The organism is Streptomyces sp. NPDC093085, assembly GCF_040683935.1.
Lineage (GTDB): Bacteria > Actinomycetota > Actinomycetes > Streptomycetales > Streptomycetaceae > Streptomyces.
In genome coordinates this window covers 112,535-169,947 of sequence record NZ_JBFBFB010000010.1, presented here as the reverse complement: position 1 = coordinate 169,947, position 57,413 = coordinate 112,535, and the positions used below count along the sequence as shown (strand labels likewise).

The 57,413-nt window shown below is 72.3% G+C and carries 51 protein-coding genes and 1 tRNA gene (1 of these 52 cut by a window edge); 9 read left to right on the top strand and 43 right to left on the bottom strand.

The window, feature by feature from the left end; translation table 11 throughout:
* The 6 genes from carB to pyrR all read right to left on the bottom strand — a co-directional run.
* Positions 1-2,314, bottom strand: partial view of a carbamoyl-phosphate synthase large subunit gene (carB, locus tag AB0O07_RS25515; protein ID WP_365637142.1) — the 5' portion only. The gene continues 1,007 nt to the left of window position 1, outside the view; the window shows 2,314 of its 3,321 coding nt (coding positions 1-2,314); it begins with the start codon at positions 2,312-2,314; the stop codon falls past the left edge of the window.
* Positions 2,307-3,479, bottom strand: coding sequence for a glutamine-hydrolyzing carbamoyl-phosphate synthase small subunit (gene carA / locus AB0O07_RS25510; RefSeq protein WP_365637139.1), 1,173 nt, complete (start codon positions 3,477-3,479; stop codon positions 2,307-2,309). The genes carB and carA overlap by 8 nt, the downstream gene beginning before the upstream one ends.
* Positions 3,476-4,114 carry a hypothetical protein gene (locus tag AB0O07_RS25505; protein ID WP_365637137.1) on the bottom strand — a complete coding sequence of 213 codons (639 nt, stop codon included), beginning with the start codon at positions 4,112-4,114 and terminating at the stop codon, positions 3,476-3,478. The genes carA and AB0O07_RS25505 overlap by 4 nt, the downstream gene beginning before the upstream one ends.
* Entirely contained in the window at positions 4,111-5,397 is a 1,287-nt protein-coding gene (locus AB0O07_RS25500) for a dihydroorotase (protein WP_365637135.1), read from the bottom strand. The genes AB0O07_RS25505 and AB0O07_RS25500 overlap by 4 nt, the downstream gene beginning before the upstream one ends.
* Before the next feature lie 2 nt (positions 5,398-5,399).
* Positions 5,400-6,437 carry an aspartate carbamoyltransferase catalytic subunit gene (locus AB0O07_RS25495; RefSeq protein WP_365637133.1) on the bottom strand — a complete coding sequence of 346 codons (1,038 nt, stop codon included), beginning with the start codon at positions 6,435-6,437 and terminating at the stop codon, positions 5,400-5,402.
* 89 nt (positions 6,438-6,526) lie between these two features.
* Positions 6,527-7,108: a bifunctional pyr operon transcriptional regulator/uracil phosphoribosyltransferase PyrR gene (gene pyrR / locus AB0O07_RS25490; RefSeq protein WP_365637131.1), complete on the bottom strand. Its 582-nt coding sequence runs from the start codon at positions 7,106-7,108 to the stop codon at positions 6,527-6,529.
* Positions 7,109-7,418: 310 nt separating this feature from the next.
* Here pyrR and bldD point away from each other — a divergent pair, with 310 nt between their 5' ends.
* Entirely contained in the window at positions 7,419-7,919 is a 501-nt protein-coding gene (bldD, locus tag AB0O07_RS25485; protein ID WP_329828429.1) for a transcriptional regulator BldD, read from the top strand.
* Between the two features lie 219 nt (positions 7,920-8,138).
* Here bldD and nusB read toward each other — a convergent pair whose 3' ends face one another.
* From nusB to rpsD, 15 genes are all read right to left on the bottom strand, one after another.
* Positions 8,139-8,567, bottom strand: coding sequence for a transcription antitermination factor NusB (nusB, locus tag AB0O07_RS25480; protein WP_365637130.1), 429 nt, complete (start codon positions 8,565-8,567; stop codon positions 8,139-8,141).
* A gap of 2 nt (positions 8,568-8,569) precedes the next feature.
* A complete protein-coding gene (gene efp, locus AB0O07_RS25475; RefSeq protein WP_365637127.1) occupies positions 8,570-9,136 on the bottom strand; it encodes an elongation factor P in 567 nt (188 codons plus the stop codon).
* A 135-nt stretch (positions 9,137-9,271) separates the two neighbouring features.
* Complete coding sequence (locus AB0O07_RS25470; protein ID WP_365637125.1) at positions 9,272-10,372, bottom strand: aminopeptidase P family protein; 1,101 nt, start codon at positions 10,370-10,372, stop codon at positions 9,272-9,274.
* A gap of 172 nt (positions 10,373-10,544) precedes the next feature.
* On the bottom strand, positions 10,545-11,528 hold the full coding sequence (locus AB0O07_RS25465; protein ID WP_365637123.1) for an AAA family ATPase: 984 nt from the start codon (positions 11,526-11,528) through the stop codon (positions 10,545-10,547).
* A gap of 131 nt (positions 11,529-11,659) precedes the next feature.
* Positions 11,660-12,100 (bottom strand): type II 3-dehydroquinate dehydratase, encoded by a 441-nt coding sequence (aroQ, locus tag AB0O07_RS25460; protein ID WP_365637120.1) that lies wholly within the window; start codon positions 12,098-12,100, stop codon positions 11,660-11,662.
* Complete coding sequence (aroB, locus tag AB0O07_RS25455) at positions 12,097-13,191, bottom strand: 3-dehydroquinate synthase (RefSeq protein WP_365637118.1); 1,095 nt, start codon at positions 13,189-13,191, stop codon at positions 12,097-12,099. Before aroB ends, aroQ begins: the two co-directional genes overlap by 4 nt.
* A complete protein-coding gene (locus AB0O07_RS25450) occupies positions 13,188-13,775 on the bottom strand; it encodes a shikimate kinase (protein WP_365637116.1) in 588 nt (195 codons plus the stop codon). Before AB0O07_RS25450 ends, aroB begins: the two co-directional genes overlap by 4 nt.
* Positions 13,772-14,956, bottom strand: a complete 1,185-nt coding sequence (aroC, locus tag AB0O07_RS25445) for a chorismate synthase (RefSeq protein WP_365637115.1) — start codon at positions 14,954-14,956, stop codon at positions 13,772-13,774. The genes AB0O07_RS25450 and aroC overlap by 4 nt, the downstream gene beginning before the upstream one ends.
* Positions 14,957-15,100: 144 nt before the next feature.
* Positions 15,101-15,928, bottom strand: coding sequence for a shikimate dehydrogenase (locus AB0O07_RS25440; protein WP_365637113.1), 828 nt, complete (start codon positions 15,926-15,928; stop codon positions 15,101-15,103).
* Entirely contained in the window at positions 15,925-17,796 is a 1,872-nt protein-coding gene (gene mltG, locus AB0O07_RS25435; protein ID WP_365637111.1) for an endolytic transglycosylase MltG, read from the bottom strand. The genes AB0O07_RS25440 and mltG overlap by 4 nt, the downstream gene beginning before the upstream one ends.
* A 120-nt stretch (positions 17,797-17,916) precedes the next feature.
* Complete coding sequence (ruvX, locus tag AB0O07_RS25430; protein WP_365637315.1) at positions 17,917-18,381, bottom strand: Holliday junction resolvase RuvX; 465 nt, start codon at positions 18,379-18,381, stop codon at positions 17,917-17,919.
* A 19-nt stretch (positions 18,382-18,400) separates the two neighbouring features.
* The gene (gene alaS / locus AB0O07_RS25425) at positions 18,401-21,070 is read right to left on the bottom strand and encodes an alanine--tRNA ligase (RefSeq protein ID WP_365637109.1); all 2,670 of its coding nucleotides are present in this window, start codon (positions 21,068-21,070) and stop codon (positions 18,401-18,403) included.
* Positions 21,070-21,396: a DUF6167 family protein gene (locus tag AB0O07_RS25420; protein WP_365637107.1), complete on the bottom strand. Its 327-nt coding sequence runs from the start codon at positions 21,394-21,396 to the stop codon at positions 21,070-21,072. The genes alaS and AB0O07_RS25420 overlap by 1 nt, the downstream gene beginning before the upstream one ends.
* A gap of 8 nt (positions 21,397-21,404) precedes the next feature.
* Entirely contained in the window at positions 21,405-21,845 is a 441-nt protein-coding gene (locus AB0O07_RS25415; protein ID WP_365637105.1) for a DUF948 domain-containing protein, read from the bottom strand.
* 217 nt (positions 21,846-22,062) lie between these two features.
* Positions 22,063-22,677, bottom strand: coding sequence for a 30S ribosomal protein S4 (rpsD, locus tag AB0O07_RS25410; protein WP_365637103.1), 615 nt, complete (start codon positions 22,675-22,677; stop codon positions 22,063-22,065).
* A gap of 189 nt (positions 22,678-22,866) precedes the next feature.
* On the opposite strand from rpsD, the gene AB0O07_RS25405 reads away from it, so the two are divergent.
* Positions 22,867-23,559: a DUF2470 domain-containing protein gene (locus AB0O07_RS25405; protein ID WP_365637101.1), complete on the top strand. Its 693-nt coding sequence runs from the start codon at positions 22,867-22,869 to the stop codon at positions 23,557-23,559.
* Positions 23,560-23,571: 12 nt separating this feature from the next.
* On the opposite strand, the gene AB0O07_RS25400 is transcribed toward AB0O07_RS25405, so the two are convergent.
* The 4 genes from AB0O07_RS25400 to AB0O07_RS25385 form a co-directional block, all read right to left on the bottom strand.
* Positions 23,572-24,921: a replication-associated recombination protein A gene (locus AB0O07_RS25400; RefSeq protein ID WP_365637099.1), complete on the bottom strand. Its 1,350-nt coding sequence runs from the start codon at positions 24,919-24,921 to the stop codon at positions 23,572-23,574.
* Between the two features lie 78 nt (positions 24,922-24,999).
* Positions 25,000-25,635 (bottom strand): vitamin K epoxide reductase family protein, encoded by a 636-nt coding sequence (locus tag AB0O07_RS25395; protein WP_365637096.1) that lies wholly within the window; start codon positions 25,633-25,635, stop codon positions 25,000-25,002.
* Between the two features lie 108 nt (positions 25,636-25,743).
* The gene (gene hisS / locus AB0O07_RS25390; RefSeq protein ID WP_365637094.1) at positions 25,744-27,006 is read right to left on the bottom strand and encodes a histidine--tRNA ligase; all 1,263 of its coding nucleotides are present in this window, start codon (positions 27,004-27,006) and stop codon (positions 25,744-25,746) included.
* Between the two features lie 14 nt (positions 27,007-27,020).
* Positions 27,021-27,734: an MBL fold metallo-hydrolase gene (locus tag AB0O07_RS25385; RefSeq protein ID WP_365637092.1), complete on the bottom strand. Its 714-nt coding sequence runs from the start codon at positions 27,732-27,734 to the stop codon at positions 27,021-27,023.
* A 214-nt stretch (positions 27,735-27,948) separates the two neighbouring features.
* Between AB0O07_RS25385 and AB0O07_RS25380 the strand changes: the two genes are divergently transcribed.
* A complete protein-coding gene (locus AB0O07_RS25380) occupies positions 27,949-28,737 on the top strand; it encodes a peptidylprolyl isomerase (RefSeq protein ID WP_365637090.1) in 789 nt (262 codons plus the stop codon).
* A gap of 151 nt (positions 28,738-28,888) precedes the next feature.
* Positions 28,889-30,118, top strand: a complete 1,230-nt coding sequence (locus AB0O07_RS25375; RefSeq protein ID WP_365637089.1) for a DUF349 domain-containing protein — start codon at positions 28,889-28,891, stop codon at positions 30,116-30,118.
* A 102-nt stretch (positions 30,119-30,220) separates the two neighbouring features.
* Here AB0O07_RS25375 and AB0O07_RS25370 read toward each other — a convergent pair whose 3' ends face one another.
* The 15 genes from AB0O07_RS25370 to pgsA form a co-directional block, all read right to left on the bottom strand.
* Positions 30,221-32,728 carry a RelA/SpoT family protein gene (locus AB0O07_RS25370; RefSeq protein WP_365637087.1) on the bottom strand — a complete coding sequence of 836 codons (2,508 nt, stop codon included), beginning with the start codon at positions 32,726-32,728 and terminating at the stop codon, positions 30,221-30,223.
* A 182-nt stretch (positions 32,729-32,910) separates the two neighbouring features.
* Complete coding sequence (locus AB0O07_RS25365; RefSeq protein WP_365637085.1) at positions 32,911-33,456, bottom strand: adenine phosphoribosyltransferase; 546 nt, start codon at positions 33,454-33,456, stop codon at positions 32,911-32,913.
* The gene (gene secF, locus AB0O07_RS25360) at positions 33,453-34,586 is read right to left on the bottom strand and encodes a protein translocase subunit SecF (protein WP_365637082.1); all 1,134 of its coding nucleotides are present in this window, start codon (positions 34,584-34,586) and stop codon (positions 33,453-33,455) included. The genes AB0O07_RS25365 and secF overlap by 4 nt, the downstream gene beginning before the upstream one ends.
* Position 34,587: 1 nt before the next feature.
* Entirely contained in the window at positions 34,588-36,408 is a 1,821-nt protein-coding gene (gene secD / locus AB0O07_RS25355) for a protein translocase subunit SecD (protein WP_365637080.1), read from the bottom strand.
* A 146-nt stretch (positions 36,409-36,554) separates the two neighbouring features.
* Positions 36,555-37,139, bottom strand: coding sequence for a preprotein translocase subunit YajC (gene yajC, locus AB0O07_RS25350; protein ID WP_365637077.1), 585 nt, complete (start codon positions 37,137-37,139; stop codon positions 36,555-36,557).
* 165 nt (positions 37,140-37,304) lie between these two features.
* On the bottom strand, positions 37,305-38,390 hold the full coding sequence (gene ruvB, locus AB0O07_RS25345; RefSeq protein WP_365637075.1) for a Holliday junction branch migration DNA helicase RuvB: 1,086 nt from the start codon (positions 38,388-38,390) through the stop codon (positions 37,305-37,307).
* Between the two features lie 80 nt (positions 38,391-38,470).
* A complete protein-coding gene (gene ruvA, locus AB0O07_RS25340; protein ID WP_365637072.1) occupies positions 38,471-39,094 on the bottom strand; it encodes a Holliday junction branch migration protein RuvA in 624 nt (207 codons plus the stop codon).
* On the bottom strand, positions 39,091-39,648 hold the full coding sequence (gene ruvC, locus AB0O07_RS25335; protein WP_365637069.1) for a crossover junction endodeoxyribonuclease RuvC: 558 nt from the start codon (positions 39,646-39,648) through the stop codon (positions 39,091-39,093). Before ruvC ends, ruvA begins: the two co-directional genes overlap by 4 nt.
* A 143-nt stretch (positions 39,649-39,791) precedes the next feature.
* Positions 39,792-40,544 (bottom strand): YebC/PmpR family DNA-binding transcriptional regulator, encoded by a 753-nt coding sequence (locus AB0O07_RS25330; RefSeq protein ID WP_365637067.1) that lies wholly within the window; start codon positions 40,542-40,544, stop codon positions 39,792-39,794.
* 63 nt (positions 40,545-40,607) lie between these two features.
* On the bottom strand, positions 40,608-41,222 hold the full coding sequence (gene pdxT / locus AB0O07_RS25325) for a pyridoxal 5'-phosphate synthase glutaminase subunit PdxT (protein ID WP_365637065.1): 615 nt from the start codon (positions 41,220-41,222) through the stop codon (positions 40,608-40,610).
* Complete coding sequence (gene pdxS / locus AB0O07_RS25320; protein ID WP_365637063.1) at positions 41,212-42,141, bottom strand: pyridoxal 5'-phosphate synthase lyase subunit PdxS; 930 nt, start codon at positions 42,139-42,141, stop codon at positions 41,212-41,214. Before pdxS ends, pdxT begins: the two co-directional genes overlap by 11 nt.
* Before the next feature lie 180 nt (positions 42,142-42,321).
* Positions 42,322-42,876, bottom strand: a complete 555-nt coding sequence (locus AB0O07_RS25315; RefSeq protein WP_365637061.1) for a hypothetical protein — start codon at positions 42,874-42,876, stop codon at positions 42,322-42,324.
* 87 nt (positions 42,877-42,963) lie between these two features.
* A complete protein-coding gene (locus AB0O07_RS25310) occupies positions 42,964-44,127 on the bottom strand; it encodes a glycosyltransferase family 4 protein (RefSeq protein ID WP_365637059.1) in 1,164 nt (387 codons plus the stop codon).
* On the bottom strand, positions 44,124-45,029 hold the full coding sequence (locus AB0O07_RS25305) for a phosphatidylinositol mannoside acyltransferase (RefSeq protein ID WP_365637057.1): 906 nt from the start codon (positions 45,027-45,029) through the stop codon (positions 44,124-44,126). The genes AB0O07_RS25310 and AB0O07_RS25305 overlap by 4 nt, the downstream gene beginning before the upstream one ends.
* Entirely contained in the window at positions 45,026-45,715 is a 690-nt protein-coding gene (gene pgsA / locus AB0O07_RS25300; protein WP_365637055.1) for a phosphatidylinositol phosphate synthase, read from the bottom strand. Before pgsA ends, AB0O07_RS25305 begins: the two co-directional genes overlap by 4 nt.
* Before the next feature lie 259 nt (positions 45,716-45,974).
* Between pgsA and AB0O07_RS25295 the strand changes: the two genes are divergently transcribed.
* Positions 45,975-48,191: an elongation factor G-like protein EF-G2 gene (locus AB0O07_RS25295; RefSeq protein ID WP_365637054.1), complete on the top strand. Its 2,217-nt coding sequence runs from the start codon at positions 45,975-45,977 to the stop codon at positions 48,189-48,191.
* A gap of 208 nt (positions 48,192-48,399) precedes the next feature.
* The gene (locus tag AB0O07_RS25290) at positions 48,400-50,055 is read left to right on the top strand and encodes a hypothetical protein (RefSeq protein WP_365637052.1); all 1,656 of its coding nucleotides are present in this window, start codon (positions 48,400-48,402) and stop codon (positions 50,053-50,055) included.
* Between the two features lie 91 nt (positions 50,056-50,146).
* Here AB0O07_RS25290 and AB0O07_RS25285 read toward each other — a convergent pair whose 3' ends face one another.
* A complete protein-coding gene (locus AB0O07_RS25285) occupies positions 50,147-50,716 on the bottom strand; it encodes an HIT domain-containing protein (protein ID WP_365637050.1) in 570 nt (189 codons plus the stop codon).
* A 66-nt stretch (positions 50,717-50,782) separates the two neighbouring features.
* On the opposite strand from AB0O07_RS25285, the gene AB0O07_RS25280 reads away from it, so the two are divergent.
* The gene (locus AB0O07_RS25280; protein ID WP_365637047.1) at positions 50,783-51,466 is read left to right on the top strand and encodes a potassium channel family protein; all 684 of its coding nucleotides are present in this window, start codon (positions 50,783-50,785) and stop codon (positions 51,464-51,466) included.
* Positions 51,467-51,502: 36 nt separating this feature from the next.
* Here AB0O07_RS25280 and thrS read toward each other — a convergent pair whose 3' ends face one another.
* Positions 51,503-53,479 (bottom strand): threonine--tRNA ligase, encoded by a 1,977-nt coding sequence (gene thrS, locus AB0O07_RS25275; RefSeq protein WP_365637044.1) that lies wholly within the window; start codon positions 53,477-53,479, stop codon positions 51,503-51,505.
* A 257-nt stretch (positions 53,480-53,736) separates the two neighbouring features.
* Between thrS and AB0O07_RS25270 the strand changes: the two genes are divergently transcribed.
* On the top strand, positions 53,737-54,543 hold the full coding sequence (locus AB0O07_RS25270) for a 3'-5' exonuclease (RefSeq protein WP_365637042.1): 807 nt from the start codon (positions 53,737-53,739) through the stop codon (positions 54,541-54,543).
* A 71-nt stretch (positions 54,544-54,614) separates the two neighbouring features.
* On the opposite strand, the gene AB0O07_RS25265 is transcribed toward AB0O07_RS25270, so the two are convergent.
* Positions 54,615-54,686, bottom strand: a tRNA-Val gene (locus AB0O07_RS25265).
* A gap of 122 nt (positions 54,687-54,808) precedes the next feature.
* Between AB0O07_RS25265 and AB0O07_RS25260 the strand changes: the two genes are divergently transcribed.
* Entirely contained in the window at positions 54,809-57,382 is a 2,574-nt protein-coding gene (locus AB0O07_RS25260) for a hypothetical protein (RefSeq protein ID WP_365637041.1), read from the top strand.
* Positions 57,383-57,413 lie beyond the last annotated feature (31 nt).

Genomic DNA, 57,413 nt, shown 5'->3' with positions numbered 1-57,413 from the left:
CGTCCACGTCGATCTCGATGGCGTCGTCGAGGAAGCGGTCGACGAGGACCGGGCGGGTGGGGCTGATCTCGGTGGACTCGCTGATGTACGCGGCGAGCCGGGTCTCGTCGTAGACGATCTCCATGCCGCGTCCGCCGAGCACGTACGAGGGCCGGACGAGGACCGGGTAGCCGATCTCGTCGGCGATCTCCTTGGCCTCGGCGAAGGTGGTGGCGGTGCCGTGCTTGGGCGCGGGCAGCCCGGCCTCGGCGAGGACCCGGCCGAAGGCGCCCCGGTCCTCGGCGGCGTGGATCGCCTCCGGCGGGGTGCCGACGACGGGGACGCCGTTGTCCTTGAGGGCCTGGGCGAGGCCCAGCGGGGTCTGGCCGCCGAGCTGGACGACGACGCCCGCGACCGGGCCGGCCAGCGTCTCGGCGTGCACGATCTCCAGGACGTCCTCCAGGGTGAGCGGCTCGAAGTAGAGCCGGTCGGAGGTGTCGTAGTCGGTGGAGACGGTCTCCGGGTTGCAGTTGACCATCACGGTCTCGTACCCGGCTTCGCTGAGCGCGAAGGAGGCGTGGACGCAGGAGTAGTCGAACTCGATGCCCTGGCCGATCCGGTTGGGCCCGGAGCCGAGGATGATCACGGCGGGCCTGGTGCGCGGCGCGACCTCGCTCTCCTCGTCGTACGAGGAGTAGAAGTACGGGGTCTTCGCGGCGAACTCGGCGGCGCAGGTGTCCACCGTCTTGTAGACGGGGCGTACCCCGAGGGCGTGTCTGACCTCGCGTACGACGTCCTCGCGCAGCCCGCGGATCGCGGCGATCTGGGCGTCGGAGAAGCCGTGCCGCTTGGCCTCGGCGAGGAGTCCGGGGTCGAGCCGCTCGGCGGCGGCCAGCTCGTCCGCGTACTCCTTGATCAGGAAGAGCTGGTCGACGAACCACGGGTCGATCTTCGTGGCGTCGAAGACCTCCTCGGGGGTGGCCCCGGCCCGGATGGCCCGCATGACGGTGTTGATCCGGCCGTCGGTGGGGGTCTGCGCGGTCTCCAGCAGCGCGTCCTTCGCCGAGGCGTCGCCGGGTTCCCCGGCGAAGTCGAACTGGCTGCCCGCCTTCTCCAGGGAGCGCAGCGCCTTCTGGAGGGCCTCGGTGAAGTTGCGGCCGATGGCCATGGCCTCGCCGACGGACTTCATGGTGGTGGTGAGGGAGGCGTCGGCGGCCGGGAACTTCTCGAAGGCGAACCGGGGCACCTTGACGACGACGTAGTCGAGCGTGGGCTCGAAGGACGCCGGGGTCTTCTCGGTGATGTCGTTGGGGATCTCGTCCAGCGTGTAGCCGACGGCGAGCCGGGCGGCGATCTTGGCGATCGGGAAGCCGGTGGCCTTGGAGGCGAGCGCGGAGGAGCGGGAGACGCGCGGGTTCATCTCGATGACGATGACGCGGCCGTCGTCCGGGTTGACGGCGAACTGGATGTTGCAGCCGCCGGTGTCGACGCCGACCTCGCGGATGACGGCGATGCCGATGTCGCGGAGGGTCTGGTACTCGCGGTCGGTGAGGGTCATCGCGGGGGCGACGGTGATCGAGTCGCCGGTGTGCACGCCCATCGGGTCGAAGTTCTCGATGGAGCAGACGACCACGACGTTGTCGTTCTTGTCGCGCATCAGCTCCAGCTCGTACTCCTTCCAGCCGAGGATGGACTCCTCCAGGAGCACCTCGGTGGTCGGCGAGAGCATCAGCCCCTGTCCGGCGATCCGGCGCAGGTCCTCCTCGGTGTGGGCGAAGCCGGAGCCCGCGCCGCCCATGGTGAAGGAGGGGCGGACGACGACGGGGTAGCCGCCGAGGGTGTCGACGCCGGCCAGGACGTCGTCCATGGAGTGGCAGATGACCGAGCGGGCGGACTCGCCGTGGCCGATCTTGGCGTGGACGGCCCGGACGACGTCCTTGAAGAGGTCGCGGTCCTCGCCCTTGTTGATGGCCTCGACATTGGCGCCGATCAGCTCGACGCCGTACTTGTCGAGGGTGCCGGCGTCGTGCAGCGAGATCGCGGTGTTGAGCGCGGTCTGGCCGCCCAGGGTGGGCAGCAGCGCGTCGGGGCGCTCCTTGGCGATGATCTTCTCGACGTACTCGGGGGTGATCGGCTCGACGTAGGTGGCGTCGGCGATCTCCGGGTCCGTCATGATCGTGGCGGGGTTGGAGTTGACGAGGACGACCCGCAGGCCCTCGGCCTTGAGGACGCGGCACGCCTGGGTGCCGGAGTAGTCGAACTCGGCGGCCTGGCCGATGACGATCGGTCCGGAACCGATGACCAGGACGGACTGGATATCGGTGCGCTTAGGCACGCTGGTCCTCCATGAGGGCGGTGTTCATCAAAGATGTGAAGCGGTCGAAGAGGTACGCGGCGTCGTGCGGGCCGGCCGCCGCCTCGGGGTGGTACTGGACGCTGAAGACCGGCCGGTCGAGCAGCCTGAGCCCTTCGACCACGTTGTCGTTGAGGCAGACGTGGGAGACCTCGGCGCGGCCGTAGGGGGTGTCGGAGACCCGGTCGAGCGGGGCGTCGACGGCGAAGCCGTGGTTGTGCGCGGTGACCTCGACCTTTCCGGTCGTACGGTCCTGCACGGGCTGGTTGATCCCCCGGTGGCCGTACTTCAGCTTGTACGTGCCGAAGCCGAGCGCCCGGCCCAGGAGCTGGTTGCCGAAGCAGATCCCGAAGAGCGGGGTGCCGCGCTCCAGGACGCCCCGGACGACGGTGAGGTCGGCGGTGGCGGGGTCGCCGGGCCCGTTGGAGAGGAAGACCCCGTCGGGGTTGACGGCGTAGACCTCGTCGAGGGTGGCGGTGGCGGGCAGGACGTGCACCTCGATGCCGCGTTCGGCCATCCGGTGCGGGGTCATGCCCTTGATGCCGAGGTCGAGCGCGGCGACGGTGAAGCGCTTCTCGCCGATCGCGGGGACGACGTAGGGCCGCTCGGTGGCGACCTCGGCGGAGAGGTCGGCGCCGCTCATCTCGGGGGCCTGGCGGACCCGGGCGAGCAGCGCCGCCTCGTCGGCGAGCGCCTCGCCGGAGAAGATCCCGACCCGCATGGCGCCGCGCTCGCGCAGATGGCGGGTGAGGGCGCGGGTGTCGACGCCGCTGATGCCGACGACGCCCTGCGCGGTGAGCTCGTCGTCGAGGGAGCGGCGCGAGCGCCAGTTCGAGGGGGTGCGGGCGGGGTCGCGTACGACATAGCCGGAGACCCAGATCCGCCGGGACTCGGGGTCCTCGTCGTTGACGCCGGTGTTCCCGACGTGCGGGGCGGTCATCACGACGACCTGGCGGTGGTACGAGGGGTCGGTGAGGGTCTCCTGGTAGCCGGTCATACCGGTGGAGAAGACGGCCTCGCCGAAGGTCTCCCCCACGGCCCCGTAGGCACGGCCGCGGAAGGTGCGGCCGTCCTCCAGGACGAGTACGGCGGGGGAGGCCGGTACACGGGCGGTGGCGAGGCCAGTCGCACGGGGTGAGGTGGTCATCGTGCGGGGCCTTCCGTAGTGGTGGTGGTGTTCGTGGCGGTGGCGGGGGTGCCGGCGGCGGCGGTGCTCGCCGCCGGGGCCGGGGCCATGGCGGCGAGGGCGTCGACCCAGGCGGCGTGCTCGGCGGAGCGGTCGGAGCGGAAGCCGGAGTCGATCAGCCGGTCCCCGTGGGCCCAGGTGACGATCAGCAGCCCGCCCTCGGCGAGGACCTTGCCCGCGATGCCCTTGTCGAGCCGGGCCTCACGCAGCCGCTCCGCAGGGATGAAGAAGTCGGTGGCCCCGGGGCGTACGACATCGAGTCCGGCGTCGGTGAGCGTGAGCTCCACCCGGCTGCGGGCGCCGAGGCCGTGGGCGACGATCCGGTCGAGCCACTGCCCGGCGGTGGTGGAGCCGTGGTAGCGGCCGGCCAGGGTCAGCCGGGCCTCGGCGGGGTCCGGGGAGGACGGCCGGGCCGGCAGCTCGGGCAGGTCCGACTGGAGGCTGCCGCGCCAGCTCCATCCCTGGCGCATCAGCCAGTAGACGAAGGCGATGAAGAACAGCAGCCCGGCCACCCAGCCGATCCGGGCGGCCCAGTCGGTCACTTCCGCCGATTTCTCCTCGGCGGCCAGGGGGAGCAGAAGGTTCGCAGTTCTCACGCCAGATTCCCGTCGACGACCGTGGCCCGGCCCCGCAGGAAGGTGTGGGTCACTCGTCCCGGCAGCTCGCGCCCCTCGTAGGGGGTGTTACGGCTGCGGGAGGCGAAGCCCGCGGGGTCCACGGCTCCACGGTATGCCGGATCGACCAGGGTGAGGTTGGCGGGCTCGCCTGCCGAGACGGGACGGCCGTGGTCGTCGAGCCGGCCGATGCGCGCGGGGCGGTACGACATCCGGTCGGCGACGCCCGCCCAGTCCAGCAGCCCGGTGTCGACCATCGTCTGCTGGACGACGGAGAGCGCGGTCTCCAGGCCGACCATGCCCATGGCGGCGGCGGCCCACTCGCAGTCCTTGTCCTCGTGCGGGTGGGGCGCGTGGTCGGTGGCGACGCAGTCGATGGTGCCGTCGGCGAGCGCGGCGCGCAGGGCGAGGACATCGGCCTCGGTGCGCAGCGGCGGGTTCACCTTGTAGACGGGGTTGTACGTCCGGACGAGTTCATCGGTGAGGAGCAGGTGGTGCGGGGTGACCTCGGCGGTGACGTTCCACCCCTTGGACTTGGCCCAGCGGACCAGTTCGACGGAGCCCGCGGTGGAGAGGTGGCAGATGTGCACGCGGGAGCCGACGTGCGCGGCGAGCAGCACATCGCGCGCGATGATCGACTCCTCGGCGACGGCCGGCCAGCCGCCGAGCCCCAGTTCGGCGGAGACGACGCCCTCGTTCATCTGGGCGCCCTCGGTGAGCCGGGGCTCCTGGGCGTGCTGGGCGATGACACCGTCGAACGCCTTCACGTACTCCAGCGCCCTGCGCATGATCACCGCGTCGTCCACGCACTTGCCGTCGTCGGAGAAGACCCGGACGTTGGCGGCGGAGTCGTGCATGGCGCCCAGTTCGGCGAGGTGCTTGCCCTCCAGGCCGACGGTGACGGCGCCGACGGGCCGCACATCGCAGTAGCCGGACTCCTTGCCGAGCCGCCAGACCTGCTCGACCACGCCGGCCGTGTCGGCGACGGGGAAGGTGTTGGCCATGGCGTGGACGGCGGTGAAGCCGCCGACGGCGGCGGCCTTGGTGCCGGTCAGGACGGTCTCGGAGTCCTCGCGTCCCGGCTCCCGCAGATGGGTGTGGAGGTCGACGAGGCCGGGCAGCAGGATCTGCCCCGCCGCCTCGACGACGGTGGCGCCCGCCGCTTCCAGGCCGGTGCCGACCGCCGCGATGGTCTCGCCGTCGATCAGGACGTCCTGGACGTCTCCGCCGAGCACCTGCGCGCCCCGGATCAGGATCTTGCTCATGGTCACTTGTTCTCCTCGGGGGACGGGCGGGACGGCTCGGGGTCCTGGCGTGCGGTGGTGACGGCGGGCTCGTTGCCGCCGAGCAGCAGGTAGAGCACGGCCATACGGATGGAGACGCCGTTGGCGACCTGTTCGACGGCGGTGCAGCGGTCGGAGTCGGCGACCTCGGCGGTGATCTCCATGCCGCGGTTCATCGGCCCGGGGTGCATGACGACGGAGGTGCCGGGCATCCGGCCCATCCGGTCGCCGTCCAGGCCGTACCGGCGGGAGTACTCGCGCTCGGTGGGGAAGAAGGCGGCGTTCATCCGCTCGCGCTGGACCCGCAGCATCATCACGGCGTCGGAGCCGGGCAGCACCCGGTCCAGGTCGTAGCTGACCTCGCAGGGCCAGTGGTCGACGCCGATCGGGACCAGGGTGGGCGGCGCGACGACGGTGACCTGGGCGCCGAGCGTGTGGAGCAGCAGGACGTTGGAGCGGGCGACGCGGCTGTGCAGCACGTCGCCGACGATGGTGACCCGCTTGCCGGCCAGGTCGCGGCCGATGCCCTCGTCGGCCCCGACCAGCCTGCGGCGCAGGGTGAAGGCGTCGAGCAGGGCCTGGGTGGGGTGTTCGTGGGTGCCGTCGCCCGCGTTGACGACCGCGCCGTCGATCCAGCCGGAGGTGGCGAGGCGGTACGGGGCTCCGGAGGCGCCGTGCCGGATGACGACGGCGTCGGCGCCCATGGCCTCCAGGGTGAGCGCGGTGTCCTTGAGCGACTCGCCCTTGGAGACGGAGGAGCCCTTGGCCGAGAAGTTGATCACATCGGCGGAGAGCCGCTTGGCGGCGGCCTCGAAGGAGATCCGGGTGCGGGTGGAGTCCTCGAAGAAGAGGTTGACGACGGTACGGCCGCGGAGGGTCGGCAGTTTCTTGATCGGCCGGTCGGCGACCCGGGCCATCTCCTCGGCGGTGTCGAGGATGAGCACGGCGTCGTCACGGCTGAGATCGGCCGCGGAGATCAGATGACCGGGGGTTCGGGGGTTCGCCCCGGGAAGACGCAGCATGGGAGAGCGCTCCGGTGGGTGGGGTGTGCGGGCATGCGGGCACGCGGAGCCACCCGTACGGGTGCTGGGCGTACGGGTGGGCAGGGGCGCTAGCGCTCGCGGGACCCGGTGGACGGCTGGAGGCCGAGCAGCACGGTGTCGCGGCCGTCCTCCTCGGCGAGGTGGACCTTGACCGTCTCGCGCAGCGAGGTGGGCAGGTTCTTGCCGACGTAGTCGGCGCGGATCGGCAGCTCGCGGTGGCCCCGGTCGACGAGGACGGCGAGCTGGACGGCGCGCGGGCGGCCGATGTCGCCGAGCGCGTCGAGGGCGGCGCGGATCGTCCGGCCGGAGAAGAGCACGTCGTCCACGAGGACGACCAGGCGCCCGTCGACCCCGTCCCCGGGGATGTCGGTGCGGGCCAGCGCGCGGGCGGGCCGCAGCCGCAGGTCGTCGCGGTACATGGTGATGTCGAGGGAGCCGACCGGGATGGCGCGGCCGGTGATCTCGGCGAGCTTTCCGGCGAGCCTGCGGGCCAGATGGACCCCGCGGGTCGGGATGCCCAGCAGCACCACGTCGTCGGCGCCCTTGGCGCGCTCCACGATCTCGTGGGCGATCCGGGTCAGTACCCGGGCGATGTCGGGGGCCTCCAGTACGGGCCGGGCCTCGCCGCTCGCGTTCGTTCCTGCGTCCATGGGAAACGGACCTCCTTCTCCGCCTCACGGGACGGACCTTAAAGGACGTCGAATAACGAAATTACGCCACCCAGGCTAGCAGGGGCCCGCGGGCGCATCCGGGGCCACCCCCTCCCCTGATCCGGTACGAAGCCGCCGGTGGGCCGGGTCGGCGCGGTACGGAGGGCGGTACGGAGCGCGCCCTCGGGGGTGCCGGGGCGCCCCCTCCGGTTCTCTCGGCTTGACGCATCCAAGTAACGCTGCGTAACCTCACAGTGAGTTACCAGCCACGCGGCGGAGCCGCACCATGTTCCAGCGTCCGGGGAGCTATATGTCCAGCGAATACGCAAAGCAGCTCGGGGCCAAACTCCGTGCCATCCGCACCCAGCAGGGCCTCTCTCTCCATGGCGTGGAGGAGAAGTCACAGGGTCGCTGGAAGGCTGTGGTGGTGGGTTCGTACGAGCGCGGGGACCGTGCCGTCACGGTGCAGCGCCTCGCCGAGCTGGCGGACTTCTACGGTGTCCCGGTACAGGAGCTGCTTCCCGGCACGACGCCCGGCGGCGCCGCCGAGCCGCCGCCGAAGCTCGTGCTCGACCTGGAGCGCCTGGCCCATGTGCCGCAGGAGAAGGCGGGCCCGCTCCAGCGGTACGCGGCGACGATCCAGAGCCAGCGGGGCGACTACAACGGCAAGGTGCTGTCGATCCGCCAGGACGATCTGCGCACCCTCGCCGTCATCTACGACCAGTCCCCCTCGGTCCTGACCGAGCAGCTCATCAGTTGGGGTGTGCTCGACGCGGACGCGCGGCGCGCGGTCGCCCACGACGAGAGCTGACGGCGCGCGGGCACACCCGCCGACCGGCAGAAACGTCACCTCCCGGAGGGCGGTTCCGTACGCGCGTACGGAACCGCCCTCCGGCGCTTCGTACGGCTCCCCCGCGCCCGTCGGGACCGCCGGCGCCCGGGAGCGGCCGTACGGCCCCGGACAGACGCGTGCCCTCACGTACCGGGCGGGCCGGGTGGTCCCGTCCGGTACGTGAGGGCAGAGCGCCGCTCAGACGCGGCGCAGACTCGGCTTGAGGTCCTTGAACCGGCTGAGCAGTCCGTTGACGAACGCCGGGGAGTCGTCGGTGGAGAACTCCTTGGCGAGCTGGACCGCCTCGTCGATCGCCACCGCGTCCGGGGTGCCGTCCAGCCAGATCAGCTCGTAGGCACCGAGCCGTACGATGTTCCGGTCGGCGGCGGGCATCCGGTCGAGGTCCCAGTCCACCGCGTAGGTGGTGATGAGTTCGTCGATCCGGGCGACGTGCTCCCCGTACCCCTCGACCAGTTCCATGGTGAACTCGTTGACCGGCGGCTGACGTTCGTCGGAGCGAGAGTGCCTGACCCAGTCCGCGAGAACGTTCTGTACGGACGTGCCGCGCTGATCGGCCTCGAAGAGGATCTGGAACGCGCGCTTGCGGGCATTGCTCCTGGCAGCCACGGTTAGCTGTTCACCCGGCCGAGGTAGTCACCCGAACGGGTGTCGACCTTGATCTTCTCGCCGGTGGTGATGAAGAGCGGGACGCCGATCTCGTAACCGGTCTCCAGCGTGGCCGGCTTGGTGCCGCCGGTGGAGCGGTCGCCCTGGACGCCCGGGTCGGTGTGCTTGATGACCAGCTCGACGGCGGCGGGCAGCTCGACGTAGAGCACCTCGCCCTCGTGCGTGGCGACCGTGGCCTCGAACCCCTCGATCAGGAAGTTCGCCGCGTTCCCGACCGCCTTGCGGTCGATCATGAGCTGGTCGTACGTGCTCATGTCCATGAAGACGAAGTACTCGCCGTCCATGTACGAGAACTGCATGTCACGGCGGTCAACGGTAGCCACGTCGACCTTCACGCCGGCGTTGAAGGTCTTGTCGACGACCTTGCCGGAGAGCACGTTCTTCAGCTTGGTGCGCACAAAGGCCGGGCCCTTACCGGGCTTGACGTGCTGGAACTCGACGACGGACCAGAGCTGGCCTCCGTCGAGCTTGAGCACCAGGCCGTTCTTGAGGTCGTTCGTGGAAGCCACGGTTGCGGAATCTCCTGGACTGAAAGCTGGTGGACGACCGAGGGGCACGCGCCGCCTCCGCGGCTGCCCGCGACACGGGGTCGCGGCCGGCAGAGGCACTGGTGCCCCTCCCGGCAGACATCGCCGGTCGCGGCACTAGAGCGCGAGCAGCTCCTTGGTCGTGATGGTGAGTAGCTCGGGTCCGCCGTCCGCCTCGGGGCGGACGACGAGCGTGTCATCGATCCGGACACCGCCCCGGCCCGGGAGGTGGACCCCCGGTCCGACGGTGACCGGCACACGAGCGTCCAGTTTACCCATGGCCGCGGGGGCGAGCTGCGGGTCCTCGTCGATTTCCAGTCCCACCCCGTGTCCGGTACGGGGCGCGAGCCCCGCCCCGTGCCCCGCCGCCTCCAGCGGACCGCGCGTCGCGCGGTCCACGTCGCGGTAGCCCGCGCCGGGCACCAACCCCTCCCGACCTGCCCGTTGTGCCGCGAAGACCAGCTCGTACAGCTCGATCTGCCAGGCGGCCGGGGAGGACCCGATGACGAACGTACGCCCGATGAGACACCGGTAGCCGCGATAGTCGGCGCCGAGGCCGACGGAGAGGAAATCACCCTCCTCGACCCGCCGGTCCGAGGGCCGGTGGCCCCGGCGGCCCGCGTGCGGCCCGGTGGCGACGACGGTCGGGAAGGCCGGGCCCTCGGCGCCGTGGTCGACGAGCCGGCGCTCCAGCTCCAGCGCGAGATGGCGTTCGGTGCGGCCCACCAGGATCGACTCCAGCAGCTCCCCCAGCGCGTGGTCGGCGATCTCGGCGGCGATCCGCAGACAGGCGATCTCCTCCTCGTCCTTGACGATCCGCTGCCGCTCGACGGCACAGCCGAGGTCGGTGAGGCGGAGCCCGGGCACGACGGCGCCGATGGCCCGGTGGCGGGCGACGGTGAGGTGGTGCTCCTCGACGGCGAGCGATCCGGCGGACGAGGGGGTGAGGAGCCCGGCGGCGGCCACGGCCGGGTCCCCGCTGATGGGGACGGCGGTCAGCGTCGGCGGTTCCTCGGCTCCCCGGAGCCCCTCCCGGCCGCCGTCGCGGGGGCAGAGCAGGATGTCCTCGTCCGGGCCGAGCAGCAGTACGGAGCCGGGCGGCCCGCCGCCGGCGAGATAGCGGACGTTGGCGGGCCGGGTGACCAGGGCAGCCCCGTCGCCCGCGGCGGCACACCGCTCCCGCAGCCGCGCGCGGCGGGCCGCATGCACGTCTGACATGACCCGATCGTACGAGCGGGCGGCTCACCCGGCCGGTTCAGCGCGTCCGACCGGGGGGACCGGCCGGACGGGCCGGGACGCCCCGGGTCACCGCCCCGGAGCCGGACACCGGCCCCGGGTCACCGGCCCCGGCCCTGGCCCGCGCCCCGGCCTCGCCCCCGGCCCGCCGGGCTCACCAGCTCGGCGGCGAGGCCAGGGCGCGGGCCAGCACGTCGTCCAGGACCCGGGCGGTGGTCTCCACGTCGTACTTGGAGTTGTCGATGATCGGCAGCCCGGAGCCGTACCAGCCGGCCATCCGGCCATGGATCCCGGCGACCTCCTCGTCGGCCAGCCGCCGGTTGCCGCTGCGCTCGGCGTTGCGCTCCAGCACGATCTCCAGACCTGGGAGGAGGACGACCGGCAGGAGCCCGGGGCCGACATGGCGCTTCCAGCCGCCGAGCCCGACGACCGGGCGGTCCGGGAAGACGGCGTCGTCCAGGATGCAGGAGATGCCGTTGGCGAGGAAGTTGCGGGCGGCGAAGCCGCAGGTGCGGCGGGCCAGCCGGTACTGCGCCTCGGAGTGGTCGTTCCAGCCGGACTGCGGGTCGGCGAAGCCCGCGCGGACCCATTCGCGTACGTCGTCGAGGCTGATGTGCGCGGTGGGCACCCGGCGGCTGTTCGCCCAGTGCCGGGCCACGGTCGTCTTGCCCGCGCCCGCGGGCCCGATGAGCAGCACCGCGAGGGTGGCCGTGCCGGTGCCGCTCTCGGCGGGCGGGGCGGCGGGCACCGGCACCGGGCCGCCGGGCGGGAGCTGGACATGCCCGGTGACATCCGGGGGCGGCGGCCCGCTCCGGGCGCCGGGCGGGGGCACGGGGCCGTGGCCATGGCCTCGTACGGGGCCCTGGGCGGGCCCCTGGGGCGCCGCGGGGTGCTGGGGCGGAATCGGCTGCTGTCCGGGGACCGGAGGCGGCACAGGGGCCGCTGAGGGCCCTGGGGTCCCGGGCGGCCCGGGGGGCTGGTGCGGCTGATGCGGCTGGTGCGACAGGTGCGGCCCGTGGCCCGGGTGGGGCTGGTGCGCCCCGTGCGCCGGCGGCGCCGCCGGCGCCTGGGGCGGCCATCCGGCGCCGCGTCCCGGTCCCTGGGGAGGCGGTGGCGGAGCCCCCACTGAGTGCTGCATCCGGTGCCACTCCGTCTCGTACGACTGACCCTGGTCGGCGTGGCTCCCCCGAGCCGCGCTACCGAACGGTACCGCCCCCGGCCGCCCCGGTGGGAACGGCAGGAGGCGGCAGGGGTGCGCTCCGGGCCCTGTCAGCCGGTGAGTTCCTCCGCGAGCGCGCGGAGGGCCAGCCGGTAGGAGCCGATGCCGAAGCCCGCGACCGTGCCGCTGGCGACGGCCGCGATCACCGAGGTGTGGCGGAACTCCTCGCGTGCGTACGGGTTCGAGATGTGCACCTCGATCAGCGGCGCCGTGCGCTGGGCGGCGGCGTCCCGCATCGCGTACGAGTAGTGGGTGAAAGCCCCGGGGTTGATGACCACCGGAATCGAGCCGTCCGCCGCCTCGTGGAGCCAGCGGACCAGTTCGCCCTCGTCGTTGGTCTCCCGGACGTCCACATCGAACCCCAGCTCCTTGCCGAGGGTGCGGCAGGTGTCCACCAGCCCCGCGTAGGAGGTCGCCCCGTAGACATCGGGCTCCCGCGAGCCGAGCCGCCCCAGGTTGGGGCCGTTGAGGACGAGGACCCGGCGCGTCACGCGGACACCTCCCCGTACGCGGCGAGGAGCACCGCCGGGTCGGGGCCCTCCAGCACGGTCGGCTTGCCGAGGCCGTCGAGGACGATGAAGCGGAGCAGGTCGCCCCGGGACTTCTTGTCGACCTTCATGGTCTCCAGCAGCTTGGGCCACTGGTCGCCCCGGTAGGTCAGCGGCAGGCCGACGGAGCCCAGGACGGCGCGGTGCCGGTCGGCGGTGGCGTCGTCGAGCCGGCCGGCCAGCCGGCCGAGTTCGGCGGCGAAGACCATGCCGACGGAGACCGCCGCGCCGTGCCGCCACTTGTAGCGCTCGTTCTTCTCGATGGCGTGCGCCAGGGTGTGGCCGTAGTTGAGGATCTCCCGGAGCCCGGACTCCTTGAGGTCGTTGGAGACGACCTCGGCCTTGACCCGGATCGACCGCTCGATCAGCTCGGCGGTGTGCGGCCCGGCCGGGGTGCGCGCGGCCTCCGGGTCGGCTTCGACCAGCTCCAGGATGGCCGGGTCGGCGATGAACCCCGCCTTGATGATCTCCGCGAGCCCGCTGACGTAGTCGTGGACACCGAGGGAGTCCAGCGCGGCGAGGTCGCAGAGCACCCCGGCGGGCGGGTGGAAGGCGCCGACCAGGTTCTTGCCCTCCGCCGTGTTGATGCCGGTCTTGCCGCCGACGGCCGCGTCGACCATGGCGAGCACGGTCGTCGGCACGGCGATCCAGCGCACCCCGCGCAGCCAGGTCGCCGCGACGAACCCGGCGAGGTCGGTGGTGGCGCCACCGCCGACCCCGACGATCACATCGCTGCGGGTGAAGCCGGTCTGCCCGAGCGCCTTCCAGCAGTACGCGGCGACCTCGGCGGTCTTCGCCTCCTCCGCGTTCGGCACCTGGATGGCGACCGCCTCGTACCCCTGCTCGGCGAGGTCGGCGCGGAGCGTCTCGCCGGTGCCGGCCAGCGCCTCGGGGTGGATCACGGCGATCCGCCGGACGCGCGGCCCGACCAGTCCGGGCAGCTCCCCGAGGAGCTGCCGGCCGATCAGCACCTCGTACGGGTCGTGTCCGGCGGTGCCGCCGACCTGGATACGGGTGACTGCCTGGTCCGTCATACGGGGTTCTCCTTGCCGGGGGCCGACGGCTCCGTCGGCCGGGGCGGGTCCAGCGCGTCGAGGACGGCGTCCACGACCTCTTCGGGGGTGCGGTCGTCGGTGGCGACGGAGACCCGGGCCACCTCCGTGTACAGGTGGCGGCGCTCCTCCATCAGCAGCTTCCACTGCTGGCGGGGGTTGATGGCGAGCAGCGGGCGCGCCGTGTTCAGCCCGGTCCGCCGGGCCGCCTCCGCGACCTCCATGGAGAGATAGACGACGGGCCGTCCGGCCAGCTCGGCGCGGGTGCCGGGGTCGAGAACCGAGCCGCCGCCGAGGGCGAGGACGCCGGTGTGCTCGGCGAGCGCGCGCCGTACCGCCGCCCGCTCCAGCGCCCGGAAGCGCGGCTCGCCCTCGTCCACGAAGATCTCCGCGATGGACCGGCCCTGCTCGGCGACGATGTCGGCGTCGCTGTCGCGGAACACGGTGCCCAGCCGGGCGGCGAGCAGTTCGCCGACGGTGGACTTGCCGACGCCCATGGGGCCGACGAGCACCACGACGGGACCGGCCGGCCCCACCGGGGTGCCGGCCGGGTCCGGGGCGCTCATCGGATCCGCAGGTGGTCGAGGTAGCCGTCGACGTTGCGGCGGGTCTCGGTGACGCTGTCGCCGCCGAACTTCTCCGCGACCGCGTCCGCGAGGGTGAGCGCGACCATGGCCTCGGCGACGATGCCGGCGGCGGGCACGGCGCACACGTCGGAGCGCTGGTGGTGGGCGGCGGCCGGTTCGCCGGTGACCACGTCGACGGTGGCCAGCGCGCGCGGCACGGTCGCGATGGGCTTCATCGCGGCCCGTACGCGCAGGAGTTCACCGGTGGTCAGTCCGCCCTCGGTGCCGCCGGAGCGCCCCGAGGAGCGCCGGATGCCGTCGGCGGTGGGCACGATCTCGTCGTGCGCCAGCGAGCCGGGCACCCGGGCGAGCCCGAAGCCGTCGCCGACCTCGACGCCCTTGATCGCCTGGATGCCCATGAGGGCGGCGGCGAGCCGGGCGTCGAGCCTGCGGTCCCAGTGGACATGCGAGCCGAGCCCGACGGGCACGCCGTACGCCAGCACCTCGACGACGCCGCCGAGGGTGTCGCCGTCCTTGTGGGCCTGGTCGATCTCGGCGACCATCGCCTTGCTCGCGTCGGCGTCCAGGCAGCGCACCGGGTCCGCGTCGAGCTTCGCCACGTCGGCGGGGGTGGGGTAGACGCCGTACGGGGCCTTGGCCGCGGCGAGTTCGACCACATGGGAGACGATCTCGATGCCGGCCGTCTCCTTCAGGTAGGAGCGGGCCACGGCGCCGAGCGCCACCCGGGCGGCGGTCTCCCGGGCGCTGGCGCGCTCCAGGACGGGGCGGGCCTCGTCGAAGCCGTACTTCTGCATGCCGGCGAGGTCCGCGTGGCCGGGCCGGGGCCGGGTCAGCGGGGCGTTGCGGGCCAGCTCGGCGAGTTCGGCGGGGTCGACCGGGTCGGCCGCCATGACCTGCTCCCACTTGGGCCACTCGGTGTTGCCCACCATGACCGCGACCGGCGAGCCCATGGTCAGCCCGTGGCGCACCCCGCCGAGGAAGGTCACTTCGTCCCGCTCGAATTTCATCCGAGCTCCGCGGCCGTAGCCGAGGCGGCGCCGGGCCAGGTGGTCCGCCACCATCTCCGTGGTGATGGGGACTCCGGCGGGCAGACCCTCCAGGGTCGCCACGAGTGCGGGTCCGTGGGACTCCCCCGCGGTCAGCCAGCGCAACCTGCTCAACGGTGCTCCTCATCCTCGCGCCTGCCACTGCGACGGCGCGGCCGGGTGCGCGGCCCTGGCCCGCCTTGTCCGATTCTCCCACGTCGGGGCGGTGCGGCGGGCAGTGGTCCGAGGAGCGGACGGCGGTGGACGGCTGCGGGCGGGTCAGCCGAGCTCGGCGGCGCCCGCCGCCCGCATCGCGGCGAGCGGCGCGGGCGAGCGGCCTGTCATCAGCTCGAACTGGACCGCCGCCTGGTGCACCAGCAGGTCGAGACCGCCGAGCACGGCGCCGCCGCGCGCGTCCCAGGCCGCGGCGAGCCGGGTCGGCCAGGGCTCGTAGAGCACGTCGAAGAGGGTGCCCGGCGTCTCGGGCACGGCTGCGGCGAGCGCGTCGGAGGCGCCCGCGGGGGTGGTGGCGATCACCAGCGGCGCGTGCAGCGCCCGCTCGGCCTCGGCCCAGTCGGCGATGCGGACGTCGACCCCGAGCCGTTCGCCCCAGCCGCGCATCTCGGCGCCGCGGGAGGCGCTCCGTACGTACGCGGTGACCGGGCCGGCGCAGACCACGGCGAGCGCGGCGAGGGCGGACGAGGCGGTGGCGCCCGCCCCGAGGACGGCGGCGGAGTCGGTCTTCTCGATGCCGCGCTCGCGGAGCGCGGCGATCAGGCCGGGGATGTCGGTGTTCTCCCCGGTGCGCCGGCCGTCCTCGGTGAAGAGGACGGTGTTGACCGCCTCGACGGCGGCGGCGGCCTCGCTGACCCCGTCCAGCAGGGGGATGACGGCCCGTTTGAGCGGCATGGTCAGCGAGAGCCCGGCCCAGGCGGGATCGCCCTTCAGCGCGTCGAAGAAGCCGGCGAGCCCGAACTCGTCGACGTCGAACCGGTCGTACGACCAGTCGTCCAGGCCGAGTTGGGCGTAGGCCGCGCGGTGCAGGGCCGGGGAGAGGGAGTGCGCGATGGGCGATCCGAGGACCGCCGCGCGCCGGTGCTGGTTCACGGCTTCTTGCTCTCGTTCTCGTACTGCCGCCGGTTCTCTTCGTGCTCCTGGTTGGTCACGGCGAAGAGTGTCTTGTCGGAGGTCACCGACACGAAGTAGTACCAGGGGCCTTCGGCCGGGTTGATCGCCGAGTGCAGGGCCTCGGCACCCGGGTTGCTGATGGGGCCGGGCGGCAGACCCTTGATGTCGTAGGTGTTGTACGGGTCCTTGATCTTGCGCAGGTCGTCGACCGCGCCGAGATCCAGCCTGCTCTGGCTCTTGATGTAGTTGACGGTGGAGTCGAATTCGAGCCGTCCGACGGTCTCGGTGTTGTCCGGCTCCAGGCGGTTGTAGACGACCCGGGCGACCTTGTCGAAGTCGTGCTTGTACTTGCCTTCCACCTGGACGAGGCTGGCGACGGTGATCAGTTGGAGCGGCGACTTGAGTCCGAGTTTCTTCGCCTCGCCCTCCAGGTCCTGCTTCTCGTACTCGGCCTTGGCGCGGGCGACCATCTTCTTGAGGATGACCTCCGGCTTCGTCCCCTTGGCCACCGGGTAGCTCGCCGGGAAGAGGAATCCTTCCAGCGGGTCCTTGATGCTGGGGTTGTCGTCGGCCCATTTCGGCAGGCCGAGGTTCTTGGCCTGCGCTTTGGCGACGGCGGCGGTCTCGCCCTTCTTGATGCCGAGGCGTTTGTCGATCTGCGCGTAGACGAATTCGTTGCGCTTGCCCTCGGGAATGATCAGGGCGTTGCGGCTGTTGGGGCTGAGCATTCTGGTGACGGCGTTCCGCGCGGACATCTCTTTGCTGAGAATGTAGACGCCCGCCTGGATCGTATTGCCCTTGGGATTCTGTTTCTGGGCGGCGACGAAGGCGCGCTGGCTCTTGACCACGCCGTTCTTCACCAGAATGGCGCCGATCTCGTATCCGCCCGCGCCCTGCGGAATCTCCACCTGGACATCGCCGGATCCGGCGCCGGTGTAGTCCGGCGGCGGGCCGAATTTGCTCTCCCAGAACTGGTAGCCGACATAGCCGATACCGCCGGCGCCGCCGAGGAAGACCGCGGCGACGACCAGACAGGCCGTGCCGTTGCGGCTCTTCTTTTTCTTCGTCTTGCCGCCCCGGCGCTCCCGGCCGGCGCCGCCGCGCCCCTCACCGGCGCGGCCCTCGTCGGCGTCCCCGTCGTCGTCCTTGCCGGTGAAGAAGGGGTGGGTCTCCTTCCCCTCCTCGTCCGCCTCCTCGCCGGCCTTCTCCTGGCCGTCCGCGGGCTCCGGCTCGGCGTGCCGCTGGCCGGGGGGCTGCGGGGGCGGGTAGGCGTCGGCGGTGGCGTAGTAGTCCTGGCTGTCGGGGTAGTCGGCGCGCTGTCCCTGGTACGGGGTCGAGGGGTTGGCCCCGTACGGCATGCCGCCCTGCTGGCCGTCGTCCCAACCGCCGTTGTACTGCGGCTCGTTGTACTGGGGCTCCGGGTACTGCGGCTCGTTGTACGAGGGCTGTCGCTGGGGCCCCGGGTGCTGCTGGGGGCCGCCGTACCGCGGGTCGTTGTACTGCGGCTCACCGTACTGGGGGTCGTGGTACTGCTGGGCACCGTACGGGGCGCCGCCCCCCTGGTACTGGGGTTGCTGCGGCTGCTGCTGGTACTGGTGCTGCGGCTGGTACTGCTGCTGGTACGGATCCTGCGGCTGGGGCTGGGCCGGGGCCCCGTACGGAGCCTGCGCCTGCATCGGTGCCTGCGCCTGGACCGGTGCCTGCGGCTGCTGCGGGTACTGCTGCTGCCCTCCGTAGGAGACGCCGCTGCCGTCGGTGCCCTGCTGTGCCGCCCACCCGGAGTCCCCGTAGAGCGGGTCCCCCGGGTGCCACGGTTCGGAGCCGGGGCTCCGGCCATAGTCAGTCATCGATCCCCTTGAGCCGCGAGGCGTGACCGCTGAGCGCAGTGCGCGGCGTCCGTGTCGCCTCTTTGCTGTGCGGTGGCTGTTCGAACACCGCAACTCGCGCGGAACGTTACCGTACCGCGATCAGATGACCACTTCGACGCTCTCGCCGGGCAGATTACCTGACACCCGTTCGGCCTCCAGCGCGCTCTGAAGGATGACAACCGCCGCCATCTGGTCGATAACGGACCGGCCTTTCCGGGAGGAAACGCCCGAAGCGCGCAGCCCTTGTCCGGCCGTCACTGTGCTCATCCGCTCATCGACCAGTCGTACCGGTACGGGGGCGATGCCCCGCGCCAGCTCCTGGGCGAACGCCCGTACCTTCACCGCGGCAGGTCCCTCGCCCCCGTTGAGCGAGCGGGGCAGCCCGACCAGCACTTCGATCGGTTCGTACTCCTCGACGAGCCCGCGGAGCCGCCGGTGGGCGGCCGGGACATCGCGTCCCGGCACGGTCTCCACCGGCGTGGCGAGGATCCCGTCGGGGTCGCACGAGGCGACCCCGATCCGGGCGTCCCCGACATCGATCGCGAGTCTGCGCCCTCGGCGCATCGCGCTCACGCGGCCGGCCTCAGGCGGTCTCGGCGACGAGGCGCTCGACGGCGGCGACGGCGTCCCCGATGGCGGCCGGGTTCTGGCCACCGCCCTGGGCGACGTCCGGCTTGCCGCCCCCGCCGCCGCCGAGCGTCTTGGCGGCGGTGCGGACCAGGTCACCGGCCTTGAGACCGCGTTCGCGGGCCGCCTCGTTGGTGGCGATGACGGTCAGCGGGCGGCCGTTGGCGGTGGTGAAGAGGGCGACGACGGCCGGCCGGTCGCCGGGGATACGGCCCCGGACGTCCAGCACCAGACGGCGCAGGTCGTCGGCGGAGGTGCCGTCCGGGACCTGCCCGGTGACCAGGGCGGTGCCCCGGACGTCCTGGGCGGAGCCGGCGAGTCCGGCGGCGGCGGCGAGCACCTTCTCCGCGCGGAACTTCTCGATCTCCTTCTCGGCGTCCTTCAGCTTGCCGAGCATCCCGGCGATCTTCTCGGGCAGCTCCTCGGAGCGGCCCTTGACGAGCTCCTGGAGCTGGGCGACGACGGTGTGCTCGCGGGCGAGGAACTGGTAGGCGTCCACGCCGACCAGGGCCTCGATACGCCGTACCCCGGAGCCGATCGAGGACTCGCCGAGCAGCTTGACCAGGCCGAGCTGGGCGGTGTTGTGGACATGCGTACCGCCGCAGAGTTCCTTGGAGAAGTCTCCGATGGTGACGACCCGGACCTGCTCGCCGTACTTCTCGCCGAACTCGGCGATGGCGCCCTGCCGCTTGGCCTCGGCGATCGGCATGACCTCGGCGTGCACGTCCAGCTCCCGGGCGAGCACCTCGTTGATCTTCTGCTCGACGTCGCGCAGGACCGTGCCGGGGACGGCGGCGGGCGAGCCGAAGTCGAAGCGGAAGCGGCCCGGGGAGTTCTCGGAGCCGGCCTGGGCGGCCGTCGGGCCGAGGGCGTCGCGCAGCGCCTGGTGGGTGAGGTGGGTGGCGCTGTGGGCGCGGGCGATGGCCCGGCGGCGGGTCAGGTCGATGGCGGCGTACCCGGAGGCGCCCACCGTCACCTCGCCGACCTGCACGGTCCCCTTGTGCACGGAGACACCGGGGACCGGCTGCTGGACATCGCGGATCTGCACCACGGCGCCGCTGTCCAGCCTGATCCGGCCCTGGTCGGCGAGTTGCCCGCCGCCCTCGGCGTAGAAGGGGGTGCGGTCGAGGACGATCTCGACCTCGTCGCCCTCGGTGGCGGCGGGCGAGGGCACCCCGTCGACGAGGAGGCCGACGACGGTCGACTCGCCCTCGGTGGCGGTGTAGCCGGTGAACTCGGTCAGGCCGCTGGTGTCCGCGACCGAGCGGTAGGCGGAGAGGTCGGCGTGGCCGGACTTCTTCGCCTTGGCGTCGGCCTTGGCGCGCTCCCGCTGCTCCTTCATGAGCCGGCGGAAGCCGTCCTCGTCCACGGAGAGGCCCTGTTCGGCGGCCATCTCCAGGGTGAGGTCGATGGGGAAGCCCCAGGTGTCGTGGAGCAGGAACGCCTGGTCCCCGGAGAGGACCTGGCCGCCGGCGGCCTTGGTCTCGGTGACGGCGGTGTCGAGGATGTTGGTGCCGCCCTTGAGTGCCTTGAGGAAGGCGGCCTCCTCGGCGAGGGCGACGGTCTCGATGCGCTTGCGGTCGGTCTCCAGCTCCGGGTACTGCTCGCCCATGGTGCGGATGACCACGTCGACCAGGGCGGCGACGACCGGTTCCGTGGCGCCGAGGAGGCGCATGTTGCGGATGGCGCGGCGCATGATGCGGCGCAGGACGTAGCCGCGCCCCTCGTTGCCCGGGGTGACGCCGTCGCCGATGAGCATCGTGGAGGTACGGATGTGGTCGGCGACCACGCGCAGGGAGACGTCGGAGCCGTGCTCGGCGCCGTACCGCACACCGGTCAGCTCGGTGGCCTTGTCCATGACGACCCGGAGCGTGTCCGTCTCGTACATGTTCCGCACGTCCTGGAGGACCATGGCGAGGCGTTCGAGGCCGAGACCGGTGTCGATGTTCTTGGAGGGCAGCTCACCGAGGATCGGGAAGTCCTCCTTGCCGTCCCCGGCGCCGCGCTCGTACTGCATGAAGACCAGGTTCCAGATCTCCACGTACCGCTCGTCGTTGACGGCCGGGCCGCCCTCGACGCCGAACTCTGGGCCGCGGTCGTAGTTGATCTCCGAGCAGGGGCCGCAGGGGCCGGGCACGCCCATGGACCAGTAGTTGTCCTTCTTGCCGAGGCGCTGGATGCGCTCGGCGGGGACGCCGATCCTCTCCCGCCAGATCCGCTCGGCCTCGTCGTCGTCGAGGTAGACGGTGACCCAGAGGCGCTCCGGGTCGAGACCGTATCCGCCGTCGGCGACCGGGCTGGTCAGCAGCTCCCAGGCGAGCGTGATGGCGCCCTCCTTGAAGTAGTCGCCGAAGGAGAAGTTCCCGCACATCTGGAAGAACGTGCCGTGCCGGGTGGTCTTGCCGACCTCCTCGATGTCCGGGGTGCGGACGCACTTCTGCACGCTGGTGGCGCGGTCGAAGGGCGGCTTGACCTCGCCGAGGAAGTACGGCTTGAAGGGCACCATGCCCGCCGGGACCAGCAGCAGAGTCGGGTCGTCCGCGATGAGCGACGCCGAAGGGACGACGGTGTGACCGCGCTCCTCGAAGAAGCTCAGCCAGCGGCGACGAATTTCAGCCGACTCCATCAGTGGTCCTCATTCCGGTTGTGCGGGTCGTAGGAGTACGTGGTGCGGGGGCGGTCGAGTGCGGCGAGCCGCCGGGCGGCGGGCAGCGCGGGTTCCGCGGGGGCCTCCAGGCCCAGGGCCTCGCCGAGTTCGGCCTCGCGCCGCACCATGGAGGAGCGTACGTCGACGGCGAACTCACGGACCCGGTACCCGGCGTCGATCGCCTTGTTCGCCGCCTGGGCGGCGAGGCTCTCCGGGGTGAGCCGCTGGAGCTTGCGGTGGACCTTGGTGGTGGCCCAGACGCCGGCCGCGGCGCCCGCGGTGAACCAGAACGTACGGCGGAACATCGCTGCGGTCAGCCCTTCTTCTTCCGGAACCGGGCGGTGGGGAGGGTGCGCCCGGCGACGACCGTACGGCGCGGGGCGGGCCGCGCGGCGTCGGCCGGGGGCGCTCCCCGGCGCCCCATGGCCTGGCGTACGCCGTAGCCGAACGCCGCGACCTTCACCAGGGGGCCGCCGAACGTCGAGGCGACCGTGGTGGAGAGCGCCGAGGCGTTGGAGGTGACCTCCTGGACGTCGGAGGCGATGGCGTCGACCCGGTCGAGCTGGGTCTGTGCGGCGCGGACCGTCCGCGAGGCGTCGGCGAGCAGGGGCACGGCCTGGTCGGTGACGTCCGCCACCAGCCGGGTGGTCGCCTTGAGCGTCTGCGCCAGCCGTACCAGGACGACGGCCAGGAAGGAGACCAGGATGGCCCAGAACACGGCCACCAGGATTCCGGCAACCTCTCCACCGGTCACGCCGCACCGCTCTCTTGTCTCGTGAAGGTCGAAGCTCGCCGCCATCCGCGGACGACGGAAAGTCGTCCTCCGACCCTATCGCGCCGGCACCCCGCCCCCGTACCGCATTAGCCGCCCCGCCGGTCGGGCGCCGGGGCCATGCGAAAGCCCGCCGGCCCTCCGGCCGTGAGGCGCGGGGGACGGCGGGCTCAAGCGTGGTGGAGCTACCGCGTCCGGGTCAGCGGGCGTAGTACTCGACGACGAGCTGCTCGTCGCAGATGACCGGGATCTCCTTGCGGTTCGGGTCACGGTCCAGGCGGAACGCCAGCGCCTTCAGGTTGACCTGGAGGTAGCGCGGGGTCTCGCCGTCGGGGGCGTAACCGCCCTCGCGGGCGACCTGGAAGGGGACCTTCTCGCGGCTGCGCTCGCGGACCATCACGACGTCGTCGGGACGGACGCGGAACGACGGCTTGTCGACCTTGCCGCCGTTGACCTCGATGTGACCGTGCACGACCATCTGACGGGCCTGGTAGATGGTGCGGGCGATGCCCGAGCGCAGGACGAGCGCGTCGAGACGGCGCTCCAGCTCGACGACGAGCGCCTCACCGGTCTTGCCGCCGGCCTTCTTGGCGCGGTCGTAGGCGCGGGCCATCTGGCGCTCGCTGATGTCGTACTGGGCGCGCAGGCGCTGCTTCTCCAGCAGACGGACCTTGTAGTCACTGTTCTGCTTGCGTCCACGACCGTGCTCACCCGGCGGGTAAGGACGGGCCTCGAAGTACTTGACCGCCTTGGGCGTCAGCGCGATACCGAGCGCACGCGACTTCTTGACCTTGGGACGCGACTGGTTAGGCACGTTCTCCAGACCTCCGTTGTAGGTTAGGTTAGGCTCACCTTACTTAAAGGAGATCGCATGTCTCGCCCTGGGAACACCACACGCATCACGGACGCGACAGAGAGCCCCGACGCCGGGAGCGACGGGGAAACGACGGAGGTCCGATCAGCTCATGGTCAGCCGCGTCCCAGCGGGCTTGAAATCGACCGGATGCCGTCAGCAGCCGAACGCACACGAACTCTCGTACAGGGTACATGCTCGGCGGTGCTGCTCATCCCCGGCCTGGAAGGGGCCCAGCCCTTCCCCCTCATGCCCGAGGCACGGAGCGTGGGCCCGGACGGCGAGGTGTTCCTCGTCTTCCCCTCGGACTCCCCCGCCGTACGGGCCGCCACCCACGCGCAGGACGACGAACTCAACGCGGTGCTGGAGCTGACGGATGTCGCGCCGGTCTCCGTACCGCACCGGATCCGGGGCCGGGCCTGGCTCTCCGGCTGGCTCACCCGGGAGCCGGAGACGGCGCACGCGGGCCGGATGACGCTCCGCCTGGAGGTCGGCGAGGCGTGCGTGGACGACCTGTGGGGCGCCGAGCAGGTGGAGCCCGAGGAGTTCGCGAAGGCGGTCGCCGACCCGCTGGTGGAGCACGAGGCGGAGCTGCTCCAGCATCTGCACGCCGCCCACGGCGCCGAGGTCCGGTCACTGCGCGCGCTGCTCGGCGAGCGCTCCGCGACCGCCTCCGCGGCGGGGACCGCGGCCGTGCCGGTCGGGATCGACCGCTTCGGGCTCCGGGTGCGCTTCACCGGTGTCCAGTGCTTCGACGCCCGCTTCGACTTCCCCGAGCCGGTACGGAACGTCAACGAGCTGCGGTACGCGATGCACACCCTCTTCGACGCGGCGGCCCGGTGAGGCCGGCACCTCTCAGCCGCCGCGCAGCCGCTCGCGCACCTTCTCCGCCACGTCCGCGTACCGCGCCTCCGCCCCGTACCGGGTGGGCTCGTAGTACCGCCGGCCGCGCACCGCCTCCGGCGCGTACTCCTGCGCCGCGATCCCGCCCGGCACGTCGTGCGGGTAGACGTACCCCTCGGCGTGGCCGAGCTTGGCTGCGCCCTTGTAGTGGCCGTCGCGCAGATGCGGCGGGACCTGTCCGGTCAGCCCCTTCCGTACGTCCTCCAGGGCCGCCGAGATGGCGGTGGTGGCGGCGTTGGACTTGGGGGCGAGGGCGAGGGCGATGGTGGCATGGCTGAGGGTGAGCGCGGCCTCCGGGAATCCGATCATGGCCACGGCCTGCGCGGCGGCGACGGCGAGCGGCAGCGCGGTGGGGTCGGCGAGGCCGATGTCCTCACTGGCCGAGATCATCAGCCGGCGCGCGATGAACCGGGGGTCCTCACCCGCGTCGATCATCCGGGCCAGATAGTGCAGCGCCGCGTCCACGTCGGAGCCGCGGATCGACTTGATGAGGGCGCTCGCCACGTCGTAGTGCTGGTCGCCGTCCCGGTCGTACCGGACGGCCGCGCGGTCGACGGTCTCCTCGACCGTCGCCAGGGTGACCTCCCGCTCGCTCTTGGCGAGCGCGGCGCCGGCCGCCGCCTCCAGCGCGGTCAGCGCCCGCCGGGCGTCGCCGCCCGCGATCCGCAGCAGATGCGCCTCGGCGTCCTCGGGGAGGGTGACCGCGCCGCCGAGACCGCGCTCCTCGGTGAGCGCCCGCCGCAGCAGGGCCCGCAGGTCCTCGTCGGTGAGCGGCTCCAGGGTGAGCAGCAGGGAGCGGGAGAGCAGCGGGGAGATCACCGAGAAGTACGGGTTCTCCGTGGTCGCGGCGATCAGCGTGACCCAGCGGTTCTCCACGGCGGGCAGCAGGGAGTCCTGCTGGGCCTTGCTGAAGCGGTGGATCTCGTCGAGGAAGAGGACGGTCTCCTTGCCGAACCCGCCGGAGGCACGCCGGGCCCCGTCGATGACGGCCCGGACCTCCTTGACGCCCGCCGTGATCGCGGAGAGCTCCACGAAGCGCTTGTTGGTGGCCTTGGAGACGACATAGGCGAGGGTCGTCTTCCCGGTGCCGGGAGGCCCCCAGAGGATGACCGACGAGGGCCCCGCCGGACCGCCGCCGCCCTCGCCGACCAGCCGGCGCAGCGGGGACCCCGGGCGGAGCAGATGGCCCTGGCCGACGACCTCGTCGACGACGCGGGGGCGCATCCGGACGGCCAGGGGGCTGGCGGACGGGTCCTTCTCCTGGCGGTCTTCGGCGGCTGCGGTAAAGAGGTCGGGCTCCACGCGTGAAGCCTATGCCGTGCCGCCGACAACGCCGGCACCCCCGCCCCCGCCCGGGGTCCGCCCCGCTCCGGATCCTGCTCAGCCGGTCCAGAAGTCCCACCAGCGGGTCAGGACGAGCATCCCGATGACGCCGATGTGCAGGACGGGCAGGACCCAGGTGAACTCGTCGAGGAAGCCGCGCAGGGCGCCGGGCGCGGGCAGCACGCCGGTACGTATGTTGTGGGAGGTGACGTACCAGAACATCAGGATGGTGGCGACCCAGGCCAGGCAGCACCAGAGGCAGAGCGAGTTGATGTTGTACAGGGACTGGTACTGGAGCCAGGTGCAGAATCCGACGCCGAAGAGCGTCCCGGCGTTGAGCCCCAGCCAGAACCAGCCGCGGAAGCGGGCCCCGGCGAGCAGTCCCATCCCGATGGCTGTCACCACGGAGTAGGCGGCGAGGCCCAGCATCGGGTTGGGGAAGCCGAAGACGGAGGCCTGGGCGCTCTTCATGATGTTGCCGCAGGAGACCACCGGGTTGAGGCTGCACCCCGGGGTGAAGTTCGGGTCCTCCAGCAGTTTGAACTTGTCGATGGTGATGACCCACGCGGCGAGCAGCCCCGCCGCGCCGGTGACGACGAGCAGCAGCGCGAACGCCCGGCCGCCGCCGACCGTGCCGGGAGGCGTGCCGCGCTCCTGGCCGGAGGAGACGTCGTCAGCCGCAGTAGTCGTCATATCGCCGTTCCATCGCAGAGGGGCCTGTACGGGCATCTTCATTCTGCCGTACAGGCCCCACGGCCCGGGGGCCCTGTGGACAACCGGGCCGCCCCCTGACGACGGGCCCTAGCCGAGGCGGCGGGTCACCTCGGTGACCACGGTGCCGAGCGGGACGGCGCGCTGCTCGCCGCTCTCCATGTCCTTGAGCTGGACGACGCCCTCGGCGAGGTCGCGCTCGCCCGCGACGAGCGCGTACCGGGCGCCCGAGCGGTTGGCGGACTTCATCGCGCCCTTCAGCCCCCGGCCGCCGAACGCGAAGTCCGTCGCGACGCCCGCCCTGCGCAGCTCGGCGACGACGGCGAAGAGGCGCCTGCGGGCCTCCTCGCCGAGCGGGACGGCGTACACGGTGGTGGCGGGCGGGATGTCCAGCGCGACGCCCTCGGCCTCCAGCGCCAGGACCGTACGGTCCACGCCGAGCGCCCAGCCGACCGAGGGGAGCGCCGGGCCGCCGAGCATCTCGGAGAGCCCGTCGTACCGGCCGCCGCCGCCCACCGCGGACTGCGCGCCGAGGCCGTCGTGGACGAACTCGAAGGTGGTGCGCGTGTAGTAGTCGAGGCCGCGGACGAGCCTCTCGTCGTCCTCGAAGGCGATGCCCTGGAGGGTCAGCAGCTCGCGGACCTCCTCGTGGTACGCCGTGCACGCCTCGCAGAGGTGGTCGCGGAGCACCGGGGCGCCGACGAGCTGCTTCTGGACCTCGGCGCGCTTGTCGTCGAGGACCCGCAGGGGGTTGATCTCGATCCGGCGCCGGGTCTCCTCGTCCAGGTCGAGGCCGCGCAGAAAGCCCTGGAGCGCCTCGCGGTAGGCGGGGCGGCACTCCCGGTCGCCCAGCGAGTTGAGGAGGATGCGGAAGTTCCGCAGGCCCAGCGAGCGGTACGCCTGGTCGGCGAGGACGATCAGCTCGGCGTCGAGCACGGGGTCCTCGACGCCGATCGCCTCGGCGCCCACCTGCGAGAAGTGGCGGTAGCGGCCCTTCTGGGGGCGCTCGTAGCGGTAGTACGAGCCGGAGTACCAGAGCTTGACGGGCAGGTTGCCGGCCTTGTGGAGGTTGGCCTCCAGCGCGGCGCGCAGTACGGAGGCGGTGCCCTCGGGGCGGAGCGCGAGCCGGTCGCCGCCCTTGGTCTCGAAGGCGTACATCTCCTTGGAGACGATGTCGGTGGACTCGCCGACGCCTCGGGCGAAGAGTTCGACGTTCTCGAACCCGGGTGTCTCGACGTACCCGTAGCCGGAGTTCCGCAGCGGCGCGGCGATCGCCTCGCGTACGGCGAGATACCGGGCCGAGTCGGGCGGGAGCAGGTCGTAGGTGCCCTTGGGGGCCTGGAAGGTGCTCATGGGGTGTCGGGGTTTCACATTCCTCGTCGCGGGGCGGCGGTCGTGCCGTCTCCCTGGCCGGCGGCCACGTCCCGGAGGTACGGGTTGGTGGCGCGCTCACGGCCGATGGTGGTCTGGGGGCCGTGTCCGGAGAGGACCACGGTCGCGTCGTCGAGCGGCAGGCACACCCGGCCCAGCGAGGCCAGGATCTCGGTGTGGTCGCCGCCGGGCAGGTCGGTGCGTCCGATGGAGCCGGCGAAGAGCAGATCGCCCGAGAAGAGGACGGGCGGGATGTCCGCCGCCTCGGGCATCGCGAAGGTCACCGACCCCTTGGTATGGCCGGGCGCGTGCGCGACGGTCAGTTCGAGACCGGCGAGGTCCAGCACGGCGCCGTCGGACAGCTCCCGTACGTCGTCCGGCTCGCCGATGGTCAGCTCGCCCAGGAGCGGCATCCCGATGGAGCGGCCGAGGGCCTTCTCCGGGTCGCTCATCATGTAGCGGTCGGCGGGGTGGATCCAGGCGGGCACGTCGTGTGCTCCGCACACCGGCACGACCGAGGCGACATGGTCGATGTGCCCGTGGGTCGCGATGACGGCGACGGGCTTGAGGCGGTGCTTCCTGACGGCTTCCCCGACGCCCTCGGCGGCCTGGTGGCCGGGGTCGATGATCACGCACTCCTCACCCGCGGCGGGGGCGACCAGATAGCAATTGGTCCCCCAGGCTCCGGCGGGGAACCCGGCAATGAGCACGATCGTCCCTTTTTGTCGTCTTGTGTCGTCCGGCGCACATGGCCCGGCCGGGAAATACGGGGGTGCGCCGAGAATACCGGCGCTCCTCATTCCACAGCCAACCCATATACCGTACGCATCTGGTGCCTCCGCCGGAAATCATGCTCCGGCCGTAGCACTGGTCAGGCCGGATCTGACCGCACAGGATCACACACAGACACGAGGAGTGGACCCGGTGGCCAAGACCGATCAGCGACGGCGGCAGCTCGCGCGGGAGAAGTTCGAGCGGCAGCAGCAGCGGCGGGTGGAGGCCCGCCAGAAGGCGAAGCGGCGCAATGCCGTCATCGCCGCCGTGCTGGCCGTCGTGGTGCTCTCGGGGGGTGCGGCGTACTTCTCCATCGGCCTCAGCGACGGTGACAAGTCGACGAAGGACGACGCGGCCGCGGAGGCGAGCCCGACGCCCTCGGAGACGGAGTCCGAGGCGCCCGAGCCGAAGATGGCCATCGACCAGAACGCCACGTACACGATGGACTTCAAGACGAGCCAGGGCGACCTCCCGATCGCCATGGACGCCAAGAAGACCCCGCACACCGTCAACTCGTTCAAGTCGCTCGCCGACAAGGGGTACTTCGACAACACGAAGTGCCACCGGCTGACCACGGAGGGCATCTTCGTGCTCCAGTGCGGCGACCCCCAGGGCGACGGCACCGGCGGCCCCGGCTACACGATCGAGGACGAGAACCTGGACTCGCTGGGCAAGGCGGGCGCGGACGGCAGCGTGACGTACAAGGCGGGCACCGTGGCCATGGCCAACACCGGGCAGCCGCACACCGGAGGCAGCCAGTTCTTCCTGGTCTACAAGGACACCAAACTGCCGCCCAGCTACACGCCGTTCGGCACCCTGGACAAGGCCGGGCTGAAGATCGTGGAGGCGATCGGCAAGGCCGGTGTGGAGGGCGGCGGAGGCGACGGCGCGCCCAAGGAGGCCGTCACCGTGGAGAAGGTCACGGTCGACAAGGCGTGACCTTGTGAATTTCGGCCGTGCTGAGTGCGGACAGCCGGGCGGCCGGTCGCCTAGATTGGCGTTGTGCAGGGCGGGCGCAGCCCGTCCCAGGAACTGTGGATGATGCCCGGGGACCGTGCGGTCCTGACGGGTATCAGGTGGAGGAGGCGCTGTGAGCAGCGACCCGTGGGGCCGCGTCGACGAGACGGGCACCGTGTACGTGCGTACGGCCGAGGGTGAGCAGGTCGTCGGATCGTGGCAGGCAGGCTCTCCCGAGGAGGCCCTGGCCTACTTCGAGCGCAAGTACGAGGGCCTGGTGGTCGAGATCGGCCTCCTGGAAAAGCGCGTGAAGACCACCGACCTGTCCGCGAAGGACGCGACGACGGCCATCGACCATCTGCGCGCGCAGGTGGACGAGCACCACGCCGTCGGCGATCTGGACGCGCTGCGCAAGCGGCTCGACGCACTGGTGGCCACGGTCGACGCGCGGCGCGAGGAGCGCAAGGCGCAGCGGGCCAAGCAGACCGACGAGGCGCGGCTGGCCAAGGAGGCGCTGGTCACCGAGGCCGAGGAGCTGGCGCGGAGCGACCAGTGGCGGTCGGCGGGCGAGCGGCTGCGGGCGCTGGTGGACACCTGGAAGGGGCTGCCCCGGCTGGACCGGAAGTCCGACGACGAGCTGTGGCACCGCTTCTCGCACGCGCGCTCGGCGTTCTCCAAGCGGCGCAAGGCGCACTTCGCGGCGCTCGACGCGCAGCGCGAGGAGGCCCGTAAGGCCAAGGAGAAGCTGGCCGCGGAGGCGGAGTCGCTCTCCGGCTCCACCGACTGGGGCGGTACGGCGGCGCGCTACCGCGAGCTGATGGCGGAGTGGAAGGCGGCGGGCCGCGCCCAGCGCGAGGCCGAGGACGAGCTGTGGAACCGCTTCCGTGGCGCGCAGGACATCTTCTTCGCGGCGCGGGGCGAGGTCTTCGCCGAGCGGGACGCCGAGCAGACGGAGAACCTGAAGCTCAAGGAGGAGCTGGCGGTCGAGGCCGAGCGGCTGATGCCGGTCACGGACCTCAAGGCCGCCCGCGCGGCGTTCCGGGCGCTGAACGAGCGCTGGGAGGCGATCGGGCACGTACCGCGTGACGCCAGGCCGAAGGTCGAGGCCCGGATGCACGCGGTGGAGCGGGCGCTCCAGGAGTCCGAGGAGAACGAGTGGCGCCGGACGAACCCGGAGGCCCGCGCGCGGGCCGCGGGTCTGACGGGGCAGCTCCAGGCGGCCGTGGACAAGCTGCGCGCGCAGATCGACGCGGCGCGCGCGGCGGGCAACAACGCGAAGGCCGACAAGCTCGCCCGGGAGCTGGAGGGCCGGCAGGCGCTGCTGGACCAGGCGCTCAAGGGCTTGCAGGAGTTCGGCGGCTGAGCGGCCCCGGCACGGGCGGCCCCGGCTCGCCGGCGGACGCGGAAGCGGGCGGCCCGCGGTGGATTCCCACCGCGGGCCGCCCGCTTTCTCCGGTACGGACGGTCAGGGCCTGCGGGCCGAGGTCACGCGGTAGACGTCGTAGACGCCCTCCACGCCCCGTACCGCCTTCAGGACATGGCCCAGGTGCTTGGGGTCGCCCATCTCGAAGGTGAAGCGCGAGGTGGCGACCCGGTCCCGGGAAGTCTGGACGGCGGCCGACAGGATGTTGACGTGCTGGTCGGAGAGGACCCGGGTGACGTCCGACAGGAGCCGGGAGCGGTCCAGCGCCTCGACCTGGATGGCGACGAGGAAGACCGAGGACTGGGTGGGCGCCCACTCGACGTCCTTGATCCTCTCGGGCTGCTGGGAGAGCGCGTCCACGTTGACGCAGTCGGCGCGGTGGACGGAGATGCCGCTGCCTCGGGTGACGAAGCCGATGATCGGGTCGCCGGGGACCGGCGTACAGCAGCGGGCCAGCTTCACCCAGACGTCGTCCACGCCCTTGACGACCACGCCGGGGTCGGCGTTGGAGCGGCGTTTGGCGCGGCCGTGGGAGGGCGGCGCGTTCTCCGCGATGTCCTCGTTGGCGGCCTCCTCGCCGCCGAGTGCCTGCACCAGTTTCTGGACGACGCCCTGCGCGGCCACATGGCCCTCGCCGATCGCCGCGTACAGGGAGGAGATGTCGGGGTAGCGCATCTCGTGCGCGAGGGTGACCAGCGAGTCGCCGGTGAGGATGCGCTGGATCGGCAGGTTCTGTTTGCGCATCGCGCGGGCGATGGCGTCCTTGCCCTGCTCGATCGCCTCGTCGCGGCGCTCCTTGGAGAACCAGGCGCGGATCTTGTTCCTGGCACGCGGCGACTTGACGAAGCCGAGCCAGTCCCGGGAGGGGCCCGCGCCGGCGGCCTTGGAGGTGAAGACCTCCACCAGGTCGCCGTTGTCGAGGGTCGATTCCAGCGGCACGAGCCGCCCGTTGACCCGCGCGCCTATGGTGCGGTGTCCGACCTCGGTGTGGACCGCGTACGCGAAGTCGACCGGGGTGGCGCCGGCGGGCAGCGCTATGACATCGCCCTTGGGCGTGAAGACGAAGACCTCGTTGCGCGAGAGGTCGAAGCGGAGCGACTCCAGGAACTCGCTGGGGTCCTCGGTCTCCTTCTGCCAGTCCAGGAGCTGGCGGAGCCATGCCATGTCGTTGACGGTGTCCTGGTTGGCGCCCCGGCCCGCGCTCCTCGGTACGTCGGTACGGACCTTGGAGGCGCCGGCGACGGCCTCCTGCTTGTACTTCCAGTGCGCGGCGATGCCGTACTCGGCGCGGCGGTGCATGTCGAACGTACGGATCTGGAGTTCGACCGGCTTGCCGTTGGGCCCGATGACCGTCGTGTGGAGCGACTGGTACATGTTGAACTTGGGCATCGCGATGTAGTCCTTGAACCGGCCGGGGACCGGATTCCACCGCGCGTGGACGGTGCCGAGCGCCGCGTAGCAGTCACGGACGGTGTCGACCAGGACCCGGATGCCCACCAGGTCGTAGATCTCGGCGAAGTCCCGGCCCCGGACGATCATCTTCTGGTAGACGCTGTAGTAGTGCTTGGGGCGTCCGGTGACGGTGGCCTTGATCCGGGCGGCGCGCAGGTCGGACTGGACCTCGTCGGTCACTATGGCCAGGTATTCGTCCCGCTTGGGGGCGCGCTCGGCGACCAGCCGGACGATCTCGTCGTACATCTTGGGGTAGAGGATCGCGAAGGCGAGGTCCTCCAGCTCCCACTTGATGGTGTTCATGCCCAGCCGGTGGGCGAGCGGGGCGTAGATCTCCAGCGTCTCGCGGGCCTTCTTCTCCTGCTTCTCCCGCTTGAGATAGCGCATGGTGCGCATGTTGTGGAGCCGGTCGGCGAGCTTGATGACCAGGACACGGGGGTCCTTGGCCATGGCGACGACCATCTTCCGTACGGTCTCGGCCTGCGCGGCCTCGCCGAACTTGACCTTGTCGAGCTTGGTGACCCCGTCGACCAGCAGGGCGACCTGGTCGCCGAAGTCGCGGCGGAGGGTGTCGAGCCCGTACTCGGTGTCCTCGACGGTGTCGTGCAGCAGCCCGGCCATCAGGGTGGCGGGGTCCATGCCCAGCTCGGCGAGGATGGTGGTGACCGCGAGCGGGTGGGTGATGTACGGGTCGCCGCTCTTGCGCTTCTGGCCCCGGTGCCAGCGCTCGGCGACCTGGTAGGCGCTCTCGATCTGGCGGAGGGTGGCGGTCTCGATCTTGGGGTCGTTGCCCCGTACGGTCCGCAGCAGCGGTTCGAGGACCGGGTTGTACGGGGAGGAGCGCTGCACCCCGAGCCGGGCCAGCCGGGCCCTCACCCGATTGGAGGAGCCGCCGGTGCGGGGGACGGCGGTGGCGCCCGGCTTGGGGGCGGTCACGGGGACGGCGGGACGGGCGGCCGGCGCGGAGCGCTCGGCGCTCTCCGGGGGCGTCCCGGCGGCGGTCCGGTCCCGGTCACGGGGCCTGCTGGAGCCTGCCGCGGCCTGGTCGGCGGGGTGATCGGGCGTCGCGGCGGCCAGTGGCTGAACCTCGTCTGGCAAGAGCGCTCCTCGTGCGGATCCAGGTCCCCCGGTCAGGCCCGGAGGTTCCATGGTATCGACCTCGGGCGTCCCTCTCGTCCCATGGCCTCTGAGGGGCCCGGGCTCCACGGAACGCGGGACGGGCACCCGACTGTTCCCGGGTGCCCGTCCTGCCGTCGTTCCATGCCGTGGTGAGCGGCTTTTCAGAGCGTGATCAGCGCCTCCAGCGGGGCGCCGTCGAGCGCCGGGGCGAGCCGCTCGCGGCCGCCCAGGAAGCCCAGCTCCATCAGGACGGCGACGCCGACGACCTGGGCGCCGGCCCGCCGGACCAGCTCCAGGGAGGCCTCGGCGGTGCCGCCGGTGGCGAGGACGTCGTCGATGACGAGGATCCGGTCGGTGTGGTCCAGGTCCTCGGCGTGGATCTCGATCTCCGCGGAGCCGTACTCCAGCTCGTACGACTGTGCGAGGGTCGCTCCGGGGAGCTTGCCCGCCTTCCGTACGGGGATGAAGCCGACGCCCGCCCGGACCGCCACCGGGGCCGCCAGGATGAAGCCGCGGGCCTCCAGGCCGACGATCTTCGTCGCGCCGACCCGTCCGCACATCTCGGCGAGGGCGTCGGTGAGCGCGGTGAAGGCCTTCGGGTCGGCCAGCAGCGGGGTGATGTCCTTGAACACCACGCCGGGCTTCGGATAGTCGGTGACGTCACGGATGCGGCTGAGCAGCAGCTCGCGGGTGCTGGTGCCGGTCATCGGCGGCGCCCCGATCCGGAGGGCCTGCCCCGGCCGCCCCGGCCGCGCGGGCCCGCCACGGCGGCGGCACCGGGGGCGTCCGCCACTCCGTCGCCGCCGTCGGCGCCGTCGGTGTCACCGGCGGCTCCGACGGCCTCGTCGGCGGCCTCTTCGCCCTTGGCGGCGGCCGCCGCGCGCTTGGCGAGCACCCGCTTCTTCAACGCCTTGATCTGCGGGTCGCTCTCCTTGAGGTCGGCGACGAGCGGAGTGGCGATGAAGATCGAGGAGTACGCGCCGGCGGCGAGGCCGACGAAGAGCGAGAGCGAGATGTCGTTGAGCATGCCCGCGCCGAGGAAGCCGCCGCCGATGAAGAGCAGCGCGCCGACCGGGAGCAGGGCGACCACGGTGGTGTTGATGGAGCGCACCAGCGTGCTGTTGATCGAGCGGTTGGCGATCTCGCTGTAGGTCCAGCGGGTCTGCTTGGTGATCCCCTGCGCCCCCTCCTTGAGGGAGTCGAAGACGACGACCGTGTCGTAGAGGGAGTAACCGAGGATGGTCAGCAGACCGATGACCGTACCGGGGGTGACCTCGAAGCCGACCAGGGTGTAGACCCCGACCGTGATGGTGAGGTCGTGGATGAGGGCGATGAGCGCGGCGACCGCCATCCGCCATTCGAAGGCGATGGCGAGATAGATCACCACCAGGATCATGAAGATCCCCAGACCCATCCACGCCTTGTTGGCGATGGTCGCGCCCCAGCTCGGGCCGACCAGGTCCGCGTTGATCTTCGCCGCGTCGACCTTGAGGTCCTTGGCGAGCTGCTGCTTGACCTTGTCGGCCTGCTGCGTGTCCAGCTCGGTGACCTGGATCCGCATCCCGCCGTTGCCGAGCTTCTGGACGATCGCGTCGTGCCCGGAGGCCTTCTCCGCGTCCTCGCGGGCCTGGACCTCGGAGACGCTGGTCTTCGAGATGGTGAAGACGGCACCGCCCTTGAACTCGATGCCCATGTTGAGCCCGCGCACCGCCAGGGCCGCGATGGCCGTGATGGTGATCAGGATCGAGATTCCGTACCAGATCTTGCGCTTCCCGATGAAGTCGTAACCGACTTCGCCTCGGTAGAGCCGGGCGCCGAGATCGCCGAGTCGCGACATCTCACGCCTCCTTCGGGTCGGTGGGGCGGCTGACGCGACGGGCGCGGCGCAGCGGCGGCTTGGCGCCGAGGCGCTGGGGGTCGAGACCGGACCAGGGGTGGCCGCTGGAGAAGAACTTCGTCCGGGCCAGGAGCGTCATCACGGGCTTGGTGAAGAAGAACACCACGACCACGTCGAGGAGCGTGGTCAGACCGAGGGTGAAGGCGAAGCCCTGGACCTTGCCGACGGTGACGACGAAGAGCACAGCGGCGGCGAGGAAGGAGACGAAGTCGGAGACGAGAATGGTGCGCCGGGCGCGCGGCCAGGCGCGTTCGACGGCCGGGCGGAGCGTACGGCCCTCGCGGATCTCGTCGCGGATGCGTTCGAAGTAGACGATGAACGAGTCCGCGGTGATACCGATGGCGACGATGGCGCCGCAGACGGCCGGGAGGTTGAGCGCGAAGCCGATACCGGGGCCGAGGAGCGCCATGATCGTGTACGTCATGACGCCGGAGGCGCCGAGGCTGAGGATGGCGATCGCGGAGAGACCCCGGTAGTAGGTCACCAGGTAGATGATGACCAGGGCGAGGCCGATGGCGCCCGCGATCAGACCGGCTTCGAGCTGCTCACCGCCGAGCGCGGCGGTGACCGTGGTGACGGACTGCTCCTGGAAGCTCAGGGGCAGTGCGCCGTACGACAGGATGTTCCCCAGGTCCTGGGCGGACGTCTGGTCGAAGCTGCCGGAGATCTCGGCGCTGCCGCCGAGGGTCTGGCTCACCGAGGGCGCCGAGACGACGTTGCCGTCGAGGACGATGGCGAACTGGTTCATCGGCGACTGCTGCTTCGAGAGCTTGCCGGTGATCGACTGGAACTTCTTGGTGCCGCCACCGGTGAAGTCCATGGTGACGATCCACATGCCGCGCTGCTGGTCGAAGACGCCCTGCGCGTCGTCGACGTCGGTGCCCTCCAGCTCGGCCGGGCCCAGGACGTACTTCTCCCACTGGTCACCGCTGTTCTTGCCGCAGGCGACGATGGTGTCGGAGGGCTTGGAGCTCTGGTTGACCTCGGTGCGCGCCTTCTCGTTCTCGCAGTTCAGCTCGGTGAACTTCTTCTCCAGCGCGGCGGTCTCGGCGTCGGAGGTGGCGGAAGCGGAGGGGTCCGGGGTGGCCTTGTCGTCGGCCTTGCCGTCCGCTGCGCCGTCGCCGGAGGCGGAGGCGGAGGCGTCGGGCGAGGAAGAGGTGGAGGGCGTCTCGTCGGCCTTCAGGGCGTCCGTGACGGCGCGGCCCTGGCTGGTCTCGGAGGAGGTGGGCGACGGCGATCCGGACTCCGTCCCCTTGTCGCCGCTCCCGGCCTTGTCCCCGCTCGACGCGCTGGTCGAGGCGGAGGGGCTGGCGCTCGGCGAGCCGCCGGCGGAGGGCTCCGGGGCCGGGGACCCGGCGGCGACGGCCAGGACAGGCCGGAAGAAGAGCTGGGCGGTGGTGCCGACCTGCTGGCGGGCCTGCTCCTCGTTGGTGCCCCGGGGGATGTTGACGATGATGTTCTCGTTGCCCTGGGTCTGTACCTCGGCCTCCGAGACACCAAGACCGTTGACGCGCCGCTCGATGATGCTGACGGCGGTGTCCATGTTGGTCTTGTTGATCGCGTTCGGCTTGCCCGGCGTGTTCTTCGCCTGGAGCGTGATGCTCGTGCCGCCCGCGAGGTCGATCCCCAGACGTGGCGTGACATGGCCGGACATGAACATGCCGCCCGTGAGAGCCACCATGGCAATCAGGAACAGGACCAGGGTGCGCCCTGGCCTGCCTGGGGCGCCCGCTTGCCTTCGGCCCTTATTAGGTGCTGCCACCTTCTCGTTTCTCCCTGTCCAACCGCCCCACGCGGGATGTGCGCCGGAGCGGCCACGAAGTGTTGTGGGGACCTGCCCCCGCGGAAATCAGCGCGACCACCATGAGGCGCCGGGGGCCGTGGTACGACCCGCCGGCGCCGGCCCGGTTACTTCGCGCCCGACTCGCCGTCGGTCGTGCCCTTGGCCTTGTCGTCCGCCGTCTCCTCGGCCTTGACCTCGGCCTTCGCCTCGGCCTTGGCCGTCTTGTCCGCGGGCTCGTCGGCCTTGTCGGCGCTGTCGGTCTGGTCGGCGGCCTGGTCGGCCTTCGCCTCGGTCACGGCGTCGGCCGGCTCGGCGTCCGTCTCGCTGCCGGGCTCGGGCTTCTTCGCGAAGTCGATCGGGGTGCCGTCGGGGTCGGTCAGCGAGGAGGCGTCGTCGGGCACGACCGGCGTGTCGGCGTCGGAAGCGTCCTCGCCGTGCACGATGCGGTTGTACTCGTCGTCGTCGAGCACGGCGCCGATGGCGTTCTTCGCGTAGACGGCGTGGACGCCGGGAGCCACCTCCAGGAGGACCATGTCATCGTGCACCTCCTTGACGGTGGCGTACATGCCCCCGATGGTGCGGATGCCGGTGCCGGGCTGGATCTCGTCGCGCATCTGCGCGGCGGCCTCCTGCTTCTTCTTGGCGGACCGGGTCATCAGGAACATGGCCCCGATGAGCACGATGAAGGGGAGAAGGGTCACGAGACTCACGGGAGGGAACTTCCTTCGCACGACCGCGCTGTCGAGCGGCCTGATATACGGGGGTGGGCATGCCGCTCCGGAAGGGCGGCATCGGCGGAGTCTAAGCGAGTCCGCTTCGTTGGAACAACGCCCAGCATGGCACCCGGGTTCCTGCCCCGGTGCGTGCCCATGCCGTCACGCCCCGAACAGGCCGGGTTGTCCGGAACCGCCCGGTGCCTGCTGCGGCGCGGGGATCCCGAGGTGCGCCCAGGCCGCCGGGGTGGCGACCCGGCCGCGCGGGGTCCGGGCCAGCAGTCCCTCCCGTACGAGGAAGGGCTCGGCGACCTCCTCCACGGTCTCACGCTCCTCCCCCACCGCGACCGCCAGGGTCGAGAGGCCGACGGGGCCGCCGCCGAAGAGCTTCAGCAGCGCCTGGAGCACGGCCCGGTCGAGCCGGTCGAGGCCGCGCGGGTCGACCTCGTAGACCGCGAGGGCCGCGTGGGCCACCTCCCTGGTGATCCGGCCGTCGGCCTTGACCTGCGCGTAGTCCCGTACCCGGCGCAGCAGCCGGTTGGCGATCCGGGGGGTGCCGCGCGAGCGCCCGGCGATCTCGGCGGCGCCCTCGGCGTCGATCTCCAGGTCGAGGAGGTGGGCGGAGCGGTGCAGGACGCGCTCCAGCTCGGTGCTCTCGTAGAACTCCATATGGCCGGTGAAGCCGAAGCGGTCGCGGAGCGGGGGCGGCAGCAGCCCGGCCCGGGTGGTGGCGCCGACCAGGGTGAAGGGCGGCAGCTCCAGCGGGATGGCGGTGGCGCCGGGGCCCTTGCCGACGATCACGTCGACCCGGAAGTCCTCCATCGCCATGTACAGCATCTCCTCGGCGGGCCGGGACATGCGGTGGATCTCGTCGAGGAAGAGGACCTCCCCCTCCTGGAGGGAGGAGAGGATGGCGGCGAGGTCGCCCGCGTGCTGGATGGCGGGGCCCGAGGTGATCCGGATCGGGGCGTTCATCTCGGCCGCGATGATCATCGAGAGGGTGGTCTTGCCGAGCCCCGGCGCCCCGGAGAGCAGTACGTGGTCGGCGGTGGCGCCCCGGGCGCGGGCCGCCTTGAGCACCAGGTCGAGCTGGATCCGTACCCGCTCCTGGCCCACGAACTCCCCCAGCGACTTGGGGCGCAGGGCGGCCTCGACCGCCTGGTCCTCCCCGTCCGCGGACGCGCCGACGAGCCGGTCGGCCGCGTCGTCCGGCTCGGGTCCGGCGCCGCGGGTGTCGTCCCAGTTCACTCAGTTTCACCTCGGGGAGGGGGCGCGTACGAGAACGCCCGAATGGAGTACGTCGGAGCGTGGCCCTGAGGGGGCCCGGCTCAGCGGGTGCGGTTGAGGCTCTGGAGCGCGGCGCGCAGCAGCCGGGGCACGGGTGGCTGCTCGCCGGCGGCGAGGGCGGCCTCGGCCTCCGGGGCGACCTGGGCGACCGCCTCCTCGGCCTCGCGGCTCGCGTAGCCGAGGCCGATCAGCGCGGCGTGGAGCTGGTCGCTCCAGGAGGCCGGGGCGGCGGCGCCGGCCTGGCGTCCCACGGTGGCGCCGGCCGGTGCGCCGAGCCGGTCCTTCAGCTCCAGCAGCAGCTTCTGGGCGCCCTTCTTGCCGATGCCGGGGACCGCGGTCAGCGCCTTCTCGTCGCCGGTGGAGACGGCGAGCCTGAGCGCGTCGGGGTTGTGGACGGCGAGCATGGCCTGGGCGAGCCGGGGGCCGACGCCGCTGGCGGTCTGGAGCAGTTCGAAGACCTGGCGCTCGTCGTCGTCGGCGAAGCCGTAGAGCGTGAGGGAGTCCTCGCGGACGACGAGGGAGGTGGCGAGCCTGGCCTCCTGGCCGACGCGGAGCGCGGCGAGGGTGCCGGGGGCGCACTGGACGGCCATGCCGACGCCGCCGACCTCGATGACCGCGGTGGTCGGGGCGAGGGCGGCGACCTGGCCGCTGACGAAGGCGATCATCGGGTGACCTTCCGGACGGGTGCGGAGGCGGGGAGACGGGGGGCGCGGGCCGCCGCCCTGGCCTGCTGGAGCCGGTTGACGGCGGGGGCGCGCCAGATATGGCAGATGGCGAGGGCGAGGGCGTCCGCCGCGTCGGCCGGGCGGGGTGGCTCGGCGAGCCGGAGGAGCCGGGTGACCATGGCGCCGACCTGGGCCTTGTCGGCCCGGCCGCTCCCGGTGACGGCGGCTTTGACCTCACTGGGGGTGTGCAGGACGACGGGGATGGAGCGGCGGGCCGCGCAGAGCATGGCGACCCCGGCTGCCTGGGCGGTGCCCATCGCCGTCCGTACGTTGTGCTGGGCGAAGACCCGTTCCACGGCGACGTGTTCGGGCCGGTGTTCGTCCAGCCAGGCCTCGATGCCCGCCTCGATGGCGACGAGCCGTGCGCCGATCTCCTCCTCGGGGGGCGTCCGCACCACCCCGACGCCCAGCATCGTCAGCGGCCGTCCCGCGCTCCCCTCGACGACGCCCACCCCGCACCGGGTCAGTCCGGGGTCCACACCCAGCACCCGCATCCCGCCCCCACTCTCTCGGTCACGCGTTCGCCCTTCGAGGGGAAACGCTGATCAGACAGTATCGGTCGGCACCGACAACGGTCCGGACCGACATCGGTCCGGACCGTTGCCGAGGAGCGCGGAATCCGCTCGGCGGTGCGGGGTCAGGCGTCGACCTTCTCCATCACGGCGTCCGAGACGTCGAAGTTGGCGAAGACGTTCTGGACGTCGTCGCTGTCCTCCAGCGCGTCGATCAGCTTGAAGATCTTGCGCGCGCCCTCCTCGTCCAGCTCGACCTGCATGGTCGGGACGAAGTTGGCGTCGGCCGAGTCGTAGTCGATACCGGCCTCCTGGAGGGCGGTACGGACCGCCACCAGGTCGGTGGCCTCGCTCAGCACCTCGAAGGACTCGCCGAGGTCGTTGACCTCCTCGGCGCCCGCGTCCAGCACCGCGCCCAGGACATCGTCCTCGCCCAGCTCGCCCTTGGGGACGATCACGACGCCCTTGCGGTTGAAGAGGTACGAGACGGAGCCCGGGTCGGCCATCGAGCCGCCGTTGCGGGTCATCGCCACGCGGACGTCCGAGGCGGCGCGGTTGCGGTTGTCGGTGAGGCACTCGATGAGCACCGCGACCCCGTTCGGGCCGTACCCCTCGTACATGATCGTCTCGTAGTCGGCGCCACCGGCCTCCAGGCCGGCGCCGCGCTTGACCGCCGAGTCGATGTTCTTGTTGGGGACCGAGCTCTTCTTCGCCTTCTGGATGGCGTCGAAGAGCGTCGGGTTGCCGTCGACATCGGCGCCGCCGGTCCGCGCCGCGACCTCGATGTTCTTGATCAGCTTCGCGAAGAGCTTGCCGCGCTTGGCGTCGATCACGGCCTTCTTGTGCTTCGTCGTAGCCCATTTAGAGTGGCCGGACATCTGCCTGTCTCCTTCGCGTAACCGGTACTGCTCCCGTTCGGCTGCGATCCTACCGGGCGGAGGTCACCGTGCGGAGCGCACCAGGTCGGTGAAGAAACGGTGCAGGCGGTGGTCGCCCGTCAGCTCGGGGTGGAAGGACGTGGCCAGCGCGTTGCCCTGGCGTACGGCGACGGTGTGGCCGCCGTACCGGGCGAGCACCTGGACCCCGGCGCCCACCGACTCCACCCAGGGGGCGCGGATGAAGACGCCCTCCACCGGGCCCCCGTCGACCCCGGCGACCTCCACGGCGGCCTCGAAGGACTCGTTCTGCCGCCCGAAGGCGTTCCTGCGTACGATCATGTCGATGCCGCCGACCGTCTCCTGGCCCGAGCGCGGGTCGAGGATCTTCTCCGCGAGCATGATCATCCCGGCGCAGGTGCCGTAGACCGGCAGTCCGGCCCGTACCCGCTCGCGCAGGGGTTCCAGCAGGCCGAAGAGGGCGGCCAGCTTGGACATGGTGGTGGACTCGCCGCCCGGGATCACCAGTCCGGCGACCCCGGCCAGCTCCTCGGGGCGCCGTACGGTCCTGGCCTCGGCGCCCGCCCCGGCCAGGGCGGCCAGGTGTTCTCGTACGTCGCCCTGGAGCGCGAGGACGCCGATCACCGGGGCCTCGCCGGGCGGGGTGGGGCTACCAGCCACGGTTCGCGTAGCGCTCGGCCTCGGGGAGGGTGTCGCAGTTGATGCCGACCATCGCCTCGCCCAGGTCGCGCGACGCCTCCGCGATGACCTTCGGGTCGTCGTAGAACGTGGTGGCCTTGACGATCGCGGCGGCGCGCTTGGCCGGGTCGCCCGACTTGAAGATGCCGGAGCCGACGAAGACGCCCTCGGCGCCGAGCTGGCGCATCAGCGCGGCGTCGGCGGGGGTGGCGACGCCGCCCGCCGAGAAGAGCACGACCGGCAGCTTGCCCAGTTCCGCGACCTCCTTGACGATCTCGTACGGGGCGCGCAGCTCCTTGGCCGCGGCGTACAGTTCGTGGCTGTCGTAGCCGCGCAGCCGGGCGATCTCGTTCTTGATCTGGCGCAGGTGGCGGACGGCCTCGACGACATTGCCGGTGCCCGCCTCGCCCTTCGACCGGATCATGGCGGCGCCCTCGGCGATCCGGCGGAGCGCCTCGCCGAGGTTGGTGGCGCCACAGACGAACGGGGTGGTGAACGCCCACTTGTCGGAGTGGTTGACCTCGTCGGCGGGGGTCAGCACCTCCGACTCGTCGATGTAGTCCACGCCGAGCGACTGGAGGACCTGGGCCTCCACGAAGTGGCCGATGCGGGACTTCGCCATGACCGGGATGGAGACAGCCTCGATGATCCCCTCGATCATGTCGGGGTCGGACATCCGTGCGACGCCGCCGTCCTTGCGGATGTCGGCGGGGACCCGCTCCAGCGCCATCACGGCGACGGCTCCGGCGTCCTCGGCGATCTTCGCCTGGTCCGGTGTGACCACGTCCATGATCACACCGCCCTTGAGCTGTTCGGCCATCCCGCGCTTGACGCGCGCGGTGCCGGTGGCCGCCGGGTCGGCGGAGGGGTGGGCGGGCTGGGCGGAGAACGTGCTGGACACGGGCGACCTCACGGGCTGGAACGGCAGGTGAATACGGGGTTCAGGGAACGCCCCGGGAGCAGTCCACAGCAAGGGCCAATGGGAAGCCGGTGGCTCGTCCGGCGCGCCCCCGGCCCGTCGGAGCCGCCCGCCCCGGCCCGTCGGAGCCGCCCGCCCCGGTCGGCCGTCCGCCCGCCCCGGTCAGCTCCCCGGCCGGTCCGCCAGCGCGACGGGCGGCTCGTCGTCCATCTCGAAGGCGAGCGGGAACGGGGCGTGCCCGGCCAGCCGGAACCAGCGCACCTTGCGGTGGCGGCGCAGGGCGCGGGCGGCCCGTACGGCGTCGTTGTGGAACCGCCGCGCCATCGGCACCCGCCGTACGGAAGCGGCGAGTTCGCCCGTCGCGTCCTCCCCGCCGGGCGCCTCCCGTACGGCTTCCACCTGGGCGGTCTCCCCGAACACGGCCCGCAGCGCCTGGCTCAGCTCGCTCTCGGCGACCTCCCGCTGCTCCTCCTCGGCCTGCCGCGCGGCGTGCGCCGCCTGGTAGAGCACGATCGAGGCGGCCGGGTCGAGCACCCCGGAGGTGGCCAGCTCCTGGGCGACCGAGGCGCGCCGCAGCAGTTGGGCGTCGAGGGCGGCGCGGGCGGCGTCGATCCGGGTGTGCAGCCGGTCGAGCCGTCCCGCGGTCCAGCTCAGGTAGAGCCCGGTGGCCACGACGGCGACGACGGCTGCGGCGATCCAGACGAAGGTTTCGGTCACGCACGGCAGGTTACGCGTTACACGGCGCCGCCCGGCGGTACGGATCCCGGGAGGGCCACCGGGCCGGGCCCAGGGCCCGACGAAGCACTACCAGTCGCGCGCCAGGCCGAACCGCGCCCGCAGGCCGGTCCGTTCGTCCGCCGCCACCGAGGCGGCGCCGTCCGTCACCGTCTCGTACACGGCGAGGATGTCCGCGCCCACCGTCGACCAGTCGAAGCGCCGTACGTGCGCGCTGCCCCGCGCGCGCAGCTCGGCGCGCCGCTCCGGGTCGCCGAGCAGACGTACCGCGGCGTCGGCGAGCGCGTCGGCGTCCTCGTTGGCGAAGAGTTCCCCGGCCGCCCCCTGGTCCAGGACCTGCGCGAACGCGTCCAGGTCGCTGGCGAGGACCGCGGCGCCCGCCGACAGCGCCTCCACCAGGATGATGCCGAAGCTCTCGCCGCCGGTGTTGGGGGCGACGTACAGGTCGACGCTGCGCAGCAGCCGCGCCTTCTCCTCGTCGCTGACCATCCCGAGGAACTCGACGCTGCCGCGCATCTCCCTCGGCAGGGACTCCACCGCCTCCTTCTCGTCGCCGCGCCCCGCCACCAGCAGCCGGGTCTCCGGGTGGGCGGCGAGGATCCCCGGCAGCGCCCGCATCAGCACCGGGAGCCCCTTGCGGGGCTCGTCGATCCGGCCGATGAAGCCGATGGTGGAGTCCTGCCAGGCGGGTTCGGGCGCGGCGTCGGCGAAGAAGCCGACGTCCACGCCGTTGGGGATGACCACGGCGTCGCCGCCGAGGTGCTCCACCAGGGTGCGCCGGGCGTACTCGCTCACCGCGATCCGGGCGCTGATCTTCTCCAGCGCGGGCTGGAGGATGGGGTACGCCGCGATCATCGCCCGGGAGCGCGGGTTCGAGGTGTGGAAGGTCGCGACGATCGGGCCCTGCGCCGCCCAGCAGCTCAGCAGGCCGAGCGAGGGCGAGGCGGGCTCGTGGATGTGGATGACGTCGAAGGTGCCCTCGTGGAGCCAGCGCCGGACCCGGGCCGCCGACAGGAAGCCGAAGTTGAGCCGGGCGACCGAGCCGTTGTACGGGACGGGGACGGCGCGGCCCGCCGAGACGACATACGGCGGCAGCGGTGTCTCGTCGTCGGCGGGGGCCAGGACGGAGACATGGTGGCCGAGGCGGATGAGATGGTCCGCCAGGTCCCTGATGTGGAACTGGACGCCGCCCGGTACGTCCCAGGAGTACGGGCAGACGATGCCGATCCTCACGCGCTCCCCCGGTCCAGGTCGGCGACCCACAGCCGTTGCAGCATGTGCCAGTCCTCCGGGTGCTCGGCGATCCCCGTGGCGAAGGCGTCGGCCACCGCCTGGGTCATCACCGATGTCCTCTCGGCCCGGGTGCCCGCCTCCGGCACGGGGACGGGCGGGAAGACCTGCCCGCGCATCACCCGGGAGTCGTCGAACCAGAGGGACACGGGCAGCAGCAGCGCCCCGGTCTGCTGGGCGAGGAGCGCGGGCCCCGCGGGCATCCGGGCCGTGGCGCCGAAGAAGTCGACCTCGACGCCGGACGCGGAGAGGTCGCGGTCGGCGACGAGGGCGACCAGCCGGCCGTCCCGCAGCCGCCGCGCCAGGGTGCCGAAGGCGGCGCCGCCGGTGTGCGGCAGCACCTCCATGCCCAGGCTCTCCCGGTAGGCGACGAACCGGTCGTACAGGGTCTCGGGCCTCAGCCGCTCCGCGACGGTGGTGAACGGCACGCCGCCGGCCCCGGCGAGCCAGGCGCCCGCGAGGTCCCAGTTGGCCATGTGGGGCAGGGCGAGGATGACGCCCCGGCCGGTGGCGAGCCCGTCGAAGAGCCGGTCGATGTCCTTGATCTCGACGCCGTCGCGCACCCGCTCGGCGCTCCAGGCGGGCAGCCGGAACGACTCCATCCAGTACCGCAGGTACGAGCGCATCCCCGCCCGGGAGAGGGCGGCCAGCTCCTGGGGCCCGGCGTCCGGCACGACCCGCGCCAGATTGGCCTCCAGCCGCAGCACGCCCGTGCCGCGCCGCCGCCAGGTGGTGTCGGCGATCGTCCTGCCGAGGGCGCCCGCCACCGGCTCGGGCAGCCGTTTGACCGTGCTCCACCCCGCCCCGTACAGCGTGTCGGTCAGCCGGTCGCGCACCGTGCTCATGACGTGGCCCCGCTCCCCCGGGGCGTGTCGGCGGCGGCGGCCTCGGCAGCCGCCGCGGCGTCGGCCTCGGCGGATTCCCGGCGTACGGTGACCACCCGCTGCCCGAGCGTCACCAGGCTGCCCGCGGCGACCACCCAGAGCGCGATGGGCAGCAGGATCTGGATGCCGGGGACGCCGAACGCGTGCAGCCCGGCGAGTCCGGCCGCGACCAGCGAGATGACCAGGCGCTCGGCGCGCTCGATCAGCCCGTTGACGGCCACCGGCAGCCCGATGGACTCGCCCCTGGCCTTGGTGTACGAGACGACCTGGCCGCTGGCGAGGCAGAAGATGGCGACGGCGCAGAGCGCGGTGTTGTCGCCGTCTCCCGCGTACCAGAGCGCGAACCCGGCGAAGATCGCGCCGTCCGCGACCCGGTCGAGCGTCGAGTCGAGGAAGGCCCCCCAGCGGCTGGAGATGCCCGCCTGGCGCGCCATGTTGCCGTCGACGAGGTCGGAGAAGACGAAGACGGTGATGACGATGGTGCCCCAGAAGAACTCCCCCCGGGGGAAGAAGACCAGCGCACCCGCCACCACCCCGGCCGTACCGATGAGGGTGACCGCGTCCGGAGTGACTCCGCGACGGAGCAGAAACGCGGCGAACGGTGTGAGGACACGCGTGAAGAATGCACGCGCGTACTTGTTCAGCATGGCCTTCCCGGGGTTCGGGCCGAGAGCCCCTGTGGCGGTCGGCTGACCCATCGTAGCCACGACCGTCCCGGCGCACCGCCGGGTCCCCGGGCCATGGAGCGTCGTACGACATATGGACGCGCCATGACGGGAGTGCGAAGCTCGAAGGACCACCGCGGGCATCGCCGGAGCTGCCCCGCGGCTCCCCGGGCCCGCCTCTCCTCCAGCCCGCACCGACCCACTCGGTGGAATCGGTCGAATCGATCGGGAGGCAGCAGTCATGGGTGACAGGACAGAGACACCGGCCGGGGCCGCCGGAAGGGCGCCGGCGGCCCGCCGGCCCGCGTCCGTACGGAACGTGGTGCTGGTGGGCCACAGCGGCTCGGGGAAGACCACCCTCGTGGAGGCCCTGGCGCTCGCCTCGGGGGCGGTGACCAGGGCGGGCCGGGTCGAGGACGGGGCGACGGTCTCCGACTACGACGAGATCGAACACCGCCAGCAGCGCTCCGTACAGCTCTCGCTCGTCCCGGTGGAGTGGGGCGGGTGCCGGATCAATCTGCTGGACACCCCCGGCTACGCGGATTTCGTCGGGGAGCTGAGGGCCGGTCTGCGCGCGGCGGACGCGGCCCTCTTCGTGCTGTCGGCGGCCCAGACGGCGCAGGAGGCGGCGGCCGTGGCGGGCGCGACCAGGAGCGTCTGGGAGGAGTGCGCGGCGGTCGGGATGCCGCGCGCCATCGTCATCACGCATCTCGACACGGCGCGGACCGGCTTCGACCAGATGACCCGGCTCTGCGCGGAGATCTTCGGCGGGGACGACCCGGACGCCGTGCTGCCGCTCCATCTGCCGGTGTACGGCGCGGAGGGCCCCGACGGGCACGCGCCGGCCACCGGGCTGACCGGGCTGCTCTCCCGGAAGCTCTTCGACTACTCGGCCGGGGAGCGGCGGGAGGGGCCGCCCGGGCCGGGGCGGCTGCCCGCGCTCGCCGAGGCCAGGAACCGGCTGATCGAGGGGATCATCGCGGAGAGCGAGGACGAGACCCTCATGGAGCGGTATCTGGGCGGCGAGGAGATCGACCTCAAGACGCTGATGGAGGACCTGGAGAAGGCGGTGACGCGCGGGGGCTTCCATCCGGTGCTGGCGGCGGCGCCCGCCCCGCCCGGCGCCCGGCAGGGGCTGGGCACGGTGGAGCTGCTCGATCTGATCACCGGGGGCTTCCCCAGCCCGCTGGAGCGCCCGGCGCCCGAGGTGACCACGGTGCTGGGCGCGCCGCGCCCCGGGATCCGCTGCGATCCGGACGGGCCGCTCGTCGCCGAGGTGGTCAAGACCGCCTCCGACCCCTACGTGGGCCGGATCTCCCTGGTCCGGGTCTTCTCGGGGACGCTCCGTCCCGACGAGACGGTCCATGTCTCCGGGCACGGGCTCACCGACCGGGGCCATGAGGACCATGACGTGGAGAAGCGGATCGGCTCGCTCTCCTCGCCGTTCGGCAAGCGGCAGCGGGTGGTGCCGGAGTGTGTGGCGGGCGATCTGGCCTGCGTGGGGAAGCTCTCCCGGGCGGAGACCGGGGACACGCTCTCGGCGAAGGACGACCCGCTGTTGGTGGCGCCGTGGTCCATGCCGGACCCGCTGCTGCCGCTGGCGGTACGGGCGCACGGCAAGGCGGACGAGGACCGGCTCTCCCAGGGGCTCGCCCGGCTGGTGGCGGAGGACCCGACGATGCGGCTCGAACAGAACCCGGACACCCATCAGGTGGTGCTCTGGTGTCTGGGCGAGGCGCACCGGGAGGTGGCGCTGGACCGGCTGCGCGGCCGGTACGGGGTGCGGGTGGACGCCGTACCGTACCGGGTCGCCCTGCGCGAGACGTTCGGTACGGGCGCCTCCGGGCGGGGCCGGCATGTGAAGCAGTCGGGCGGGCACGGCCAGTTCGCGATCTGCGAGATCGCGGTGGAGCCGCTGCCGGCCGGGGCCGGGATCGAGTTCGTCGACGAGGTGGTGGGCGGGGCGGTCCCCCGGCAGTTCATCCCCTCGGTGGAGAAGGGGGTACGGGCGCAGGCGGCGCGCGGGGTCGCCGCGGGGCATCCGCTGGTCGATATCCGGGTGACGCTGCTGGACGGGAAGGCCCACTCGGTGGACTCCTCGGACGCGGCGTTCCAGACGGCGGGCGCGCTGGCGCTGCGGGAGGCGGCGGAGGGCGCGGCGATCCATCTGCTGGAGCCGGTCGCCGAGGTGACGGTGGTGGTTCCGGACGCGTATGTCGGCCCGGTGATGAGCGACCTGTCGGGGCGGCGCGGCCGGGTGGTCGGTACCGAACAGACGGGGGCGGGGCGGACGTTGGTGCGGGCCGAGGTGCCCGAGCTGGAGATCGGCCGGTACGCGGTGGATCTGCGCTCGCTCTCGCACGGCGCGGGCCGCTTCAGCCGTACGTACCTCCGCCATGAGCCGATGCCGCAAGCGGTGGCGGACCGTCAACTCGCGCGGGAGGAGGCCACCGTGTAGCGGGGGTCCGTCAGAGGATGTTGCCCGGTGGGTGGCTCCCTATGCCCATCGGGACGTGGTGTGACGCAGGTTGGCGAAAGACAGCCAGGCCCCATGACGCGGGCGGCACCGCACCGTTACGCTGAGGTGCCCAGCTCCAGCAGGTGTGCGGGGCGCGCGGGCCGACGGCAGGCCCCGGCAGCGTAATCCTTGCAGTGAGGGGGCGGCAGTGGCGGACGATGTGTTCGACTTCAGCCCGGGGGCGCAGGTTCCGCTCCAGGGCGCGGCGGCGGGTACGGCGGCGACGTTCGCGCTGGCCTCGGCGGCGTACCGGGACAGTCCGCTCGAAGAGATCAAGAAGGCCGACAACGACTGGCACAAGTCGACGGTCACCAAGGGCAAGTTCTCCCTCTTCGAGCCGAACATGGGCGAGGCGTTCGCGCGCGCGGTCCAGCTCAGAACGCTCGGTGGCGGCCGGGGTCCGATCATCCAGTCCTTCGGGATGGACCCGCAGTCCGTGGTCGAGCACAGCCTCGCCGCGATCCATATCCGCAAGGAGCGGGACAAGCGGCTCACGGCGATCACCGCTCTCTGCGGGCTGCTCTTCCTGCCCGGGCTGCTGATCTGGCTGGGTGTCTTCCAGCTCCGCCGCACGCTGGCGGGGGCGAAGGACCGGCGGGCCGGGGCGATCGGCTCGGCGGTGCTCGCGGGGGTCGCCGTGGTGGCGGTGGTCGTGCTGATCAAGCTGCCGCTGGACGGGGTGCTCAACTGGTATCTGCGGGCCATGCTGGTCGCCCCGGTGATCGGGTGGCTGCTGGCCAAGCGGATCTGCGAGTCGACCGCCAAGGATCTGCGGGAGCGCTGGCAGAGCCTGCTCTCGGGCGGCGGTATGGGCGCCAAGATCCCCGAGGCGGTGCCGGGGAACCCGGGCGACACCTCGCGGGAGGTGCTCCGCCAGGGGCTGGAGAGGCTGAGCGCCGAGCAGCGCTCCAACGTCGCCTTCTACGCGGGCCCCAAGGGGATACTCGGCATGGGCACCCGCTGGGGGAGCTGGCAGCTCGCCGAGGAGCTGGTCCCCAAGGAGGCCGGGCAGGAGATCCACCAGTTCCGCAGCTACGACGTGATACGGGCGATCCACGACCAGATGAAGCTGCTGGAGCGCGGCCCCCTCAACTCCGGTGGTTTCCCGACGCCTTCGGTCAAGCACTGGATCGTCTCCCCGGTGGGCGAGGGCGCCGGTTCGGTCTCCTGGCCTTCGGGCCCGGACATCGAGGGCTTCCAGTACAAGAGCCACGCGATACAGCAGATCTCCAACCACCAGCAGTTCGGCAGCGGCAACCGGCACTATCTGGGGGTGCAGTTCACCCTCTGGGAGAGCCAGTTGGTGATCACGATGATGATCTCGGTGACGGTGCTCTCCGAGACGCTCCGTATCGAGGTCTCCGGGTACGCGCTGGGCCCGGTGCACTCGCTGTTCTTCGCGAAGCCGTCGCCCAAGACCGTCTCGCGCCCGAAGACCGTCCGGTTCTGGGAGACCACCTCGCGGAATCTGCCGCTGGTGGAGCCGAAGGAGGTCGTACGGCTCGCGGTGCGCGCCCCGTTCACCTGGTACCCGCCGGTCCTGGACTTCCTGGGCGGCAAGCTCGCGCTGCCGGAGCCGTTCGGGATGCGGCACGCCTGGGCGGACCAGCCGTGGCGCCACCGCTTCATGGCGGACGACGCGATGCGCGCCGCGACCCCGGTGCTGCGGGCCGCGCACAACGCGGCGCTGCGGGTGCTGGACGAGCACGGGGTGGACACCGCGCGCTTCAGCAGCCGTTCGTCCTCGCTGATAGGCGCGGTGCAGGACCCGTCGCCGAGGAAGATCGACGCGTACGACGCGTGACGCGCCTGCGGTACGGCGCGCGGGGCGCCCCGGACGGATCCGGGGCGCCCCGCGCGCGTACGGCGGCTCATGTGTCCGCCGTACGGTGGGTTCAGGCGTCCGGGCCGGACGGCCAGGCGGCGGCGAGCATGGTCCGGGTGTCGGCGAGGAGCTGGGGCAGGACCCGGGTGTGGCCGACGATCGGCATGAAGTTGGTGTCGCCGCCCCAGCGCGGCACCACATGCTGGTGGAGGTGGGCGGCGATCCCGGCGCCGGCCGAGACCCCCTGGTTCATCCCGATGTTGAAGCCGTGCGCCCCGGAGGCGGTACGGAGCGCGGTCATCGCCCGCTGGGTGAGGAGCCCCAGTTCGGCGGTCTCCGCCTCGTCCAGCTCCGTGTAGTCGGCGACATGGCGGAAGGGGACGACCATCAGGTGGCCGCCGTTGTACGGGTAGAGGTTGAGCACCGCGTACACCCGCTCGCCGCGCGCGATGACCAGCCCGTCCTCGTCGGATTTGGACGGGATGGAGCAGAAGGGACAGCCGTCCTCGGCGCCCGGCCCGGTGGGCTTGTTCTCGCCCTGGATGTAGGCCATCCGATGGGGGGTCCACAGCCGCTGGAAGGCGTCCTGCGTCCCCACTCCGATCTGCTGCTCCGGCTCACTCGTCATGCTGTGCAGCATATGACTTCGGGCCGGTGGGGCGTGTCGCCGGTCCCGCGCCGGTACCTGTCCGGCGATGCTGGCCGGATGCGTCTCCGCACCGGACCCGACCGGCTGCGCGGCTGGGAGCAGCGTACGGAGCTGCCGCTGCTCGTGGCCTCGCTGCTCTACCTCGCCTGTTACGCGATCCGTGTCCTCGCGGGGGCCGCCCCGCTCTGGGCGGACTCCGCGCTCGTCCTGCTGGTGCTGATCTGGGCGGTCTTCGCCGCGGACTACGGCATCCGGCTGGTCCTCAGCGGCCAGGGCGCGCGTTTCGCACGGACGCACTGGCTGGACACCGTGGTGCTGGTGCTGCCCCTGCTCCGTCCGCTGCGGATCGTGAACACCTACGAGGCTCTCCAGCGGCGGCGCGCCCAGCCCCGGCTGAGCCTGCACGGGCGGGTGATGGCATACGCGGGGCTCACCTCGGTGCTGCTCACCCTGGCCACCTCGCTCGCCGTCTACCAGCAGGAACACGGGGCGCCCGGGGCCACGATCCGCACCTTCGGGGACTCCGTGTGGTGGGCCTGCTCGGCCATCACCACGGTCGGCTACGGCGATGTGACGCCGGTGACCCCGGTCGGCCGGCTCTTCGCGGTCTTCCTGATGGCCTGCGGCCTGGCGCTGCTGGGGGCGGTCACCGGGTCGTTCTCGTCCTGGCTGATCCAGGTGTTCGGCCGGGAGGACGACCGCGGGGCCCCGGAAGGGCGGAGGCCCCCGGAGGGCCGATGACTCCTCCGGGGGCCTCGTCGCGCGGCGGCGGGCTGGTCAGACCTGGACGCGGCGCTCCACCACGTCGAGGAGCTTCGCCAGCGCCTGGTCGCGCGGGACGCCGTTCTCCTGGGAGCCGTCGCGGTAGCGGAAGGAGACCGTGCCCGCGTTCATGTCCTCGTCGCCGACGAGGATCATGAAGGGGACCTTCAGCTTCTGGTGGTTCCTGATCTTCTTCTGCATCCGGTCGGAGGAGGCGTCCACCTCGACCCGCAGCCCCTTGGCCCGCGCCGCCTTCGCGAAGTCCTGGAGGTACTCGACATGCGCGTCGCCGATCGGGATGCCGACCGCCTGGACCGGCGCGAGCCAGACCGGGAAGGCGCCCGCGTAGTGCTCCAGCAGCACCGCGAAGAACCGCTCGATCGAGCCGAAGAGCGCCCGGTGGATCATGACGGGGCGCTGCTTGGAGCCGTCCGGGGCGGTGTACTCCAGGTCGAAGCGCTCCGGCAGGTTGAAGTCGAGCTGGACGGTCGACATCTGCCAGGTACGGCCGATGGCGTCGCGCGCCTGCACCGAGATCTTCGGGCCGTAGAACGCGGCGCCGCCCGGGTCGGGGACGAGCGGCAGCCCCTGCTTCTCGGCCACCTCGCGCAGGGTCTCGGTGGCCTCCTCCCACGCCTCGTCGGTGCCGACGAACTTCTCCGGGTCCTTGGTGGAGAGCTCCAGGTAGAAGTCGGTCAGCCCGTAGTCGCGGAGCAGGTTGAGGACGAAGGTGAGCGTGGAGTCCAGCTCGTCGGCCATCTGCTCGCGGGTGCAGTAGATGTGCGCGTCGTCCTGGGTGAAGCCGCGGGCCCGGGTCAGCCCGTGCACGACACCGGACTTCTCGTACCGGTACACGGTCCCGAACTCGAAGAGCCGCAGGGGCAGTTCACGGTAGGACCGGCCCCGGGCGTCGAAGATCAGGTTGTGCATGGGGCAGTTCATGGGCTTGAGGTAGTAGTCCACGCCCTCGTCGAGCTGCATGGGCGGGTACATGCCGTCGGCGTACCAGTCCAGGTGCCCGGACTTCTCGAAGAGCTTCCCCTTGGTGGCGTGGGGGGTGTAGACGAACTCGTACCCCTCCTCCTCGTGCCGGCGGCGCGAGTAGTCCTCCATGGCCCGGCGGATGATGCCGCCCTTGGGGTGGAAGACGGCGAGCCCGGAGCCGACCTCGTCGGGGAAGGAGAAGAGGTCCAGCTCGTTGCCGAGCCTGCGGTGGTCGCGCTTCTCGGCCTCGGCGAGGAACTCCAGGTGCGCCTTCAGCTCCTCCTTGGAGGGCCAGGCGGTGCCGTAGATCCGCTGGAGCATCGGGTTCTTCTCGCTGCCGCGCCAGTAGGCGGCGGCGTTGCGCATCAGCTTGAACGCCGGGATGTACCGGGTGGTCGGCAGGTGCGGGCCCCGGCAGAGGTCCTTCCAGCAGAGCTCGCCGGTCTTGGCGTCGAGGTTGTCGTAGATGGTCAGCTCGCCGCCGCCCACCTCGACATTCGCGCCGTCGTCGGTGGAGGCGGCGCCCTTGATGCCGATGAGTTCCAGCTTGTACGGCTCGCCCGCCAGCTCCTCGCGGGCGGCCTCGTCGGTGACGACGCGGCGCGCGAAGCGCTGTCCGCGCTTCTGGATCTCCTGCATCTTCTTCTCGATGGCCTTGAGGTCATCGGGGGTGAAGGGGGTCGCGACGTCGAAGTCGTAGTAGAAGCCGTCCTTGACCGGCGGGCCGATGCCGAGCTTGGCCTCGGGGTGCAGCTCCTGTACGGCCTGGGCCATGACATGCGCGGTGGAGTGGCGCAGGATGTCGAGGCCGTCCGGGGAGGAGATCTCGACGGGCTCGACGACCTCGCCGTCACCGACCGGGTACGCCAGGTCCTTCAGTTCGCCGCCGACCCGGGCGGCGACGACGGTGCGCTCGCCGGGGAAGAGGTCCGCCGCCGTAGTGCCCGTCGTCACCACGCGCTCTTCCCGCTCGGAATCGCGTTGGATGATCACACGGACGTCTGACACCGGTCTCTCCTGACTCGTGGGGTGCGCACCCTGCTCCCGGCGTGCGCACTGGGCATCGTACCGAGCCGGGCGGGCGGCCCGCGAAACGGTTTGTCCCGGACGGTGTTCGCCCGTCCCGGACGCCTCGTCCGTCACCGTGTGGCGAGGGCCGGACACGGGGCGTATCGAGCGACCTGTCCGGGTATGAGCGATTCGGGGGCGGTGGCGCCCGGTGGGCCGCCGCGTGCGGAGTTCGACAGGCTCGGGGAGTTGCGCGCATGACGTATTGGTACGAAGGGCCGCTGGCCGCGTTCGGGGCCGGGGCGACCGGGGCGGACGCGGAGCGGGACCGGATCGTCTCGGCCGCGCTGGTCGTGCAGGACACGACGGGGATACGGCCGAGGGTGCGGCGCTGGCTGATCGACCCGGGCGTCCCGGTGCCGCCGGAGGCCGGGGCGGCGCACGGGGTGACCGACGAGTTCCTGCACCGCAACGGGCGGTGGCCGGCGCCGGTGGTGGCGGAGATGGCGGGGGCGCTGGCCGAGCAGTTCGCGGCGGGGCGGCCCGTGGCCGTGATGAACGCGCCGTTCGCGCTGACACTCCTCGACCGGGAGTTGCGGCGCCACCGCGCCTCGTCCCTCGGCCACCGGCTGGCCAACGCGTCGCTGTGCGTGCTGGATCCGCTGGTCCTCGACCGCCATCTCGACCGGTACCGGAAGGGCCGGCGCGATCTCGGCGGGCTCTGCGCGCGGTACGCGGTGACGGCGGACGGGGTCGAGAGGATGGAAACGGTCGGGGACGGGTTCGGGGACCCGGACGGGGGGTTCGAAGCGCCGTCCGGTGGTCCCGCGCCGGCGGTGGCCGCGGAGGCGGCGCTGTCGGCGCTGGAGCTGGTCCGGGCGATCGGGCGCCGGTTCGCGACCCGGCTGGGGCGGCTGACGCCCCCGGAGCTCCACGCGTTGCAGACCGTCTGGCACGCGGCGCAGGCGCGCGGCCCCCAGGCGCGGTTCTGGCGGGGCGGCGGGGAGGACCCGGCGGACCCCGCGTGGCCGCTCCGTCCCGAACTCCCCGCCGCCGCTGCCTGACCGGGCGGCCGGACGGCCGGGCCCGGAACGCGCGAAGGCCGGTCCGCCATCGGCGGACCGGCCTCTCCCGGTGGGCGATACTGGGTTCGAACCAGTGACCTCTTCGGTGTGAACGAAGCGCTCTCCCACTGAGCTAATCGCCCGGGAACGACCTGAACCATACAGGCCCGTACGGCCTCCCTTCAAACCGGTTGGGCCCCGGCGCCCCGTATCTGAGTACGTGTGCTCATGACGGGCCCCGGCCTCCCCGGCCAGACTCCGTCGCATGACGAACGACCCACCACCAGCCGTCGAACTGGCCCGTATCGACCAGGAACTGACCTGGCTGGAGACGCGCAAGGGCCACCTGCTGACACGCCGCGCGCATCTGATGTCCGTGCTGGCCTCGGCGGGTCCCGCCCCGGCGCCCCGCCCGTACGGGCCCCCGGCACCGCGCCGGACGACGGAACCCTCGGCTCCGGGCGCGCGGAATGTGCTGCTCGCCCTCGGCGGTGTGCTGCTGACCGTCGCCGCGATCGCGTTCACCCTGGTGAGCTGGGGACATCTCGGGATCGGCGGCCGTACGACGGTGCTGAACCTCTTCACGCTGACCGCGCTGGCCGCCCCGGTGGTGCTGCTGCGCCGGAAGCTCGCCGCGACGGCCGAGGCCGTGGCCGCGTTCGCCCTGGTGCTGACGGTGCTCGACGCGTGCGCGCTGTATGTGCTGACCCGGCCCGAGGTCGACTGGCTCCGCTACACGGCGGTCGCCTGCGCCGTGCTGGCCGCGCTCTGGGCCGGGTACGGGGCGCTCCTGCGCGAGCTGCGCGGACCACTGCCCGTGGCGGTGGTGACCGCCCAACTCCCGCCGCTGATCTGGTGGTCGGCGACCGGCTCGGGCCCGCTGGGCGCGGGGTGGGCGCTGCTGGCGGCGGCGGTCGCGGACACCGCCCTCGTGCTCTGGCCGGCGGTGCGCAGGGACCGGTGGCGGTCCGCCCGGGCCACCCTGGTGCCGTGCGCGGCCACGACCGGCGGCCTGGCGCTCCTGCTGGGCTGCCTGGAGTCGGCGCGGGCGGGCACGGCCGCCGCGATGACCGGGCCCGCCGTCCTGCTGCTCGCGGTGGCGGCGCTGGGGCTGCTGGTGGCGTGGCGGGGGCCGGAGGGGGCGTTCGCCGCCGCTTCGGGGGCGGCGCTCGCCGCGGTGGCTGCGGTGGGCGGTCTGTTCCGTACCGCGGCGCCCGAGGGGTGGTCCGTGCCCGGCTATCTGTTCTGCGCCCTCGGGGTGCTGGCCGTGGTGGGGACGGGGCTGCCGCGCCCGGTGCGCCGGGGGGCCGGTGCGGTGGGCGGCGCGGTGGCCGCCCTCACCCTGGCGACGGCGTTCCCGGCGGTCGCGGTCGCGCTGCTCGGCGGGGCGGCCTGGACCGGGCGGATCTGGGCGGGCGCCCCGGACGGGACCTGGGCGGCGCTCGGGGTCACCCAGGTCCCCTGGCTCGGTACGGCACCGCTGGTGCTGGCGGTGAACGCCGGAGCCCTGGCGCTCGCGTACCGTGCGCTGCCCCGGCTCGCCGGGGACCTGGTGCCGGCCGCCGTCACCGGACGGCTCCGCACGGCGACGCTGCACGGCGCGGCCACGCTCGGCTGGGCCGCGCTCCTGGTCCAGCCCGTGGTGTGGGACCTCCCGTACGAGGCCGCGCTGGCGCTCCCCCTGGCCCTGACGGCGGCGGCGCTGGCCCGCGCGGTCCGGCCGGGCCGGGACGGGGCGTTCCCGGCCCTGGTCCTCGCCCTGGCGGGCACGGGGGCGGCCCCGGCCCCGGCCCTGGCGAGCCGCCCCGCGACGCTGGCGGTGTACGCGGTGCTGGCGGCGCTCTTCACGGCGGCGGCCGTGGCGGTACGAACGGCACCGGCCCCCGGCGGTGCGGCGGCAGAGGCGGAAGCGCCCGCCCCCGGTGCGGACGCGGCGCCGGAGGCGGAGGTTCCGGCGCCCGGTGCGGTGGATGCCGTCCCGGTACCCGGTGCCGGTGCCGGTGGGCACGCGGGGTCCGGGGAGCGGGTCCGGGCGCTGCTGGCGTGTCTCGCGGTCGGCTTCGTGACGGTGCTGGTGGTGGCCGGGTGTGCGGCGGCCGGGGTGTCCGCGACGGGGACGGCGCTCGCGGTGCTGGGGGTTCCGGCCGCCGTGGCGCTGCTCGCCGCGCGGCTGGGGCGGCACCCGGTGGCGGCGCCGCTGGAGGGCGCGGGCGCGGCGGCCGGGGTGCTCGCTGTGTGGTGCGCCGTGCGGGAGGCGCCGACGCTGGCGCTCGTGCTCGCGCTGGGCGGGGTGATCGCGGCGGGCACGGCGATCCGCCCGGAACGGCGCCGGGTGGCCGGGTACGCGGCGACGGCGCTCTTCACCCTGGCGACCTGGGTACGGCTCGGCGCGTCCGGGGTGAGCGTCCCGGAGGCGTACACGGTGCCGGTGACGGTGGCCGCGCTGGCGGTGGGCTTCCTGCGGCGGCGCCGCGACCCCGAGGCGTCGTCGTGGCCGGCGTACGGTCCCGGCCTGGCGGCGACGCTGCTGCCGAGTCTCGTCGCGGCCTGGGGGGACACCGGCTGGACGCGCCCGCTGCTGCTGGGGGCGGCCGCGCTGGCGGTGACGCTGGCCGGGGCCCGGTGGCGGCTCCAGGCGCCGCTGCTGCTGGGCGGGGCGGTGCTGGCGCTGGACGCGCTGCACGAGTTGGCGCCGTATGTGGTGCAGGTGATGGGCGCGCTGCCGCGCTGGCTGCCGCCGGCTCTGGCGGGGCTGCTGCTCCTGGCGGTGGGGGCGACGTACGAGCAGCGGCTGCGCGACGCCCGCAGGGTGCGCGGGAGTCTGCGCCGGATGCGCTGAGCCGGACCCGTACGGGGCGGGAAAAGACCGA

Coding starts and splice junctions, on each gene's coding strand:
- ruvC (WP_365637069.1), bottom strand. CDS start 39,648: ATGCGGGTGCTGGGTGTGGACCCCGGACTGACCCGGTGCGGGGTGGGC.
- ruvX (WP_365637315.1), bottom strand. CDS start 18,381: ATGCGCCGAGGGCGCAGACTCGCGATCGATGTCGGGGACGCCCGGATC.
- AB0O07_RS25285 (WP_365637050.1), bottom strand. CDS start 50,716: ATGCTGCACAGCATGACGAGTGAGCCGGAGCAGCAGATCGGAGTGGGG.
- AB0O07_RS25395 (WP_365637096.1), bottom strand. CDS start 25,635: ATGACGACTACTGCGGCTGACGACGTCTCCTCCGGCCAGGAGCGCGGC.
- AB0O07_RS25280 (WP_365637047.1), top strand. CDS start 50,783: ATGCGTCTCCGCACCGGACCCGACCGGCTGCGCGGCTGGGAGCAGCGT.
- AB0O07_RS25500 (WP_365637135.1), bottom strand. CDS start 5,397: ATGAGCAAGATCCTGATCCGGGGCGCGCAGGTGCTCGGCGGAGACGTC.
- AB0O07_RS25330 (WP_365637067.1), bottom strand. CDS start 40,544: ATGTCCGGCCACTCTAAATGGGCTACGACGAAGCACAAGAAGGCCGTG.
- AB0O07_RS25260 (WP_365637041.1), top strand. CDS start 54,809: ATGACGAACGACCCACCACCAGCCGTCGAACTGGCCCGTATCGACCAG.
- AB0O07_RS25365 (WP_365637085.1), bottom strand. CDS start 33,456: ATGACCGGCACCAGCACCCGCGAGCTGCTGCTCAGCCGCATCCGTGAC.
- aroB (WP_365637118.1), bottom strand. CDS start 13,191: ATGACGGACCAGGCAGTCACCCGTATCCAGGTCGGCGGCACCGCCGGA.
- AB0O07_RS25420 (WP_365637107.1), bottom strand. CDS start 21,396: ATGTTCCGCCGTACGTTCTGGTTCACCGCGGGCGCCGCGGCCGGCGTC.
- pgsA (WP_365637055.1), bottom strand. CDS start 45,715: ATGCTGAACAAGTACGCGCGTGCATTCTTCACGCGTGTCCTCACACCG.
- mltG (WP_365637111.1), bottom strand. CDS start 17,796: ATGACTGACTATGGCCGGAGCCCCGGCTCCGAACCGTGGCACCCGGGG.
- alaS (WP_365637109.1), bottom strand. CDS start 21,070: ATGGAGTCGGCTGAAATTCGTCGCCGCTGGCTGAGCTTCTTCGAGGAG.
- ruvA (WP_365637072.1), bottom strand. CDS start 39,094: ATGATCGCCTTCGTCAGCGGCCAGGTCGCCGCCCTCGCCCCGACCACC.
- AB0O07_RS25465 (WP_365637123.1), bottom strand. CDS start 11,528: ATGCAGCACTCAGTGGGGGCTCCGCCACCGCCTCCCCAGGGACCGGGA.
- AB0O07_RS25270 (WP_365637042.1), top strand. CDS start 53,737: ATGACGTATTGGTACGAAGGGCCGCTGGCCGCGTTCGGGGCCGGGGCG.
- AB0O07_RS25295 (WP_365637054.1), top strand. CDS start 45,975: ATGGGTGACAGGACAGAGACACCGGCCGGGGCCGCCGGAAGGGCGCCG.
- AB0O07_RS25450 (WP_365637116.1), bottom strand. CDS start 13,775: ATGAGCGCCCCGGACCCGGCCGGCACCCCGGTGGGGCCGGCCGGTCCC.
- hisS (WP_365637094.1), bottom strand. CDS start 27,006: ATGAGCACCTTCCAGGCCCCCAAGGGCACCTACGACCTGCTCCCGCCC.
- AB0O07_RS25405 (WP_365637101.1), top strand. CDS start 22,867: ATGCCGTCAGCAGCCGAACGCACACGAACTCTCGTACAGGGTACATGC.
- AB0O07_RS25470 (WP_365637125.1), bottom strand. CDS start 10,372: ATGTCAGACGTGCATGCGGCCCGCCGCGCGCGGCTGCGGGAGCGGTGT.
- AB0O07_RS25305 (WP_365637057.1), bottom strand. CDS start 45,029: ATGAGCACGGTGCGCGACCGGCTGACCGACACGCTGTACGGGGCGGGG.
- AB0O07_RS25495 (WP_365637133.1), bottom strand. CDS start 6,437: ATGCTGCGTCTTCCCGGGGCGAACCCCCGAACCCCCGGTCATCTGATC.
- secF (WP_365637082.1), bottom strand. CDS start 34,586: ATGTCGCGACTCGGCGATCTCGGCGCCCGGCTCTACCGAGGCGAAGTC.
- bldD (WP_329828429.1), top strand. CDS start 7,419: ATGTCCAGCGAATACGCAAAGCAGCTCGGGGCCAAACTCCGTGCCATC.
- pyrR (WP_365637131.1), bottom strand. CDS start 7,108: ATGGACGCAGGAACGAACGCGAGCGGCGAGGCCCGGCCCGTACTGGAG.
- carA (WP_365637139.1), bottom strand. CDS start 3,479: ATGACCACCTCACCCCGTGCGACTGGCCTCGCCACCGCCCGTGTACCG.